Below are 57,671 nucleotides of genomic sequence, written 5' to 3'. Positions count from 1 at the left end.
CAGTGGTGATACTTGGTAGCCCTGTATTGAAAATAACCTATCTACTCGACTCACGAACGCCATCGTTATCAAGCAGTCCAAAAGCGCTGCCGATAAAATAATCGCCCCATTCTTCTCTTAACCCCAAATGACAAAGTACAGATTCAAGCACAGGATATCTAGCCACGGTCCCTGCTTTCAACCTGAAGCGGCATGATCAACGCGACTTTAGCAGAGTTCAATCAAAGCACATCAGTAAAATTATGCTTCTGGGCAATACCTTGATAAACGATGTTGGATACGTCCCGTATCACTTCGGCTCGATCGCGTATCCAGGTGGTATAGTTACGTGCTTTTTCTTGCTTTTCGATAATGCCAATAAGGATATAGGGGTAGCGTTTCCCATCAGGTCCCTTCACGTTCAAGATTCCCATGTCGGCGCATAATCGAGCAGTACTTCCGGTCTTGTTGAATACCTGCGTACCTACCGGTACTGATTCGGCACCGGTGTAGATTCGGTCAGTACCAGGTAAAGACATAAGACGCTTTATCTCTCGGGCACCAGCGATATTATCGTTCCATAGAGCATACAGAAAGCGACTATAGTCATGAACTGAGGCCTTGTTGCGGTAGGTCTTTCCGCCTGCAGGAATGTATTCGACGATACTGGTGGCGCGGAATATACCGGGATAATTTTGTTTGAGTATTCGTTGTACCGCCTTCAGACCACCCACTTGCTTAATAACCCAGTTGGTGGAAGCGTTGTTGGAACGGTGGATCATCCGCTCCATATGGCGTCGACTTTTTGGCCCGTAGATTAGATCTTTTTGTTTAACTTGATGAAAGAAAGCTGCAGCAATAAAGGGTTTGATCAGGCTAGCGGATTGAAATTGAAGCTCCTCGTTGATGGTGACCAGTTTTTCTCCGTTAGTGAAGTCGTATACTGACCAGCCTGTGCGTTCGTCCTTGCTTATTCGCCCTCTTTGCCGAAGGTCTTTGATATAGGTTTCCACAGCAACCTCTAGGTCGTGGATTGCTTGGGACTTTTTAGTCGAAGAACTGGTTGGTTTGGCAACGGTGTTTGATCGTTCAGAGTTTTTTGCGAATACAGTTTGTTTTTTGGTTTTCGTTAAGTTGCGATCGGTAGCTGCTAAGACCCAATCCTTCGACAGTACCGGAGCGGCTGCCTCTAATCCTTTTCTGTTGAGTAATTGACTATGCACACGGGCTACCCGTACCGCACCTGCACTGTTTCCATGACGTAGATAAATGACCCCATGCAAACCATTATCGACTACAACGCGCAAGTGTCTAGCTACCGCAGGTCCGAGAATTCGCGCTACATTGTCATGATACTTCTGCACAGCGGCAGAATCTTTGCTCCAAACGTAAGAGACATCATAAAACGCACCAGTAGTCGAACTTGGCTCGGCAAGTACAGGGGTACTCAGAACAACAAACAGGGCAATAAATAGTCTGGCGAGTCGACAAAGCATTGGTAAATCCTTATTGGGCAAAACTCTTGAACCTTTACCCGTTTTCGGAGCTCTAACAATAGTATCTTGAGTCCAATAAATATTATGAATAACCGTTACTAATGTGGCCTGATAAGTTACATCGCTTTTGGTTTTGGTTTTCTTAAATTCCACTAAGCCTATTATTGCAGAATCTAATCTCGGTAAACACGTTCCTTTAATTCCCTATCGGCTTTGATGTCTGCGCAGTATTCAGCAGTCGGTCTTGCTAAAAGGCGTGGAATGCCTATAGGTTCATCCGACTCCAGACAGTAGCCATAGGTACCTAGGCGTATGCGCTCCAATGATTGGATGATTTTAGGCAGCAGCTTTTGTTCTCGATCCAAAATCCGCAATGAAGTACTACACTCTTCCTCCCAAGATGCCCGATCACTATCATCGTTAAGTTCAGGGGGACTAGCCATTTTGTTCTTAGCCTATTGGATTCTTCCACTGATAGATTCATGAAGCTGCATTAACCGACTTCTAAAATATTCGAGTTGTTCTGTGTTCATATAGTCGGATTCCGGGGCCTTTAAGATCTGTTCTTCCGTTAAGGCGCATTGATCTTTCTGCGAAGTGTTCATGAATGTTCCATCCAATGAGGTAAGGGCGTGCTTAATGTTGGCCAAGAATCGTTACCTTTGAGAGCCGCGTCGTCCGTCAAAAGATCGTTGTCGAGGGCGCAGATAGCTCGATCTAAATCCTGTCCAAGGAAAACAAACGCTTGGCGCATCATAGGTACTCGACTCATTACAGTAAAAACTCTGGCCAATAGAATTAAAAGAAAGGGCTAATTTGTTTTGAAAACAAGTAACGCCAATTCTGGTCATACCGCTTAGGATGCAAGAGAACGGATCTTTGACGGCCCAAGTGAGCGCAGCGAATAATACCCTCCAAGCGCGTCATTCCTCCCCTATCCTTCTGGTCATTACCAGCATCTATTGGCGAACGACCGAAAATCCTCGGTCGTTGCTGTTTCGTCCAATTCCCCTGAGTCAAACACGTTTTTAACCTGATAGCTGTTGTTATCTGCACTGGTGCCATTTGCGACTGAGATAACCACTAGTTTTCATGTTGGAAGTAATCGTTTTGATAAACGGAAAGACCTTCTCTTTGACTAAATTGGACATCACTTCTGGATCTAAGTTCTTAAACTTGCTCCAGCGATAGCTGTCTTGTTCGGTGGAAAAAATAGGGTTCTTGAAAGAGGCGTCTAATAGCCGCGCTTGCTTCTCACGCTAGATAGAAAAATAGATCATCTAATAGGCGATTTTTTTACTGGGTCGCTTGCCGCTGCGAGCAGAGAGTATCTTTTCGCGGGTATAAAGTAAGCCATCGTTGTTATTTTTGTGACCGTCACTAAATATTTGCGATAATACACACTTTCTCGTTTTAACATTGACCTTGCAACTCCGTCAGTTGCGACATTACAAGGTCTATTACGTTGGCTTACTTTCAATACCTAACCTAACAAGCATTGATTTGACGACTTTTCCACGGGCGTTCGTTGACGGGTAAGTGAATAAGAGCAGAGAACGCACCTACTCCAATACCAACCCACCATACAAGCGTATAACTTCCGTATAGGTCATACATTGAGCCGCCCAACCACACACCTAAGAAACCGCCTAGTTGATGTGAGAAAAAAACTAAACCATATAAAGTGCCCATATAACGCAGGCCATAAATCTGCCCTATTAACCCAGAGGTTAAGGGAACGGTAGCTAACCACAATGCCCCCATAAGAATAGAGAAAATGACTACGGACTCTGGCGTAATCGGGTTAATAATAAAGGCTCCGGCAACAAGGGTTCGCATTAAATAGATACCCGCAAGGAGATACTTTCGGGAATACCTATTACCTAACCACCCCGCTAGGATAGTGCCCCCAATATTGGAAATGCCGATAAGAGCAATAGCTGCTGCACCCAGTGTTGATGTTGACGATATACCTAAAGATTGAATGATACTGCCCGGTGCTACAGCGCTGCACATTTCGGTAATGAAGGCTGGGAAGTGTGCAGTAATAAATGCCAACTGATAACCACAGGAGAAAAAGCCAACAAAAATAAACGTAAAAGTTGGGTCTTTTATTGCCTTATAAATAACCTGGCCTAGGCCTTCTTCTATTTTTTCTACTTTTTCTGGGGGCGGTACTCGCATAAAAAAGAGTGCGACGAGTGATAATAAAACAAGCACAGCAAAGATTATAAAAACTGATTGCCATTGAAAATCGCGTAGTAGGAACTGTGCCAAAGGTGGCCCGACGATTTGGCCGGCAGAACCTGCAGCAGTAGCAATACCTAAGGCTAGAGATCGATACTTATCCGATGCTGCACGACCAACCACTGCAAGTATTACCCCAAATCCGGTACCTGCAATACCAAACCCAACCAGCATTTCAAGAAGCTGATGTTGGCCTGGGGTAATGGCATATGAAGACAGGACTAATCCTGTCGCATAGGTTATTGCCCCCACAATAATTGCTTTTCTATCACCATATTTTTCAGCCAACGCTCCAAATAAGGGCTGTCCAATTCCCCAGAAAAGGTTCTGGATAGCGATAGCAAACGAAAAGTCAGCTCTGAGCCAGTTAAACTCCTCAGCAATAGGAATTTGAAATATGCCGAAGGATGACCTAACCGCAAAACTGATTAATATAATAAGGCACCCTGCGATTAGAACGGGCGTGAACAAGCGATCTGTTTTATTCATAATACAAACACTTTAAAAACTTAAATTTTTATTCCCATTTTAAGAAGCGCCCTAAAGCTAACGACCCCGCGCTGAATCCCCACGCAAGGTCATTACGGTACCCGACGCAAGCGCAACCATGTCACCGTTCTCACGGGCAATCTCACACTGATAATGGCTTATCATTTGCCCTCGCTGAACAGGACTGGCTGTAGCGGTAAGGGTCGATTGCCACACAGGGCGAAAAAACTTGATTTGGAGATCGAGACTGGTAAATGATTCACCCTTTTGTATGGCGGTTGAATGAGCGGTTCCAATAGCAGCATCAGCCAACTCGCTCAGTAAACCGCCATGCACGGTCCCCTGTTGATTGCCATGAACACTTGGGTCTGTACATATACTCAATGTCGCCTGGCCTTTAGCAATAGCGATGATACGAAAATCAAGCAGTTTTGATATGGCTGTCGGGTAGCGCATTTCAGTTGTGGCATTCATAGGCAGATTGTTTTCTATATGCCTTTGTAGAAATTCTAAAGTAGAAAGCGTCGTCATTATAAGTACTCCTAGAATTGCTAGATAGCCACAAATTAACAATATTTGTATTATAATTATATTCGATTGTTTTTATTTTATGTTATTGGATATTTCTATGATAAAAATTCAGCACCTACGCTTTCTTGTTGCTGTTGTTGATTATGGTAGTGCGATTAATGCGGCTGAACGTTTGCATATTTCCCAGCCGTCAATCTCCGCAGGTCTTAAGGCCTTAGAAGACGAATTGGGAGGAGCTTTATTTGACCGAAGCGGGCCAGCTAACCGGCCATTACGCTTAACCCCTAAGGGACAGGGCTTCTATCGTCGAGCGATTGATATCCTTGGTCAATGCGAATTAGCTCAAGCTGAGTTTTTAGGTGATTCTAGTCACGAAAAAAAATTGGTTTTGGGGGTACTCGATACATTACCACAAGACTTTATTATTAACCTGTTAGAGGCATTCCAGCTTAATGACTCCAACACTCGGTTAGATTTATGGGAAGGTTCAAATGACAGGATAGAAAGCTGGTTCAGCCAGAAACGACTAAATATTGTTCTGAGTAATGTGGGTAGCTTAACCCCTAATACTCAATTGCTCTGGCGAGAGCCATTGGTTGCGGTAGTCGCGCCTGATCACCCTTATGCTGGAACAACTAACTTCATGTCTATTCGGGATTTATCCAAATACCCTTTCATACACCGCTCAAGTTGTGAGCTAGATTCGCTGGGTAGAGCTAGGCTTAAAGCAGAGGGCGTAAAACTTAATTTGCAAATGAGAACTGAAAGTGAAAGCTTAGCTTTTGAATTAGTAAGAAGAAGTCACAACATCACTTTAGCGCCGAAAAGCCTTGTCCCCTCTGATCTGAGCATTATTAATGTTTCGGGCCTAGAAATTGAGCGAAGTATCGGCTTGAAATGGCAAGAAAATACACCTTTACAAGTCATTTCGGCCTTATCGGCAGCAATTAAACAGAATAATAGCATTTGCCAAACTGGTTAAGAGGTATCAATAAGGTCTATTAAAATCCCTTCCATCCAGTTCGGCCGTGGATCTTTTTGGAGAGTAACGCCTTTGGAGCGAACCGTTGCAACCGGCTGGAATGGTTCGGTGTAACTGGAATTATCCGGTAAACGAACCTGATCACATAAAGGTATAGCGTTGCGAATATTGTTAAGGGTTTGCGGAATACGGGATTCTACTTTTTCATCGGGGATGCTGTGCCCTCACTATTCTACCCATTGTGATCTACGTGTTTTATTAAGGTCGGTGTTTTGCAAATGAAAAACAACCATCACCACCTGATAAGCAAACGCTTTCGCTTTACCGATAATGTCTATTTTTGAAGGGCGAGAAAATATACCTTAAAAACAGAAGGTTAGAAAATGAAGCTCTTTCTTGTTATTAACATTCATTGCAAAATCATAGTATTAAGCTAAGCTTCGAAGCAGTTGACTAGAACAAAGGATTATTCATGTCAGAGTTAGAATTATTCCATTTTTCTGAAAATTCTACTGTTAAAAAAACCACTGTAACGCCATGGAAAGTGCTAAGTGTTGAGGATGACCTGACTTATCAGGCATCACTGATTTATAGCCTACAAGATTTAGTTGTTTATGAACGTCCCGTCGAAATATTAACTGCAAATTCAGTGAGTGAAGCGGCTGATATTATCTCCCGCAATAGTGACATCAGTGTTATTTTACTGGATGTCGTTATGGAAGAAGATGATGCCGGTTTGAGGCTTGCGAGCACGATTCGCGAGGTTTTAGGTAATTCAGCGGTGCGTATTATCTTGGTCACGGGCCAACCAGGCATGGCTCCCCGCCATGAAGTAATGGCTAAGTATGATATAGATGAATATTGGAATAAATCAGACTTAGCTCGGGATACCCTGCATACGGTTGTGAGTAGCCATATTCGCACTTGGCGCTATCTCTCCGAGCTTATTCAAGCTAAGCAAGGACTACAGATGGTTGTTGATGCCGCACGAAGCATCAGCAGCAAGCAAAACCTAGTAAGCTTTACCGAAACTGTGCTCAATGAGATTGAGCGTATTATTGGTATCAAACAAGGTGGTATTGTTTGCTTTGCTTACCAAGGTAAACAGTTTTCCTCTAATGCTCGAGTGCTAGCCGCGAGCGGCGCTTATAGCGGCTCCACCCATAAAGCATTATCCGAGCTTAATTTAGATGAGTATTACCCTGGCTTTGTTTGCGCAGCAGAAAAGCGTGGTCACCTATTTGGCACGGATTCCTCTATTCTCTATTTCGATACGCCTAATATTGATCAAAAACACTATATTGTCTTGGTTCACTCCAGAGAGCGGTTAACCGATGGCCATATCAATCTACTGCAAGTATTTAGCGAGAATATTAGCAGTGGTTTTACCGCCGTTGCGCTGGTTAGCCGACTAACCAACCTTGCTTATAAAGATCAAGTACTTAAATCTTATAACCGAAATTGGCTGTTACGTGAGCTATCAGCAATGACTAAGGAGGAGAAACTTGAAAGTCGGTTGATGATTGTTGTCGTCAATGACTTTACCGGCATGATGGTCACTTTTGGTGAGCATTATTGCGAAGACCTATTGACCGCCTTGTTGCTTAATATCCATGGGGTTTACCCTAAAGACTTAATCGCCCGTACTGGCGACTGCACTTTCGCTATCTTATTCAATAAAAAAAGCATACTAACAGAAGAAAAGCTGTCACATATGATTGATCAGCGGCTCACACTCAACAACACTATTCACAGACTCCGGCTTACGGTAGCAAGGATCGATTTAAGTTTACTGACTGAGGTTAAAGCCGAACAGATATTGCAGTTATCAGAATCAACCGCAAATATGGCACATATTAAAGGTCAGCGGATTATCGATTATGAACCCGAAATCATGAGGTCGATCACCGCCAGCCATCATCTACTGATGGACCTTCATGCTGCGATTGATAATCATGAGTTTTTTATCGTTTTACAGCCGAAAGTTAATATGAGAAGTGGTAAAGCCACAGGTTTTGAAGCACTCTTACGTTGGCAAAAACCGGATGGTCAAGTTATTCCACCGGACCGTTTTATTCCTTTAGCCGAAACCGCAGGCTTAATTAGCCATTTAGATATAGAAGCCGCAAAGCAAACGATTGAAGCGGCAATCTTACTTCAGAAAGCTGGCTTTGATCTCCCTATTTCATTTAACGCCAGCTGCTCAAATCTGCATCATAAAGATTATGTTAGAACTGTATTAGATATGATTGGGCGCAGTGGTCTTGATGGCCACCTGTTAGATATTGAGGTCACTGAATCCCAAGCCATGTTGAGTTACGAGCAGATAAACCCAACCTTAAAACAGTTTTCTGATCTGGGGCTCGGGGTGAGTATTGACGATTTTGGCACAGGTTACTCTTCCCTTGCTCATGTGGCTTATCTAGAAGCGACGACATTAAAGATCGATAAAAGCTTTATCGACCATCTGGGTGAAAATGACGCTGGAAACCATGTGGTTGAAATGATACTTCATCTTGGTGAACAGTTTGGTTTTGCTGTTGTAGCCGAAGGTGTAGAAACTGAACTTCAACGCCAGTATTTATTGAACCGAGGGTGCTACGTAGCACAGGGCTATTTATTCGCACGTCCTATGTCGGTAAGTAAAGTTATTGACTGGCTAAACACGCAGCAAACGACATGAACTCGTCTAAACCTCTCAGGGGGAGCACACATTTAGATGAGGTTCATATATGGTTTAATAAATTTAACCACAAACGCCTTCTTTTTGTTTCGGCGCTAACGGTCTTTGCCCTACTCAGTAGTGTGATGCTCTACACTAAGATCAAAGATGAGCAAATTGACCAACTAAGGGCGTTGCATGAGGAGCAGATTACACTCGCAGTGATCGATATAAATAGAGAACTGGGTGATATTCGTAACACCTTACGATTACTATCAACCGATAGCGATCTTTTAAGTAGCTTGTCTCTGTTTAATACGCTGAATCAGCGAAGATTAAAAAACGTTTTTAATCAGTTTGGTAATGCCGTTGATCACCTTTTACAGGTACGCTGGCTGGATGCTAAGGGACATGAAAAAGTTCGAATTAACATTAATAATGGCGCTACCCAAATAGTACCCGATAATGCTTTACAAGATAAAAGTCACCGTTACTATTTTAAAAATGCAATGGAGGTTTTTCCACCAGAAATCTATATATCACCTATAGATTTAAATATTGAAAATGGCCAGATTATTAAACCTTTCCAGCCGGTATTTCGCATTGGTTTTCAAACCACAGAACGATATGGGATGCGACACGGCTTATTGATGATCAACTACGATCTCACAACCCTTATTGAGAAGATCCGAGCACTGAGCACTCCTGAATCTGAGGTCATGCTAGTTGATGCCTGGGGAAACTGGTTGTTACATCCCAATCAAGAAAAAGAGTGGGGCTCTGCCTTACAGCAGCCAGATAATAATCTAAAACATAAAGCCCCCCTGCTTTGGGAATATATTAACAAGGAAAAAAACAGCATTCTTGAGCCTTATGACGGCGAGCTAATCAGCGCGCGTCTAATCAGTCTCTCCAGCGAGAGCTCCCCAGCGGTTGCGGAAAGTATTTATATGATTATCCGTACACCAACCGATAAAGTGACTCAAATTGAATGGTGTGCGGCTAAGCCGGCTTTAGTGGTTATGATATGCATCATGCTGATTGGTGGGAAAATATTGTTCCGCGATTTCGCTATGCAAAAAAACCTAAAAACATTAACCAAAACACTGGCACGAGAAAAACATGAATTGAAACAGCTTAACCATGAGCTCGATAGTGCCTTATCCCAACAGCAGTTATTACAAAATGAATTAGTTGAAACTCGGAAGCTATCCTCTTTAGGAATGATGGTGGCTGGGGTTGCCCATGAACTTAATACCCCCGTTGGCGGTGCCTTAATTTCCACATCAAGTCTACAAAGTTTCCAACGTTCGCTTAAGCAATCTATAGATGATGGCTTAACGAGGCAGGCACTTGATGACTATGTTGAACACACAGAAGAGGGCTTGGCTCTCGTTGAAAACAATCTTAAAAGAGCCGCGGCTTTAATTAAGAGCTTTTAAGCGGTTGGCGTTAGATCGTGCGAATGAGGAAGTTATTCAGTTCAACCTTGATCAAGTGGTTAGTGATTTGCTCTGCACCCTAACGCCTAAGTTAAGAAATTCGGGTACCCATGTTGTTAATAAAGCGAATAGAGACTTAGTACTCACAGGCTATCCAGGTGTCGTATCACAGATATTACAAAACTTAATTATCAATGCGATCACTTACGGAACCGAAGGAATGCAGCAAGGAGAAATAACGTTACAGACAGAACTTAGTGAAGAATGGGTTGTGTTATCGGTAAGCGATAATGGTAAGGGAGTTTCCCCTGAGCTAAGAGAGTGTTTGTTTGATCCTTTTGTGACAAGTGGTCGAGGTATAGGTCATACAGGATTAGGCTTGCATCTTGTTCATCAGTGGGTGACTCAACTAATGCATGGTCAGATTAAAATGGAGTCTCCGCCTGAAGGAGGTACTCGTTTTGTGATTCATCTTCCAATAAAAATTGCGGCGTCGAAGGGTTTAAACACAGGAAACAATGGCTGAAAATTATGTTTCCATATGATTTTATATCTTATTAGTTTTCTGCAACCTTATGAAAAACAAGTGTTTTTATATTTAGTTATGATGTTCTACTTATTGACTGGAAATTTTCATAAAATCCAAATAATGACAGAGTAATATGATCTTTTGAGTGCGGTAGGTTTTGAGCTATTTAGGTGCGATATTTTTTATCCGCTGCACTATCAAAAAGCATGTAGACTGCCTAAGTAACCTAAACTGGAAGTTAAACCACTATAAGCGCGTTTTTTTGCTTGGCCTAATGATTGCTAATATTTACTCTAAATAATGACGTTAAAGTCCCTTTTAAGGAATAGCTAGAATGAGCATGATTCATTTTGTAGGTGGTGAAAAAGGCGGCGTAGGTAAATCCGTTCTTTCCCGTACCTTATCGCAATATTTTCTTGATAATGATATTGCTTATGTAGGTTTAGATGCAGATCAATCCCATCCCACGTTAACCCGTTATTACGACGGTTACACACGCCCTATCAATCTTGACCTATTTGAAAGTATCGACACGATCATGGAGATCGCTATGGAGCAGGATGTCCATCTGTTGATCGATCTACCTGCTCAAAGTCAGCGTTTTCTAGAAAGCTGGATAGAAGAGAATGATGTATTATCACTGTGTTCTGAAATGGGCATTGAGTTAGTTTACTGGTACACCGTAGATGGTGGACCGGACTCTATTAATTTATTAGATCGGTTCCTTGCTAAATACAACGCATTAATGAACTGTATCGTCGTTAAGAATTATGGCTGCGGTAATGATTTTAGCGGTATTGAAGCATTACCTCATTTTAATAGCGATCCTCTTAAAGCTCCTGTTCTACGTCAAATGTCCCTACCCGCGCTCCATGAATCAACGATCAATAAAATTGATATGTTAGGCTTAAGCTTCTGGGGTGCTATTAACGTTAAAGACAGTGAGTCTAAGCACCTTAGCCTAATGGAGCGACAGCGCAGTAAGGTTTGGCTTAAAAAGAGCTATGCTGCGATTACGGCTGCTTTAAAAGGCATTACGAGCTAAGGGTTTACCAAACCGGTAGTGATGTCACTTTGAATCGGACAATGAGAAGTCTAAAGCACATAGCCTTTGATTTGCCCGATTCTTCTCCAAGCCAATTCATGGAATGGTTGAAAACGTTTAGTGGTCAGTACTCGTAGGCAGTCTGATTCAGACCATTCTGATGCGGATATATCCATAATCCGTGCGTCCTGTTCCCTCCTCTGCTTTGCCTTGCGTTCTGATGCGGACATTGATTCAGAGAATAGCGGTTTACGTCCTCGTCTTGCTTGGCCTGTTATCGCTGAGGAGGATTGATGCGATTTGGGGTTGCTCATGTAAATCATCTACTCCATTGCTTATATTTGTGACTGTCACGAATATAGAGATAGTAGCATGATCTAGTATCAAGTATAGGCAAGGCTGAGCCTCAATAAGGCTCGTAAGGTTACAGATAGATCTGACTTATAGAGAATTTAGCGGGTAAAAGCGCTTAGCGACTAAAATATTGATCAATAATTATGGGGAGTTGTTCGAAGACGGCAGCTTCAAAATCCTCAATATGTTGATCGAATATCGTAAAGTATCGGGCCGCTTGTGCACGACTAAGCATTTTTCCATTGATAGCATAGTCAATTTCAGGAAGTGTCTTATCGCTTCGTGGGGTCAAGTTCCAATCAATAAAATCTGAATGCAGGGCTTTTAACCTTTTATGGGCCAACAGACAGAACTGATCTATATGGGAAACACCCTCTGGACCTAAGCAGCCAGCTTCTATACGAAAGTTAACCGTGAGCTGTGTCTGGGTTATTGTCATTTATTTACTCTTATTATCTAAAAAATATCCCACAACCGTCATTACTATAGATTATTAAACGGTCATTTACCTATTGTGACTTTAGCTATAGTTGATCTGGTTAAGTTAGCTATAACTTAATCGATTAAATTACTTTATAATTCCCGCTTTTAGCGACTCGCGCCTAATGCGCATATTGAGAGAGATATATGAAGTTTACCGCCTTAGATCTTGCACCTGCTATCCAGCAAGCATTGGATGATTGTGGTTATGAAGAGATGACCCCTATTCAGCAGCAAGCCATTATCCCTGCGCGTCGCGGAAAGGATCTCTTAGCTAATGCTCAAACAGGTACAGGTAAAACTGCTGCATTTGCACTCCCTATTTTACAAAAACTGCATGATCAGCCTAAAGAGCTTAATGCTACGCAAGCCCGGACTGTAATCTTAACCCCAACACGCGAACTTGCCCAGCAACTTTTTGAAACAATCTCTCGTTATAATAAGTATTTAGATTTACGTATCATCTCGGTTTACGGCGGCACAACCCTTGATACCCAGAAAAAGAAATTGCGTAACGGCACAGATATCCTAATCGCCACACCCGGGCGTTTGTTAGAACATATCACCGCCTGTAATGTTTCTCTGGCTCAAACAGAGTTTGTCGTCTTAGATGAGGCTGACCGCATGCTGGATATGGGCTTTGTCAGTGATGTGTTGACCATTTTGGAAAAAAGCGCCAAGAAACGTCAGACCATGCTTTTCTCGGCAACCTTATCTAGTGCAGTGCATACTCTATCCCGTAAAATTCTGACCAGTCATGAGACCATTAGCGCAGCCAAAGCCAATATTACTGCCGATACCGTGGATCATGTTGTCTATCCGGTAGAAGAGAAACGTAAAGCGGATCTATTTGCTAAATTAATTAAAAAGCATAGCTGGTTTCAAGTATTGGTTTTTACCAGTACTAAAGGTCAGGCCGATGAGCTAATGAAAGACCTGAAGTTTGACGGTATTGATGCGGTCATTTGCCATGGAGATAAAAGCCAAGGGGCTCGCCGCCGTGCGGTTGCTGATTTTAAGGCCGGTAAAGTACAAGTGCTTGTAGCAACTGAAGTAGCCGCCAGAGGACTTGATATTAAAGGCTTAGAGCATGTGGTCAACTACAACCTTCCCTACTTAGCGGAAGATTATGTTCACCGTATTGGCCGTACAGGTCGTGCAGGCGCTAAAGGCCAAGCGATCTCTTTTGTCAGCCGTGAAGAAGAAAGCGCTTTAGATAATATTGAGCGCTTTATTGGTGCGAGCATCCGTCGCGTCTACGTGCCGGGCTTTGAAGTAGGTAGCCGTGAGGGGTTGCGTAAACGAATCAGTAAAAAAGGCCCTAAGAAACGTGTTAACAAAGCATCACGAACAAAAATTATCGGTCAAAAATCAGCGAAGAAAAACAATGCGATAGGGAGTGCTAAAAAGAAACGTTGATTTAGAGTGCTCAGCTGACTCTCTGGCCTTGCTGTAACTGAATCAGAATACTGGAATTGGAAAAGAGCGATACGATATGAGCCGATCGCTCTTTTTTATAAACAGGTTTTTGCGTACAGGGTATCTTGTTTAATGAAGTTCTGAATTATCCATTGTCCCACGCTTCATACTGCGTTCGACAAAATAGTTATCCGAATCCTGTTTTTTGCGTTTGCTCTTTCCTGCCCTCTTCCTTGAATTCAATCCAGTGTTTGGCTTTTTAAAACCATGATCAAAATCATCATCGTCAAACGCTATCTCGCCTAATCTTAATTTGCTGCTCATTACCTTATCCTGATTTTTTTGTTTTCCAATGCTTGCTGTTGTTTACAGACAACCCTATGGAAACGTTTTTTTATGAACAAATTATTAAAAAAGATTAAAAAATAAGTTTAATCATTTGCCAGTATAGAGTATCTCTACGATTAGACGAATATCTTTCATCAAAAGATTTTAATAAAAATAGGGGCTAAATTAAGATCTAGACAAGGCCTTACCTGTCGATGTTTTATTTATGTAAAGCCGAGCCCTGAGGCTAGTATTTATAGGGCCTCAGGACTATTTTTTCTACATTACAGGTCAGCCATAATCGAGCGTACTTTTTCAAGGTAGACGGTCTCAGGTAGTGCGCCTGTATCATATAGAGCTTGAAGCTTACGTAAGCGCCCTTCAATGACACTCTCGCCAGCAATCGGCGCATTCGTCTTACCAACCCTTTCCTGCTCCAGCTTGATAATACGTGCTTCGAGTGCATCACTTGATTGAGCCTGCTGAGCTTCTGTTAGGTACTTTTCATCCGCTCGCTCTTTGTTTTGCTTAATAACCGCATAGGGGTACTCTCGTTGCATATCGACCGATAACCAGTCTGTCCGGTTATTGACTAGCTCTGCGCCACTAAAGCTTACCAGCTGCCACTCGTGGGCAGTTTCGCCTTGAATCTCGCCATTACTTAAATCATTTTTAAGACGACCATAAGTGCCGGTGATACCTGTACGTAGTTTTTCTGCTAATAAGTCTGCATGCATCGCTCCGATAAGCAGGTTCAAGTGGTTATCTTTGATAAAGACTGTGCCGCTAATAGATAATCTTTTCCGGCCTATGTAGGCGGAGCGAAAGTCTGAGACTGAAAAGGTAATAACTTCATTCGATTTTACCTGCTTAAAAGCCTGATTGAGCTTATGACCTAATAAATCTATTTCACGGTCAGTAAAAACTCGGACGAGTACCTCATCGCTATCATCCCATATAGAATCACTCGGATTATAAGTGCTATTTTTGACTTGAACATGGCTCAGTAGTCTTGCGATAGTCTCAACCGAAATATCCTTTGGGTGGTTATTATTATTTGCTCCACTTAGTGTGCTAATGGCAATATAGTCGGCCTGTTTTTTCCAGACAATCTCTGGTGTCGCTTGAGCAGGAATTGCAATTAGTAGCAGTAAAGACAATAAAATGAATGGTTGGTATGTTTTATTAATCACGGCGTCTCCCCTTTATTTTTGTCGTTGTAGGGGAATAAAAAAGCAAAAATCATGCCTCTACCTACTCGCGATTTTTCGGCCTTTTTGGTGACTTAATTGGCCAGACTCTCATAAGTGCAACACTCTGTATCATTAAAAATGACCCATAACGTGCCAATACTAATTAAACTGTGCCCCCGTAACAGCTTATGCACTTTAAGCGTAGTAACCACATAGAATTTATCGTTACATGCCAGAGCTGTTCCACTGACTATCTTTTAGGAATACATACTTGATGGACATACAGTCTAGATCTGAACAACTTCAAGGGATTTATTTTGCCAGTGCAGCCTTCGTTATGTGGGGGTTTGTTCCTGTTTATTTTAAATTGGTAAGCCAAATTTCACCGCTTGAGGTGTTAGCACACAGGGTACTTTGGTCTGTCGTTTTTTTGATACTGTTTATTATTGTTACTCAGCGTACGCGTGAGATTTTTCAGTTATTTAAACGGCCACGAATCATATCCGGTTTGGCGCTATCTGCAGTGGTCATTGCCATTAATTGGTTAATCTTTATTTGGGCCGTAGGTCAAGGAAAGATCGTAGAGACTACATTGGGTTATTTTATTAACCCTTTGATAAATATACTGTTTGGAATGATATTTTTTAACGAGAGACTTAGAGCGGTTCAATGGATCTCTATTGGTTTAGCAACTTGCGCTGTTGCTTATCAAGTGTTTCTACTTGGCGAATTACCTTGGATCGCATTAACTTTAGCCTGCTGCTTTTCTGCTTATAGCGTGCTTCGTAAGCAGATTCCGGTCGACTCGGTAAGCGGTTTGTTAATTGAAACATTGTGGTTGCTACCTATCTCATTAGTGTACATGGGATGGCTTTTTAGTCAGGATCAATTCCAGATTCTGAGTGCTGATACTCATATGGTGTGGTTACTACTGTTCGCGGGCCTCGTAACAAGCTTACCTTTGCTCGCTTTTGCATCAGGAGCGCGCCGCCTTAGCCTGACACTGATTGGTTTATTACAGTACATAGGTCCTAGTATTGCATTCCTGATTGCGGTTTTTTATTACCATGAGCCTATGAATGGACAACGCTTAGTGCCTTTTGTACTTATTTGGATCGGTTTGGCTATTTTTAGTGCTGAAGGAATCCTTTTTCAGCACCGTAAGCATAAACAGGTAGTTTTGTAGCGAATAGTTCTTAAAAGCTGTTTAAAATAGAGCAGTTTTACGACTACCTTTTGTTTCAAATTCACAGTACAGTGCTGCAAAATTTATCAGTTATGTGAAATTATGATGAATATTGAAACTCTACAATCCCGTTTTTTTGAAATTAGAAGCAACAAGGCCTTTGAGCTTTTCGTTGTCGCCGTCATACTTTTTTCCGCCTTAGTTATTGGCGCAAAAACCTATGATATACCTACACATATACTTTCAATCATTGTCTGGTTAGATCGTGCAATTACAGCTTTCTTTTTTATTGAGCTGACAATACGGTTTATAGGTGAACCTCATAAGAAAACTTTCTTCAAAAATCCATGGAATGTTTTTGACACCCTGATTGTTGTGGTCAGTATTATTCCTATTCAAGACAGTGAAATGGCATTGATTGGGCGCTTAATTCGTATTTTCCGAGTTTTACGTATGGTGTCGATTGTCCCTGAATTACGCTTGCTACTTAATTCTTTAATTAAAGCACTGCCACAATTGGGCTACGTCATCTTATTGATGTTTATTATTTTTTACATCTACGCTGCGATTGGCTCATCATTCTTTGTCGATATAAATCCGGTTTTATGGGGCGATATATCTATTTCAATGCTGACGCTCTTTAGAGTGATGACCTTCGAAGATTGGACCGACGTTATGTATGAAACGATGGAGGTCTATCCTTTTAGTTGGTTCTTTTACCTAACCTTTATCTTCTTAACCACCTTTGCTTTTTTGAATATGGTGATCGGTATTGTGGTCAACGTAATGGAGAATGAGCACGCTGAAGAAGCTAAAGAAAAAGCCATCGCCGATGGGGATCTTACAATAGAGGATCTGTCTCGCCAGATAGCCGAGCTTAAACAGCTGATAGAACAGCGTAAATAAGCGACCCTATCACCAGCCTATAGCGAATAAACAAGCCCGCTAGAGATAACTCTAGCGGGCTTTTTTGTTTTATCTATCACGGGGACCCCTTATGGAAATAAGGTGACGGGATCACCTAACGCCCAAAGGGGGTATTTGCGCATAATATCGACAAATAGCTCAGAGGCTTTGAAGTCCGTTAACCAGCGTTGCAAATGGGGATATGGGGTGGATTCAAACCAGGTTAGATCCACATGGGCACATTGTCTTATAAATGGCACTAATGCCATATCAGCTAAAGTGATCTGATCTGTTACTAAGTATCCCTTGTTGGCTTCCAATAGGGACTCTAATGTTTTGAACCAAGCTTCACATTGGTTCCGATAGAAGGTTTCCGGTTGTTCTGGGTATCGATCTGCATACTTGTAACGATCAAGCCAAGGCTTAAACGATTCATCATTTTGTGTAATCAATGACTCAATCGCTGGGATATAAGGCTCAGAGTACCAGTCATTAGGATCATGTTGAGCTAATGCCCAGCGCATAATATCAATACTTTCATCAATCACTTCGCCACTCGGTAGCTGTAAAACGGGGACCGTGCCTTTAGGAGAGATCGCTAGCATCTCTTCTGGCTTCTCACGGAGTACAATTTCACGTAGCTCTAGCTTCGCACCACTGTAGGCTATAGCGAGCCGAGCTCGCATTGCATAAGGGCAGCGACGAAATGAGTATAAAATAGGCAGCTTAGTCTCTGTCATTATCTTTGCTTAGTCTATTTAGGCTGGTATGCGCAATAGTTTGGTTTAGGGCCAACCATTGGGTGTTTACGACAGGTATCCGGTCTATTTTCGTAGATGATACACAGACGTGTTTTTTGTTCTAAATAGATGCAATCATCATTGGCATAACGTGATAGCGTATACACTTCGGTCTTGTTATTAAAATGACCAACGATCCCCTCTTTCATCAACCGCTTGGCTAAACGTTTAGGTTGTTCATGGGCGTCAAACTCATCAAGTACCCCCATTCGAACAAGATCAGCAAAGCGAACTTCTACCGGCAGGCTACAGCATGTTCCGCGGCAGGATTGACACATTTTGCTTTTGTACTTTACCCATGTCTGTAAATCATCGACATTAGCGGCTGGAATTGGTCTTGTCATCTTGATTACTTAATCGTTCTACTGGAGTTTAAGGCGCGATCATAGCATTATCTAATCACTGAACAAGTCTTATAGCACCGCTATTCTATATATCACTTTGTAAGGAGATTAGATCACCTATGGGTTTAGATAAGGATTTTCTCGATATTTATCGCAAACAGTCCCGTTGGCGTCTTATTGATGAACCTATTGCTGATAGTCCTCAGGCGGCCTTAAAAAGAGATAGCGAACTGCTTAAAGAGGTGGCTTGTGGTAAGCGAGGGGCAACAGCTCGTCTCTGGGAGGTTCCTCAGTGTTTAGTTGTAACAAGGAAGGAAACACGCTTTCCTACGTTTAATCAGGCTTGTGAGGCACTACAGAAGCAAGGATGGCCTGTGATTGTCCGTGATAGTGGTGGTACGTCGGTACCTTTGCACCCAGGTATTATTAATTTCTCAATTATCTTTCCTAAAACAGGCGATGATGATTTTGATCTTGATGATATATATATGGCCTTGTGTGAGCCGATTAAAAGAGCCTTGCTGCAGTTAGGCCTTTCTGCAGACTATGGAGAGACTCCAGGCTCTTATTGCGATGGACGCTATAACCTGAATGTAAATGGATTAAAAATCACAGGGACCGCACAAAGGATCATGGTTTCCCCTGCTAATACAAAAGCGATTAAACAAGCAGTTTTAGCGCAAGCGATGCTGATGGTTGAGGCGGATGCTATTGCGGGCACCCACCAAGTGAATAAATTTTATACTTTGGCGGGGAATGCGCGTCAGTTTGATCCTTTAGTTGCCACCAGCATCCAGGATCTATTAGCTAAAGCGCAAACAACCAGATCTTTAGTCTCACTGACCACCACAATGCGAGCATTGATCTCGGAAGAGTTTAATTTACTTCTCTGCAATTAAATCATCATATTTTTGTCATATAGAGCCCATATAATTTACCCATGTTCAAGGATAAGTAACGACGGACGGGCAACGGACTGCCATCCCACTTAACGTCACTCTTCTAAGTGTTTTTCCTCCCCTACTTTAATCATTTTAAGCTTCCTGATTTAATAGCAGAACATTAACTTAGATATAGAAGCGACACCTATGCGTGCAATCAAGCCTTATTCTCAAGCTGACCTTAAAAAAGTTATTAATGAGCTGGCGACTACTTTCGGTGATCGTATTCACTTATCACAGATCGTACGAGAGCAGCATGGAGGTGGTGATGACAGCTATGGCAATCTTCCCCCTGATGCGGTGATTTACCCCTTTAGCACAGAAGAGGTCGCTCAGATTGTTACACTTTGCAATAGATATAAGATTCCGGTTATCCCTTTTGGCGCAGGCTCTTCCGTTGAAGGACATTTACTTGCGGTCAAAGGCGGAATATCGATCGATCTATCTGAGATGAATCAGGTTATAGAAATTAATGCGGCCGATATGGATTGTCGTGTTCAAGCAGGTGTAACCCGAGAGCAACTAAATACAGCGCTGCGTTATGATGGGTTGTTTTTCCCCATAGATCCCGGTGCTAATGCATCCATTGGGGGAATGGCATCCACTCAAGCCTCAGGCACTAATGCGGTTAAGTATGGAACAATGAAAGATGCGGTTATTGGCTTAACCGCCGTTGTAGCTTCCGGTGAGATTATTAAAACCGGTTCGCGAGCAAGGAAGAGTTCTGCCGGCTATGATCTTACACAGCTACTGGTAGGCTCTGAAGGCACCTTAGCGGTAATTACGGAGGTACAGTTACGTTTACATCCCGTTCCCGAAATAATAAAGGCTGCAGTTTGTAGTTTTGATACTGTGGCAGCGGCAGTCGATACTGTGATTAACGCTAGGCAGACGGCTATCCCTATGGCCAGAATTGAATTACTTAATAGTCTGCAAATGCAGGCCTGTATCCAATATTCAAAATTAGAAGGGTTTGAAGCAAAACCGACTCTTTTTATCGAATTTAATGGCACAGAAAAGAGTGTGGCTGAGCAAATTAATTTATTTAAAGATATAAGCGGTGAATTTGGAGGCAGTAAGTTTAAATGGGCAGAAACAACAGAGCAGCGCAATCTACTTTGGAGCGCCCGTCATCACGCTTATCATGCGACTCAGCAGTTACAAGCCAAGAGTAAAGTACTTACAACCGATGTTTGTGTGCCTATATCTAAATTGGCAAAAAGCATATTGCAGGCAGAGCAAGATGCTGAGGCAAGCGGACTGCAGTGTACTATTGTTGGCCATGTTGGGGATGGTAACTACCATCTATTGATAGTGATGGACCCAACTAGCCGTGATCAAGTTGAGCAGGCTAAACAGTTATCATCTCAGGTAGTTAATACCGCACTTAACTTAGGTGGAACTTGTACAGGTGAGCATGGTATTGGCTTAGGTAAAAAGGAGTTTCTAAAGTTGGAACATGCAAGATCAATAGAGATTATGAAAACGATAAAAATGGCCTTAGATCCCAAAAATATTATGAACCCAGGTAAAATATTCGACCTATAGGCTTATTCATACACTCTTATCATCGTTATCTAGGCTGGTGGGGGCTCTAACCACACTCGCCATGTTGTTGAACCGTTAACCTGTAAATAATAGCGTCCGGGCTGCTCTAAAATATAACTATCCTCTCCGCCTCCGCCGATATGAAGGTTTTCAACAACATCGCCCTCTTCGTTATAAATAGCCATAACAAAGATAGAACCATCGCTTTGAAAGCGAATTTGAGTGGGTTCAGTGAGAGTAAATAGCTCAGTTTTGAGTGTATGCTTACCTGAGAACTGGGGCTCATTGTTACCCATTAAATCCTCAATAACTAAACTGTCATAGCAATTAAGCCGCTGATACTGATCCTCGATAATTTTACATTTATTAAAGGCTTTAGTAATAGGGTCTGCATAGAGGTGCGCACTTAAAGAGCTCGTTAAAACGAATCCTATTATTGGCGTTTGCCACTTGCTTTTCACAGTCAATCTCCTCACTCAGCGCTTTGTAATAATTTAAGGCTGTTAAACTGTTTAGCTTCTGTTTTGATCTTACAGCTTCGCTCATCTTCGGCGTTACTACAGGTAACTTGTAGACCATCGGGGTAATGGCTTAGGTTTTTACAGGAGATAAAAAACTCAATACTTCCATCAGACCGTTCAGTGCGAAGAAGGTCGTTTTTTATACAATCAGATTTCATCGCGACAAGGCGAATTACTTGATAATCCTGTACCGCAGCATGCCCCTCAATAACATAAAACGCAATCAGGATAGATAATAATTTACGCACGATTATTGGCTCCCTCAAATAATATGAAAAGAGCTTAACATTAAAGGTCTATTTTCTTGATTTTCGGGAAAAGAAAAGCACCAAAGTAGGAGTCGTTTGAACAAAACGTCAGGCATAAAAAAAGCGGCCCTTATAGGGCCGCAATAATGCAAGAAGCTAAATGAATAGCAATGGACGATAGATAACCTATCGTCCGAAAGCTTCCTATTTAGAAGAAGCCTAGAGGATTAGCGCTGTAGCTTACCAACATGTTTTTAGTCTGCTGATAATGCTCAAGCATCATCTTATGGTTTTCACGGCCTACACCTGACTTCTTGTAACCACCGAACGCAGCATGTGCTGGGTACAAGTGGTAGCAGTTCATCCAAACACGACCAGCCTGAATGCCGCGACCCATGCGGTATGCAAGATTAGTATCACGTGTCCATACACCAGCACCTAAACCAAATTCAGTATCGTTAGCAATTTCTAACGCTTCTGCTTCATCTTTAAAGGTAGTGATGGCAACAACAGGACCAAAGATCTCTTCCTGGAAGACGCGCATTTCGTTTGTGCCTTTGATTAGTGTTGGCTGGATGTAATAACCAGAACCAAATTCACCTTCCAGCTTCTCAATACCGCCACCCATAAGGATTTCAGCACCTTCTTCACGACCGATATCCATATAACCTAGGATCTTGTCGAACTGTTCTTGAGAGGCTTGTGCACCAACCATTGTTTCAGTATCAAGTGGGTTACCACGTTTAATCTGACCAGCACGTTCAATAACTTTAGCGATGAACTCATCAGCGATGTCTTCTTGTACAAGAATACGTGATGGGCAAGTACATACTTCACCTTGGTTAAAGTAAGCAAGTACCGCACCTTCGATTGCTTTGCTAACGAACTCATCTTCTTGAGCTAGCACGTCTTTGAAGAATACGTTTGGTGATTTACCACCCAACTCAGTCGTAGAAGGAATAATGTTTTCAGCTGCACACTTCATGATGTGTGAACCTACTGGCGTAGAACCAGTGAAGGCAATTTTAGCAATACGCGTACTTGTTGCTAGCGCTTGGCCTGCTTCAGCACCAAAACCGTTAACAATGTTTAGCGTACCAGCAGGAAGAAGATCACCAATGCACTCCATCAAAATAAGGATAGAAACAGGCGTTTGCTCAGCAGGCTTAAGAACAATCGTGTTACCTGCAGCTAGCGCTGGAGCGATTTTCCAAGCAGCCATTAGCAATGGGAAGTTCCAAGGAATAATCTGACCAACAACACCTAGTGGCTCATGGAAGTGGTATGCAACGGTTGTTTCATCAATTTCACCAATTGAACCTTCTTGAGCACGGATGCAACCTGCAAAATAACGGAAATGATCAGCCATTAGAGGCACGTCAGCTGCCAAGGTTTCACGTACGGCTTTACCGTTATCCCATGTTTCAGCAACAGCAAGGCGTTCTAGATTTTCTTCAATACGGTCAGCAATTTTAAGTAGAACATTTGAACGATCAGTTGTAGATGCTTTACCCCAAGCATCTTTCGCTGCTTCTGCAGAGTCAATAGCAGCATTGATATCTTCTTCAGTTGAGCGTGGAATTTCGCATATAGCTTCGCCCGTTACTGGTGAGTGGTTTGTAAAATATTGTCCATTAATGGGCGCAACCCACTGACCATTAATAAAGTTTCCATAACGTTCTTTGAAAGAAACTACAGCGCCGTCTGTACCTGGCTTTGCGTAAATCATCTTCGAAATGCCTCTTGTTTTTATCTACTGTCAGGAGTGTTGGACAGTATGGTTATTTTTACATACCCATATTAACGACCCACCAAGAAGCACAGGTATCATTCCTTGGCATCAAAAAAATACTTATTTGGTACTACTTATCGAGGCCCCTGCTTAACATATATTGACATTTAAAATAGAAATCCCATACAAAACAAAACTATAACATATTGATAAACATGAAGTTTATTTTTTAAAACTCCATCTATATTGTACTGCAAATAATAATATCCTAATTTATGCTTTTTAGTGCTGACTTGCCGAATGTGTGTACATTAATCGTACTCAGGGCTATAAACGCTAAATTAATCCTCTTTTTTACGGCCGGAGCCAATACAGTGACGAAGGTATATACAGTAAAAAGCTGGCAAGAATTTTTGACGCTAGTCGAATCGGAAGAGCTTCGAGGCTGGGCCTTTCGTGGTCAATGCGATGCAACTTGGGATTTAGAAAGTTCACTTACTCGACGCCTAAAACAATTCGTACCTCAAGCCCGCTGGGCTGAACAAGAGGGCCGTGCTATTCGTGTCTTTAAACGTAAAGCCCATTACTTTTTACATGATACCTCTGCACTTAATGATGACTTTCGCTGTTTAGCACTTATGCAGCATCACGGCGCCCCTACACGATTACTAGATTTTACCAAATCTCCTTATGTTGCTAGTTACTTCGCTCTCCACTCCAGCACAACGACGGCTGCAGTCTATGCAGTAAACACGCCCGCACTTTGGCATGAAGCGACCCCACCAGGCTTCCCTGAGCAAACAAGGGATGCCATAGACCCTCGCAAGCATGACCTGCTGCACAAGTATTACCTGTCTAACCAATACCCCGTGGTGTGGCCTGGAGAGCCCTGGTCTATGGATCGTCGCATTGTTGCTCAAGCAGGGACTTTTATGATCCCTGGAAAGATCGATGTATCGGTTGCTGAGTTATTAACTAATTACGATTATAACGATATTATTCTTGCCAAAATCATCATACCTAATGAGATAAGGTCAGAAGCGATGGAAGCGCTCTATCGAATGAATATTAGCCATGCAACACTCTTCCCTGATTTGGATGGTTTAGCACGCTCTATATCCTATGAACTGGAAGCCAGCTGGGTTGGTTCATCAGCCAACACTCATTCAAATTAAGCACGCAATAAACGATTAAATAAGTGAACTCAAAAAGGCTTATCGTAAAGTGTTCTTCAATTTTTTACCCCGCAGACCTATCGCAATAGATAAATGAGACGACTCTCATTACAATGCGATTACTTATATGTATTAGGTCATCACAATGTATACTCAAACGCCAGAGATAGAATCTATTAACGCATGGTCATCCCCTCTGTTCGTAACTACAAATCCGGACCACGAATTTATTAAAGAGGATTTGCTTGCGTATATCTATGAGTATCAACAGCATCAATCCCATGCAATTGATAGCCAGGTAGCAGTAACCGCTAAACATCAATTGTTTGAAAGTAAGTTAAATTTTCTTGAGACTGAGTTGCCAGCTATCATTGAAGCCCGCCGGATGCTCGAAGAGCTGCTGTCTGCCGTAGTTGCCGAAGTAAATAGTGGTTGCTGGCCAGAAGGCGTTGAAGGTGAAGCAACAATAATAGAGTCATGGTTTCATGTTACAAAAGATGGTGGATATCACGATATCCACTCCCACCCAAACTGTTCATGGTGTGGCATTTATTATCTAGAATCTGGTGAGTGCGCGTTGGACGCTCGCAATGGTGTTAATCGCTTTTATGACCCAAGAATTAATGCGGATCATTATGCCGATGCTGGTACTGCTTATTTAGGCGAACAAGGCTTTTGGGACTTTGAACCCGTTGAGGGACAAATTGTTATCTTCCCCTCTTATCTTAAACACTCAGCACTGCCCTACTTTGGAAAAAAAGACAGGGTCGTTATTGCCTTTAACAGCATTATCGATTTAGTTTAACCAGAAAATAGATCTTAAGTTACCTAAACACCGGCAGGCATACCTAGTCGGTTTTTGTATCTTGATTAAGCTTTCCTCTCTAAGCATGTAACAGCAATCGCTTGTATCCACAGGAAAGAATATTAGTGTTATTTATTTTCTAGTTTAGAAGCTATCCTCTGTCTTTGCTAAACTATATTCCTAATTAATATCTGTCACTTAGAGCCCAAACTTAATAAGCCTTATAAGTAAAGCTGACGACCTCATAGATTAAACAATACTTTAAAACCAAAAAAGCCAACTATATCAGTTGGCTTTTTATGCTGGGACAGGCTAAGCGCTGAAATCAACGCTTAGTCGTAATTCCGAAGAATTACTAAGGTAGTTTGAATGTCCAAACTGTGCCACCTTGGTTAAGGTGTTTAACACGTTTAGCCACTTCACCACCCCATAGAGGTACTGCACCACCCCAACCAGAAACGACAGATAGGTACTGTGAACCATCCTGTTCCCAAGTTATTGGAGAGCCTACGATGCCTGAACCCGTGTTAAATTTGTATTTAACTTCACCGTTCTTAGCGTCTAGACCAAGCAAGTAGCCTTCTGGCGTACCGAAGAATACTAAGTTACCTTTAGTCGATAGCACACCACCCCATAGAGGAGAGTAGTTTTTGTAGCGCCATACTTCTTTACCCGTTTTTGGATCCATCGCACGCATAACACCAATGTAATCATCGTTCATTGGTTTAATCGTGAACCCTGCACCTAGGTAAGCAGCGCCTTTCTTATAGGCTGTTGGCTCATTCCAGATATCCATCGCCCATTCGTTTGATGGTACATAGAACAGACCTGTATCTTGGCTGTAAGAGATAGGCATCCAGTTTTTACCACCCAAGAAACCTGGGACAGCGTGTACAGAACTACCTTTCTTACCATCTTTAGAGTCAGCAGGGTTACCTGGACGGAACGCTTCATCATAAATTGGACGGCCAGTCTTAGGATCTAGACCTTTAGCCCAAGTAATTTCGTCTATAAATGGGAAGCCTCGGATGAAATCACCGTTTTCACGATTCAAGACATACATGAAACCGTTACGGTCAGCTGTTGCAGCCGCTTTAACCGTTTTACCACCTTCTTTATAGTCAAAAGAAACCAGCTCGTTTACACCATCGTAATCCCAGCCATCATGTGGAGTAGTCTGGAAATGCCATACGATTTTACCTGTATCAGGGTCAATTGCTAGACGAGAAGATGAGAACAAGTTATCACCTGGACGTAGGTGAGAGTTCCATGGTGCAGGGTTACCTGTACCGAAGAACAGTAGATCAACGTCAGCGTCGTATGTGCCGCCTAACCATGTAGCAGCACCACCGCTTTTCCATAGATCACCAGGCCATGTTTTACCTGCTTGGCCACCGGAAATGCCGTTCTCAACTTTCTTACCATCTTTCCAGATGTAGCCCATGTGGCCTTCAACGGTAGGACGAGTCCAAGCAAGTTTGCCTGTTTTAGCATCGTAAGCTTCAACTTTACCAACGATACCAAACTCACCACCAGATACACCAGTGATTACCTTGCCTTTTACAATGATTGGTGCAGCGGTAATAGAGTAACCCGCTTTGTAATCTTCAACAGTTTTCTTCCAAACAACCTTACCCGTCTTGTTGTTTAGGGCAACAAGCTTAGCGTCAAGCGTACCGAAGATAACTAGGTCATCATAAAGTGCAACACCACGGTTGATAACGTCACAGCAAGGCATGATGCCGTCAGGTAGACGTGCATTGTATTCCCATAGCTCTTCACCTGTTTTAGTGTCAACAGCGAATACACGAGAGTAAGAAGCAGTAACGTACATTACGCCATCTTTAACCATCGGCTGTGATTCTTGACCGCGCTGTTTTTCACCACCAAAAGAAAACGCCCAAACCGGACGCATATCTTTAACTGTTTCTGTATTGATTTTGTCCATTGGACTATAGCGCTGACCACGAAGGCCCATGCCGTAAGTCAACACATCACCTGTTGTCATCTGGTCGTTAAGGATATCTTTATCAGTAACACCAGCTTGAGCCGTGCCTGCAATAGCCATTGCTGCAACTAAGGCTGACAGAGTGAATTTCTTCATTGTACGCTCCTCTACGGATATTTATTATTAGCGTTCAGAGAGAGTCGGGAAAAATTCCCAATCCATGCGCTCATTGTTTTTCTTTACCGCTTTTTCAACAATTAAACAGCGGAAGTAGTTTCTTCATCCCTTAGTAGTAATACCAGAAAGACATAAAATACGAGACAATACCTAACGAAACGCTTATTCCTTTTAATTCAATAAGTTAGCAGCCTTTTATGGCTGCTATATAAAGAGAACATCTTACAGAATAAATTCTAGTCGAATTTTAGGAAAGGAACAGGAGAAAGGGAAAATATCAAAAATACAGCTCTTCATACTTGGGATAAAGATGGGCAACAGTCTTAACAAACTCTGTTCGAGTCAGTTGAATCGAATCAAACTCAGCACTAATCGGCAGCCTAATTACTTCCGTCATGCTCAGCCCAGCTTTTGCTGCATCTGTTAATGTTTTATCCAACCACTGCAAATAAGACTTCATCTGCGCTAAAGGACGATGATCCATCGTAACAGGACCATGACCCGGTACAATATGCGTATATTTAAAGCTTTCAAGTCGGTCGATGTCATCCATCCAAGTCGCTAACCCTGGTGTATGCGGCGTTGTGAGTGCACGCTGATAAAATACGATATCCGACGCAAATAATACGCCTGTTTTTTCATCATAGATGACAAGATCAGCACCACTATGCCCTGAAAAAGCACTCAATTGAAAACGGTGACTGCCTAAGGTTAAATGATCAGATTCAATTACCGTGGTCGGCAGCTGAACTTCAGTGGAGCGCATCCAGTCGCCGACTAAGCGGTACATATTTTCAGCAAAGCTATCACCATCCTGTTTTATCTGCTGCTTAGTTTTAGGCAGGGACAATATTTCAATATCCTTAAAGGCCTGATTACCTAAAAAGTGATCCGGATGTTGGTGGGTATTAAAAACATATTTGATCGGTTTGTCCGTTACAGAGGCGATAACCGCCCGCATCTCTTTACCGTATTTTAATGAAGGGCCGGTATCAATAACGACAACACCATCCTCAGTAACCACGAAGCTGGTATTAACAATATTTCCTCCATTTCTATTGGAAAAATCTTCAAGCTTACCCTGCAAAACCCATGTATTGTCAGCAATTTTTTGTGGTTTCAAATCATAACTGAGAGGAGCTGCCATAAGCGGCCCTGCGACAACGAGTAAACTAGCTATAACAATCTTTTTGCTAATCATTGCGATCCCCAAAGTTTAAAGCTCTTGCTCAAATTCGTTACCACCATTATCCCTTAGCCAGATTCTGTGTTTTTTAGACGCATCTCGAACATCAAAGGTAATAACAGGATTCTCGCTCACAGGTGGTGAGAGCTCCATACGTGCTAACGGCTCACCACCCTCAGAACGAACAGAAATGGTCTCGATATAAAATTCAGGGATTGCGTCAACAAGTCCTGTATCCATCGGATGGATAACTTTGAATTTATAGCGCCCACCCTCCTCTCTTGGGAATAAGCGGCTCTTCATCTCACCTAAATGGCTTTCCCAGTATGGATCAGCGTTTGCCATGCTCGGTGTTGAGCACCCTCCGCCTGCAGCCTCCAAGTAACGCCCACCTATATGCCAAACACCATCTTTCGTCAGAACTGCCGCTCTAACTGCAGTGCTTTGCTGAACTTTTATTCTTAACGACATGCGAGGAATGATGTCGGGATGGGGGTGGTAGGTAAAGATGTGTTGAATTGGATTGAGATCTGCCCAAGAGATAATACGCTGGATATCTCCACTCAATGCGCTTGCATCAACCGTGATGGGTACTTGCGTTGGGTCTTCAGCAAACTCGGGGAGTTCGACCTTAACCTGATCATCAAACACATAAGGCTCATTACCTATGAATGTTTTACGCATGTAATCCCAAAGCGGTGACTCTAAAGGATCCGTAACCGCATAAGCAGGAAGCGATATTACAGCACTCAAAGCGAGTGCTGATATTTTCTGTTTCATCGTTTAACCTCTTAATTATTTTTATAGATGTTAAACCGCTATAAAAAAGACACTACATCATGATTAGTTAACGTCCAAATACAGCGATGGCTTTTCATAGGTTAAACCATAAGATTGGTAGATTTTAGCCATATCACCGTTGCGGACCATTTTATCAACAACCTCTTCGATAGCATAACCTAATTGGCGATAGCTAGTTTTAACCGCCATACCAATATCCCATTTCTGTTTACCCATAGAAGGATAACTGTTTGTGGCAAATTTAAAGTTAGGATCGCCAGCTTTATTAACTAACCAGTCGATCTCTGCCCGCATTGCCATAACCGCATGCACTTCACCGTTCTGCATACCCTTAAAGGCTTCTCGTGCATTTGTATAGTGGTGAGTTTTTTCGCGCATACGTCCGCCAAAAGCAGACGTTAAGTAAAAATCGGGCAGACTATCGATCTCAACACCAATCGGATGGTATTGAAAAACAGCAACCGTAGAGACGTTATCAATCTTACGACTATCGTACGTAACCTTCCAACTTTCTCGTTGGTATGGACCAAACATGACCACCATGTCGTTAATAACGGCACCGGTAGAATCTTGCATATAGGCAAATTCACGGTCATAGGGAACGCGCATCATCACATCCGCAACTTTTTTAAGCGCGAGAGCTCCTTGTTCCTCGTCCTTATCTAAATAATGTCCTTTCCAAACATTATTTCGCAAATCATCTTCGAGGTTTTCATCCGGAGTAATCCAATGGGTCTTAAAGTTAACGCCCAAGCCTTTAGCTATACGCTTACCCACTTCAACATCAACGCCCACCGCCTTTCCATCTTCAATATAAGAGTAAGGCGGAAAATCTCGATAAAAACCAACGGTCAAATAGCCACTATCTATTACGTCGTCGTAATAACGAGCTTGCGCCAGGCTGCTGAGCAGGCTGGCGCAAGTGAAAACAGTAGCATAAAATAGGCTATGTTTATTCATCAGTAGTACGAGTCTCTAAGTATGCGCGGATTGCCCATAAGGCTTCTTGACTAAGAGTATCAGCCATTTTAGGCATATAAACACGGCCGTCACGTACGGCACCGTTAATTACACGGTATTTAAACCACTCATCACCTTCGATACCTGACTCAAGGTAACGCAGATCCGGTGCAATACCGCCAGAAATAGCATCAAGGCCGTGACAACGAGCGCAATTTTGAGTGTAAGCAGATGCACCTATCTCTACTGCAAGCTTATGGTTTTCATAGTCTGGTGTATATGGGTTGGTCTCCAACCACTCATCCCCAAGCATTTTAAGACCTGTTACATCAACGCTTTGAGGTACTACATCCCCATGCGCCATTGCTTGGCCAGACAAAACAGCCGCTAACATTCCAGCTGTAGTTAATCCCAGTATCTTTTTATTTATTGACATCTCTATTCACCACTTAGTTTTTATACGGTCCGCCTTGCCTGGTATTACACTGTGTCAAAAAAGACCAGGCTCTACTCTTTGCAATCATCCTAATCGCAGCTGGCGAGAATACTTATTATTAGCCAGAGTCACCCACTCCAGCCGTTATCCCTATATGATATTGCTTGTGCAAAATCAGCAAGAATTGTACTTTGGGTTTCAAAAACTAGTCCCTTGGTACCAGATCATCACACAGTAGTACTTAAGTACTATTATTATGCCTAAGCAAATAGAACCAAAGTTCTAAGACCTTAAGTCTAAATGAGAATGATTCTTCTTTGCATGAGTTGTCCTTTATACCTCCTATTCAAACTAAAAATATTGAAGCTCTATTATAGGAAAAGCTCTTTTCTACAAAGCTGGCAAATCTATATTTACAGCCTCTATAACCTTTTTAACTGTAATCATCCAGCTCAGCCTTATATTTTACGCTCTTTCAGCCTACCACCCAGTAACTGAATACAAGATAAATAAAACATATAAATTTACGAGGGTGTTTCTTTATCAATAACTTATACCTTTTCGCGAAGTATTAGTTTTTCGTTTTTTATCGCGAAAATATCCCAGCATCGAAAGGCATATTTCCCTTAAGGAAGGGCTACTATCCCATATTACTTGGGCTTGATTCCGTAGCCGCGTGTCTGTCGGCAAAACTAGAATCTCAATGCTCGATTTACAAAAAAATAAAACGCTATTCGTTTACAGGGTTTATGAAAATGACAAAAATAATAGGAACGGGAATCAAGCCTCTATGTGTTGCGATCACTTTGTCGCTCGCAGCTACTACAGCAATTGCTAAACCTGTCACTTGGAATGACATTAAGAATGATGCCAACACTCCAGAAGATGTTCTTGGCTATGGTATAGGACCAAAAGCTCAGCGCTGGAGTGATTTAACTAAAATCAACGATAAAAATATAGATGCCCTTGTTCCTGCATGGTCATTCTCTTTTGGCGATGAGAAACAGCGCGGTCAAGAATCACAAGCACTTGTGCATGATGGCATTATCTATATTACAGGTTCTTATTCACGTATATTTGCCGTAGATGCTAAAACAGGTAAAAAAATCTGGTCTTACTCTTACCGCCTACCGGATGACATTCGTCCTTGTTGTGACGTAGTTAACCGTGGTGCTGCAATTTTTGGTGATCTTGTATACTTCGGTACGCTAGACGCTGCTATCGTAGCGCTTGATAAGAAAACCGGTAAAGTGAAGTGGAAGAAAAAATTCGGTGACCATACCGCAGGTTACACAATGACCGGTGCTCCTACGATCATTAAAGATCAAAAGACAGGCAAAGTTCTTTTGATTCATGGATCTTCTGGTGATGAGTTTGGTGTTGTAGGTAAATTGTTTGCACGCGACCCAATGACAGGTGAAGAGATCTGGATGCGTCCTTTCGTAGAGGGTCACTACGGCCGTCTAAATGGCAAGAAAGGCACACCTACCGGCGATCCCAAAGCACCATCTTGGCCTGATGATCCAAATTCACCAACGGGTAAAGTTGAAGCATGGAGCCATGGTGGTGGTGCCCCTTGGCAGTCAGCTAGTTTCGATATAGAAACCAATACAATTATCATTGGTGCGGGCAACCCTGCTCCTTGGAATGGTTGGGCGAGAACATCACCAGGTGGAAACCCAGCTGATTACGATAGCTTATACACATCTGGCCAGGTTGCTGTTGATCCATCTACAGGCGAAGTTAAGTGGTTCTATCAACATACACCTAACGATGCTTGGGATTTCTCCGGTAATAACGAATTAGTACTTTTTGAGTACAAAGACAACGGTAAAACAATTAAAGCAACAGGTCATGCTGACCGTAACGGTTTCTTCTATGTAGTTAACCGTGAGAATGGCGACTTCATCCGAGGTTTCCCATTTGTTGACAATATCACTTGGGCAACACATATCGATCCTAAAACGGGTCGTCCAGTAGAAGTTGAAGGTCAACGCCCTGCTCTTCCTGAAAAAGGCAAGAAAAAAGGTAAGTCTATAGAAGTATCACCTCCATTCTTGGGCGGTAAAAACTGGAACCCTATGGCTTATAGCCAAGATACTGGCCTTTTCTATCTAGGTGCTAACCACTGGAAAGAAGATTACTGGACTGAAGAAGTTCACTATAAAAAAGGTGCAGCATACTTAGGGCAAGGTTTCCGTATCCGTAAGATGTATGACGACCATGTTGGTGTGCTTCGTGCAGTTGATCCTAAAACAGGCAAAATTGCATGGACTCACAAAGAAAAATTACCATTATGGTCAGGGGTTCTTGCCACTAAGGGTAACCTTATCTTTACAGGTACAGGCGAAGGCTTCCTAAAAGCATTTGATGCTAAAACAGGTAAAGAGCTATGGAAATTCCAGACAGGTTCTGGGATTGTATCCTCGCCTGTAACTTGGACTCAGGATGGTGAGCAGTATATCGGTATCGCAAGTGGTTACGGCGGTGCTGTACCTCTATGGGGTGGCGATATGGCTGACTTAACTAAGCCTGTTTCTCAAGGTGGTTCATTCTGGGCGTTTAAACTAAAGACTAAATAAAAATTAGTTTTACGCTTTATTTAAATAGATTCTAATCTATCTATGTAGCCCTCTTTCATCACTATGATAAGAGGGCTTTTTTTTGGAGCACACATGAAATTTATTATCCCTATTGGGCTCTTATTTTGCGCATCGAATCTTTTTGCAGATGAGATGATTATCAATGGTTGTAAAATAGAACCTAAAGCACAATGTGCAAACATGGATCTATCTGGTGCTAATTTAAGGCTTGTCGACCTTCGCAACGCAGATCTAAGTGGTGCGAACCTATCGGGAGCCGACTTACGTCATGCGATCTTAAAAAATGCAAATCTAAGCAAAGCAAACTTATCAAAGGCAAATCTAGCCCGCGCAGACATGAGACATACTTCAGTTAAAGGAGCTAATCTGTCATCTGCCAACCTTGAAGCAATTAATGGTTGGACGCTTTTTGGCCAAGGTGCAAACTTTAACGACGCCAATTTATATGGCGCAAACCTAGAATTTTCTAGATTAAGTAATGCTAAATTTGAGAGAGCAGTATTACGGGCGGCTAACTTAGAAATGGCATGGATGACCAAAACTATTCTAACAGGCGCTACGTTAGAAAATGCCAACCTACAAGAAGCCAAACTGAATGGCGCATCACTAGAGAATGCAATATTCACAGGCGTACAGAAACGCTATGCGTCATTCCAAGCAACATATATGGAAGGATGTGTAGATTGCCCATTTGATTGGGCAAGGGATTAAACAATTATGGACAATGCACCGGTGCATAGAACCGGTGCACTCTGCCTTAACTGTAGTCGCTCAGACTTTAACTGACGTCTACACCAACTTTAACTACACCGGTTTCTATCGCCAAATGAACTAATTCAGCAGTAGAGCTGATCTGTAATTTACTTTTCAATATAGAGGTGTAGTTGGATACTGTTTTATTGCTGATAAATAGTTGTTCAGATATCTGCTGAACGCTACAGCCTTGAGCCAACATAACAAAAATTTCGAACTCCCTTTGTGTCATATCTTTAAGGCGCTGATCTTTCTGTTCTGGGCGAGTAACCGCTAAGCGCATAGCTAATTCATGTTCAACATATAACTGGCCTGCAGCCACTTTTTTAACCGCATCAATTAATATTTCAGGGGTGCAGCTTTTTGTAATATAGCCTTTTGCCCCAGCCTCCATTGCTTGCGCCACCACTGGTGATTCATCGTACATACTAAAAAACAAAACATTGATATTTGAATCACGTTGTAAAATACGTCGCGTAGCTTCAACTCCACTAATTCCCTGCATATTAACATCCATAATTACAATATCAGGCTTATCTGTTTGGCAAAGGTTAAATGCTTGATCACCATTACTGGCTTCTAATACATCACAAGGCGCAAGCATCGTTGATAACAAGCTTGAGTAGCCCTGACGAACTACAGCATGGTCGTCCGCGATAATTATTTTCATACTTCCTCCACCTCAATAACAGGGATCTCCATAGAAACCATACTGCCACCTTCGGCTAACTGTTTGAAATTTAAAGTACCTTGCATACAGCGCGCTCGTTCCTGCATGGATCTTAACCCTAATCCTGAACCTTTAGAGCAGTCTGCCCCGATACCATTATCACTCACGATTAACTTAAGCGAATCACTCTCCTCTTTAAGAGTTAGATCGACCAAGCTTGCTTGGGCGTGTCGCGCGATATTATTAAGCGCTTCTTGAATGATTCTATATATATGCGTGTTGTTTTCATCTGATAATGAAATAAGCGATTCTGGAAAGTGGAGGTCAACCTTTATATGGTGAGATTGGCTCCAGGTTTCAACCAGCGTCCGTATTGCATCAAGCAACCCTAATTGCTCTAAAATGACGGGATGTAGTTTACGAATTAATTGCCTAAAGCTTACATGCATCGCATCGCAATTAACCGTTATCTGTTCGCCTACAGCTGAAACCATGTCTGGATTATTTGCTGATGCTTTTATTAAATAGGCTTGAGCCCTGATACCTGTTAAATACTGCCCTAGGTCATCATGTAGCTCCCGTGCTAAGTGAGCCCGTTCCTTTTCCTGTAAACGCATCAGCTCATGAGTTAAGCGTGCATTATCTTGTTCCGCGTTCTCAAGAGCGAGAGCCATTGCGTTAAAGTGTTCAGATAAATCATTGATTTCTCTGATTGAATAGTGATCAAGCCGAGCCGTAAATCGACCCTTTTCTATATCTTTTAGCGCATTCAAAAAATCGGTTACCGGTTTAACGCCGTGCCTGACTCCAATATAGATTGCAAGATTTGATAATAGCGCACTTAATGTAAATAACACTAAAACACTTTGGACGGATTCCCACACCTCTTCAACTTCATCAGAGGTATCCGCTTGCAAACGTAACGCTCTACCATCAGATAGATACCTGAAGTATTGCTTTTCCTCTATGTGATCAAGCCCTGGTATCATGTTAAAAAACCATTCGGGCACTTCATCAGAATGATGGGGAGGCTGGTCGTTACTTGAAAGCTGTGTATTATCAACAATAGATAGATGGACATGGCGCGTTTCGCCATCAAGTAGATTTTTTAATAACTCTTCGTCTGTAACAGCGGCACTTAAAAGTTGATGGGTAAAGCTTACGCCCGCGGAAACTTCTCGAGTGATATCTTTAGTTGCTTGCTGAAGCATGCCATATACCGTCACCAAAAGGGCAAACAAAAATACGAGTGCAACAACCAAATTTAAACGCAAAACAGCTTTCATCTACATACCTAATCTAGAATATGACGAAGTTAAAGTTCCGCCAACAGCTAGTATGCAAACGTCAGTGGGTCGGGCAGTATTCCTCTATAGCAGTATTCAAACTAGCACTTAGGTACTGAATTGCACCCGCCTTTTCAGTTTAGTGGGCTATTTTGATAACACCAGCCTCGATTGCCAAGTGAACTAATTCCGCAGTGGAGCTGATTTTCAATTTACTTTTTATGGTGGTTACATAGTTTGAAATAGTCTTAATATTTAGCGATAGAGTGTCAGAAATAACTTGATTACTTTGACCTCGCGCTAACATAACAAAGACTTCAAATTCGCGCTGCGTCAACTCTCGCAAACGTTCATCGGAAATATTTTGTGAATTTAGCGCTAATTTCATAATTAACTCATATTCAATGAATATTTCACCTTTAGATATTTTTGTTACTGCTTCAACGAGGGTTTTAGGGGAGCCTGATTTAGTGATATATCCCATAGCACCAGTATCTAACGCTTGCTTAACGATAGGTGCTTCATCATACATACTAAAGAATAGCACTTTTGCATCATTATCTACTTGCAGAATACGGGTGGCCGCTTCAATGCCACTAATACCTGGCAAGTTAATATCCATAATTACAATGTCTGGCAGCTCCTTCTGATAGAGTTCGCAGGCCTCTTCTCCACACGCCGCTTCAACGATTTCGCAATCCTTAATAACCGTCGGAAGAACACTTGCGTATCCTTGTCGCACAACCGAGTGGTCATCAGTAATTAGGATTTTCATGAAGTCTCCAGATAGGAAAAATAATATCCCCCATCCTACCATGAAAAACAGGCTATTTTACCTATCTGTGAAGGGTAAACTAAGATAAAAATACTCGCCTGAATCTTTAGGCGAGTATTTTGCTATAAACAACAACTAAGGCGTTATTATTTAACGTTAAATACGCCTTCCATTCCTTTCTCTTCTAGGCCTTCAGCGTAAAATTCGAAGCTGCCTGGTTTTACAGGAACGAAGTAAATTTCCGCCTCTGCTTCCTGTTCAAATTCAAGCTCAGTAACACTCATAGTTTTTATTTCCATATCTCCAGCTTCAAGTTTACGCAGGAAAATAGAAGCAAAAAAATCTGGCGCCTGCAGGGCGTATTCTGTTTGGCCACTAGAAACTATTTTTAGTTTGTAAGCTTTGCCCGTTTCAAGCTGATACTCTTTTTGTGATAGCTCATAACGGTTGTCTTCAGTTCCTAAAACAAGATCTGGCAGTTTCGTTGGCCTAGTTGTTAAATCACCTTTTGCCATTGCAGACATACTTGAAAGAGTTAAAGCCGCAGCCAACGTTCCCATAGTAAATGTTTTTATAAAATTCATTTTGTACCTCAAGCATTAAGAGTGTTTAATTATTATGTTTTACTATGCTAAAGATCACTCTGGGCAAAAGAATGCTACTTCGGTACTAATTGTTTTCTACTTTATTCATATTCCGAGTTCACAGATTCCCGCCTATGCTGGGATAAATACACTAACGGTAAGCTTGTATAACTATTATGTTTTCTAATTATATAAAAAGAAAAAACGCATTAGCGATAACAATGGCAGCTCTATTAGGTAGCAGCAATGCTTATTCTGAGATAGAGGTTAATATTAGTTATTTACAACAGGAGATTGATCAAGGCCCCGTTTTATCTAATATCCTGCCCGAACCTGAAGATGCGGGCTTACAAGGTGCAAAACTGGCAATTCAGGATAGCAATACAACAGGCCGCTTCCTAAAACATAAATACCAGTTACAAGATGCTATCAGTGATGACCCTCAAGTCTTGCTTGATAAGGCAAAGGCACAATATGAAGAAGGAATTAGATATTTTGTTATCAATGCCGATGAGCAAACCGTTAGGAAATTCACAGACTCACTCGGGAAAGATGCACTTATTTTTAATGCGGGATCAAGTTCAAATACCCTAAGGCGACAGGTTTGCCAGCCGAATCTTTTTCATACGATGCCTAGTAGAGCAATGCTAACTGACGCCTTAGCGCAGTGGCTTAAAGCAAAACGATTACAAAAAATCTTTATGATTACCGGTTCAACTACCGATGATAAAGCCTATAGCAACTCATTTAAACGCTCAGCAAAACGTTTTGGCTTATCAATTGTAGAAGAGAAAAATTGGAGTTTTGATACAGATTTGCGCCGAACAGCGCAATCGGAGATGCCTTTATTTACTCAGCATCGTGATTATGATGTTGTTTTTGTAGCTGATGAGCGTGGTGATTTTGGGGAGTATGTACTTTACAACACATGGCTACCTAGACCCGTAGTGGGCACTCAGGGGCTGACCCCTGTCGCTTGGCACCGAGTAGTAGAGCAATATGGCGCCGCACAATTACAAAGCCGCTTTCAAAAAAGCGCCAATCGCTGGATGAATAGCAAAGATTATTCCGCATGGGCGGCGGTCCGTACAGTGGCCGAGGCGGTAACACGGACGCAAACAAATGATGCAACTACGAATCACGGATATATCACTTCTGATAATTTCCAGTTAGCTGGATTTAAAGGCCGTAAGCTTGACTTTCGCAGCTGGAATGGACAACTTAGACAGACTATTCCATTAGTTCACCCTCGTTCGCTGGTATCTTCCTCGCCTCAAGAAGGCTTTTTACACCCCACGAATGAGCTCGATACATTAGGGTTTGATCAAAAAGAAACTGACTGCACTGAAACACGCAAATAAAAAAATTGGAATAATTATGAATTTTAAAAGAACACTTACTGCATTAGCTGTTGGTAGCTTGCTAGCCTCTTCCGCACTTTATGCAGAAACGGCTTATGTCTCCAATGAGAAAGATGACACTATCTCAATCATTGATTTAGATACGATGACTGTCACTGACACAATCGATGTTGGTGAGCGCCCTCGCGGAATAATACTTTCTAAAGATAATTCTAAACTTTATATCTGTGCATCTGATTCAGACACTGTGCAAGTGATGGACCTTGCCACCAATCAGATTATAAAAGAGTTACCTTCAGGTGAAGATCCTGAACAGTTTGCTCTTCACCCAAACAATCGTCATCTATATATTTCAAACGAAGATGACGCCCTAGTTACTATAGTTGACACTGAAACAAGTGAAGTGCTTGCACAGATTGATGTAGGTGTTGAACCTGAAGGTATGGCTGTCAGCCCTGATGGAACAATGGCGGTTAACACAAGTGAAACCACTAATATGGTTCACTGGATTGATACAGTAAAACACGAATTAATAGACAATACTTTGGTTGATCAACGCCCACGTCATGTTGAATTCAGTAAAGACAGCAAAGTCTTATGGGCAAGTGCCGAAATAGGTGCCACAGTTTCCGTTATTGATACCACTTCGCGTAAAATAATTAAAAAAATCACTTTTGAGATTAAAGGTGTTCATAGAGACAAAGTGCAGCCCGTTGGTGTTAAGCTTTCAGACGATGGACGTTATGCTTTCGTTGCTTTAGGACCTGCCAACCATGTGGCCGTTGTTAACGCTAAAACCTATGAGGTTGAGGACTATATCTTAGTTGGCCGTCGAGTATGGCATATGGAGTTTAACCAAGATCAAAGCCTTCTGCTTGCGACAAACGGTATCAGCGGTGACGTATCAGTCATTGATGTTAGTAAAATGAAAGCGATTAAGAGCATTAAGGTGGGACGGTACCCCTGGGGTGTTGCAATTAAACCATAATTTTTAAATGAGGCCTCCAATTGGAGGCCTCAACTTATTTAGGAATAGTATGACAATTTCAGTCGAGTCGCTTAGCTTCAGTTATGGCCCAAAACAAGCACTACAAGATGTTGACTTCCTGCTTGATAAGGGTGTATTTCATGCTCTAATTGGGCCTAACGGGGCCGGAAAATCCACTTTATTCGCCCTATTGACTCGTCTCTACGAGTTACAAGGAGGTAATATTTATATCGATGGGCAAAGTATCAAAGAGCAGCCTGCTAGTGCTATGAAACGGATTGGCGTCGTCTTTCAGCAAAGCACCCTCGATTTAGACCTCACTGTAACTCAAAACCTGCTGTACCATGCATCACTACACGGGATTCCTTCCAAAGAAGCACAAAAACAGATTGATAATGAGCTTGATCGCATGGAAATGAAAACACGGGCTAACGAAAAAGTTAGAGGGCTTAACGGAGGGCACCGTAGACGTGTTGAGATTGCAAGAGCTTTACTTCATAAACCCGACATTTTGCTATTAGACGAACCAACCGTTGGTTTAGATCCTCAAACACGAAGAGGACTTAATCGACATGTTCGTAAACTATGTGATGATGAAAATATTACAGTTTTATGGGCCACACATCTAATGGAGGAGATAGACCTTAATGATCCTATCATTCTCTTGCATAAAGGCAGTATCTTGTTAGATTCAGTCGCGAGTACAATGATTGAAAAATCGGGCGAGCAAAACCTAACCGATGCCTTCCATAAATTAACAGACAGTGAGTCCTTTGGAGGTACCCAATGAACATTTCTGCATCCTGGTACTGCTTCAAAGGAATATTAATACGTGAATTTTTGCGTTTTGTGCAACAACGCTCCCGCTTTTTAAGCGCATTAATTAGACCTCTGCTTTGGCTTATCGTATTTGCGGCAGGCTTTAGAGCGGCATTAGGTATCGCTATTATCGATCCTTATGAGACCTACATCACCTATGAAACCTACATAGCACCAGGCTTATGTTGCATGATCTTACTGTTTAACGGCATGCAAAGCAGTCTGTCGATGGTGTATGACAGAGAGATGGGGAGTATGCGAGTGCTACTGATGAGCCCTCTTCCTAGACCTTACTTATTGCTATGTAAAATGGTTTCAACAGCCCTTATATCTCTAACACAGGTTTATGCTTTTCTCTTGATCGCATTGCTTGTTGATGTAGAGCCCCCATTGCTAGGTTACTTAACAGTATTGCCAGCCCTTTTACTGGTCGCCCTTTTACTAAGTTCATTAGGTCTATTTCTTTCGACTAGAATTAGACAACTTGAAAACTTTGCTGGCGTGATGAATTTTGTAATCTTTCCAATGTTTTTCCTATCCTCAGCACTTTATCCCTTATGGAAAATGCAGGAAGCGAGCGAATGGTTATATTGGATCTGTGCGGTTAACCCCTTTTCTCATGCAGTAGAACTAGTTAGATACGCGTTATATCTAAAACTGAATACTGATGCGATGTTTATTACTGCAGGATGTACTTTGTTTTTTGCAGTACTGGCGGTAACTGGATTTAACCCTCAGAAATCTGGTAAGTAAGCGTTAAATAAAGCCTGATTAAATATCAGGCTTTATTTTTTTAAGTCGTCTTAAACTGAGCAGCCCCAATAAAGGACCCGGTGCAAGTAACAACATAACCCACTCAATAGGAAAACTATCCAATAACATGGCTGTTATTTGTGTCGCTATAATCGTGATGGTAAAGCCTATTGCGTTAATCATAGTTAACGCACTACCAACAACCGCATTAGGTGCTGTTCGAGCGGATAAAGCGGAAAATTGAGGCGAATCAGCCACAACGGTCACCCCCCAGATAGTCCAAAATATGACCACCGCAACAAATGGAAGCTCAAAAATAAATGGCGAAAGCAAACAGCAAACGCCTGAACAAAACAGCATAAACCTAGCAACATGCCAGCTTCCTAGTTTTAGCGAAATATGCCCGCCTAACATGCATCCTAAACCACCGACACCAATCACATAGAAAGACCAAAATGGGATATTAAGATCAACCTCGTTCTGTCCTGCCCAAGCAATAAACCAATACGGAGCCAAAGCTAACACCGCATAAAGCTCCCACATATGGCCAAAGTAGCCCCCGGCTGCCGCTTGCAAAGGTTTATCTTTCATAGCGACCCACAGATGTCTAAACCTTAGAGCACCGCCTTTATGTAAAGCTGGGCCGTCAGGAACAAACAACAATACCAATAAACCGCCAATAACAGAGCAAGCACTGGTCAAGTAGATAACCGACTGCCAGTCATTAAACTCAAAAGAGGCAAAGAGGTGACCCGAGGATGTACCTAACGCTAAAGCACCAACGAGGTAGCCCAATGCTAAGCCTAAACCTTCAGGGTACCAACCTGTAGCGATCTTCATACCAACAGGATAGACCCCTGCTAACATCATCCCGCCAAAAAAACGCAATAACAAAACCTGATTAAGGCTATCAGCCCAAAAAGCTATTTGAAGGTTAAAGAAAGCCGTGCCTACAGCACAGATAAAAAACAGAACGCGAGGCGATATACGATCAGCCAATGCGAGGAAAGCAAAAAGGAGTGCCCCGACAATAAAGCCAAGCTGAACGGAGTTTGTTAGCTCAGCCACCGCACTATTGGGAAGTGACCATTCAGCTTGTAATACAGGTAAAATTGCATTGCCCGCAAACCATGTTGATGTCCCCAAAAGCTGGGCAATAACAATGGCGAGAAGTATATGACGAGGTCTATCATTCATTATGTTTTTATTCTTATATATCATCAAGTTGCCCGCACAACTTAATGTTTCAATAACATCTCAAGTTCTTGACGGGATACTGCATCAATCCTACTGTTATAAATCACTTGAGCCGGCGAATTACCTAAGACAGAAACACTATCACTAAGTTCAAGCGCTTCCTCTAAATCATGCGTAACATAAAGCATACTACGAGTTGGATGATCACAAACCAAGCGTTTTATCAGGACACGCATTTCACGTGCGGTAGGAAGGTCAAGTGAGGTCAGAGGTTCATCCATCAACACCAACTCAGGCTCGAGTAATAAGCACCTAACCAGAGCGACCCTACGCGCCATACCTAAAGAAATTTTAGACGGATAATAATCCACATAGTCTTGAAGTTTGACCTCCTCTAATAGCTTGAGAACGATCTCTTCGTTGGGCTCAACCAACAGTAAGTTCTGCATAATCGTTCGCCAAGGCAAAAGGCGGGGTTGCTGAAATAGATAGCCTATTTCAGGTTTATGAGGCAACCAGTAATTAGCCCGCCGCGTTTCACCACCTATGGCTTCAACATTCTCTTGCTCTAAACCTGCCATTAAATTAAGTAAGGTCGTTTTACCACTACCTGATGGCCCTAAAAGGCAATGCGTTTCCCCTGAATTTACCTTGATATTTAAAGCAGACAAGATCTGCCTTTGGGACAAGGTTAGCCCCTCTACATGAAACTCAAACATGGCTACTACCCTTCTGCCAACGGGACGCCTTTCTATCTAAAGGCTGTAAAATAAACCATTCAATTAACTGAACAACAGAGATAAAAGCTAAGCTATAAGCCAATATAGTAGCAACATCAAATGACTGAAAAGCTAAATGTAATTGAAAGCCTACTCCATTAGAACGCCCTAGCAGCTCGACTACCAAGACAATCTTCCAGATAAGGGCAAGACCGCTTCGTGTTGCTATCATGATGTATGGGAACAGCTGAGGCCACCAGATATGGACTAGCTTTTGCTGGACGCTAAATTTATACATAACTGACATCTCTTCCAACTCGTGGTCAAACATGCGCCCTCCTTCTCGGAGAGTAACTGCAACATTAGGTAACTTGTTAATAATCACGGCTGCAACTGCGGCAACCTCAACAAGACCAAACCAGATATAAAGCAAAATAATGACAACAAGTGCTGGAATGTTTAACAGAATAATTAAAATAGGATCGAGAATACGGTTAACAAAACGAAAGCGGCCCATTAAAACACCAACAATGCCACCCAGTAGCATCGCGAAGACAAAGCTAATTACGACGCGTTGCAAAGTCACTAATAAGCTTTCAACTAAACGCTGCTCTCTAAACTCTTTACTTAATGCTTCAAATACCTCTAAAGGTGCAGGTAAAAGAGGGCTAGATACAAATGAGGCGACTAGCCACCACCCCGCCAACAAACAAGTAAGGGCAATGACCTGGTCGCTTAATCGACTGCTTTTCATTACAACCCCTTATAAAAAAGTTCAGGATTGAGCTGGGTGCCTGAGGGATATGGTTTAAGCTCATCAATCATCTGATAAAAGTTCACAGCATCCTCAATCTGTTCTTGCGTAATATCGCTAGGGATACCGGCTCGATAACCTGCAACAAGTCCCTGATAGATAGCATCATTCTCTACTTTCATTAAAGGTCGAAGCGCTGTCCATGCTTCATCATCTATAGCCAGTTGCGCTTTTGCCTGCTTAACTGCCCGATAAAAACCCGCAACCAATGTCGGGTGCTGATCTTCAAAAGATTGATTAAAGAGGTAACCCAGCATAGGAATATCACTGGTTAATCCTAACCCTTTCATAACGTCCTTAAGGCTATATAACTTACTATACCCCTCCGCTTCCAATCGAGCGCCATAATGCCAAAATGTTGCAAGCATATCTAACTGACCACTTCTCAGTGCCTGATTTAGCAGTGGGGGCGCTCCGAACTGTATTTTTACATCATTCTGAAGGTCGATCCCCTCTTTCTTTGCCGCCGCACGTAGTAGTACCCAGCCTTTATTCAATGGCCCTCCTGCAATGCCAACCCGCTTACCTTTTAAATCTGAAAAATTGAGCATTTTGCTGTCTTTTGCAGCGATAATGCTACCTATTTGTTGAGAAAATGGGATAAACCTCAGATTAGCTCCTTTCATATTTCGCTCAGTAACCCACAACCAATCAGAAACGATAAAGTCTGCATTACCTGAAGTGATTGCGATTCTCGCAGCTGATAAGCTGGCAACAGGATCAATAACGAGATTGAAGCCATTGCTATGATCAAGTTGCATATTTTTGAGATGTTGTAATTCCCAATTAACAGTACCGGAAGAGATGACAGTGACGTGAACCGTCGGTAACGGCTCCTTTGCTGCTAGATGTGTTGTAAAAATAATTAAAATACTAGAGAGGATTAGCTGGAAAGAAATTCGCATGAAATGCCTGTGATTCTGAATAAAGTAGATGCTAAAAAGCCCTTAACCAACATATGCTGCTAGGCTGTGTGTAAAAATAGTACTTTCGTACCTGTTTTTTTGCTCGATGGTAGGATTTTGACCAAGACTTTCGCAGGTTGTAATAGAGGCATAGAAAGAATGACAGGTAATTGACTATTTTATTACTCCGATTGTGCTTAGTAACTCTATTTATGTTGGGATCAACGATCGCTGTCGCTGCGACAAATTTTGATGCCTATGTGGAAGAGAGTGATGATGACTTTGGACTATTTAATGTAGATGGTTATCGGCTGTTTCGATATCGAAGCCCAACTCCCAAAAGCAGTGAACATGCAGAGACCTTAACGCTATCAACATTATTAGCCTTACTTGAGAAAGACAAAAATGTTGTTTTATTGGATGTTCAACCTCTCTTATGGAACCGCGTCTTTATCCAAAAAGAGCCTAGACTACATATTCCCGGTAGCCTCTGGCTGCCAAACGTAGGACGTGGTGAGTTAGAACCTGAGTGGGAAGAATATTTCCGCTCGAACCTAACGAAAATTACAGCAGGAAACAAGCAGCGCCCTATCGTCATATACTGCAGAGCTGATTGTTGGATGTCATGGAATGCCCTAAAACGCGCATCCTCATGGGGTTATAGCAGGTTATATTGGTATAGAAACGGATCTGATGGTTGGATTGAAAATAATATGGAAACCGCAGTTGCTCAACCGATTCCGCTACAAGATGACCATTAACACCAGTTATTGAATAATAAATTGAAACTATACAACAAAGTTGTAACATAACTTGAAAATTACCCTTACAGTGTTGGCATGCAAGAACAGAAAGCCCAAGATGACCTATAACACTGATTTCGGTGTGTATAATAAATATAATGAGATTGGAGAAGCATTGTGTACAAGATCCTAATCGCAGACGACCACCCGCTATTTCGTGAAGCTATCATTAATGTAATAGCAAATAGCTTTGACGACTGCAAAACACTCGAAACAGAAGATCTTGAGAGCGCGTTGGAGATTGCACAAGGAGAAGAAGATCTCGACTTAATTTTACTAGACCTCAATATGCCGGGCATGAATGGCTTGAATGGTTTAATAACATTAAGAAATGATCTGCCTACTGTTCCAGTCGTTATTGTTTCGGCAGAAGAAGATAAGCAGATCGTACTTCAAGCGATTACTTATGGTGCAGTTGGATTTATCACTAAATCATCGCCTCGTGAGCAGATGACAGATGCTTTACGACAGATTCTTGCCGGCAATGTATACCTCCCATCTGATATTATTCGAGCAAGTCAGCCTGATAATAAAAGGATGCACCGCAAAGATGACAACCAGATCCCTCCAGAACTGCTCTCATCTTTAACCCGTCGTCAGCTTTTAGTTCTTGAACGCATGTCAAAAGGCGAATCAAATAAACAGATTGCTTACAATTTGAATATTGCTGAAACAACCGTAAAAGCACATGTCTCCGCTATTTTGCGTAAACTCGGTGTTCATAACCGCATCCAAGCAGTGCTATCTGCTGGTAATATTGATTTTAACGAGTATTTAAAACGTTAATCCTAAACAAATTTTCCTGTTGATATAAAAAAAACCGCAAATGCGGTTTTTTTTGTTTTATAGGACAACGTTTTAAAACTATGAACCAAGCATATGAATCAGCGTTGTTTTTAGTTTAAGTGGTTTAACCGGCTTGTTGACCAACATATAGTCAAGATCGCGTATCTCCTGATTTAACTCTTTACTGTAATTGGCGGTTATCATCAAAACGGGAAGGTTATGCGGTACTTCACTCGTGACTATTTTTGCCGCATTAAGTCCATTTTCGCCATTGTCTAAATGGTAGTCGGCAATCAAAATATCAACTGAATCATTATGGAAATTTACTTGCGACCTTAAATCATCTAAAGATAGCGCTGTGACAATATTACACCCCCAACCTGTTAGCAGGGTCTCCATTGCCTCACAAATAGCCGCATCATTATCTATAAGCCATACATCAGCATCCACTAAACGTTCAGTAATCATTGGTATTTGTGGGCCGGTCGCCACATTAGGAAGTATCTGTTTCGCTTTAGGTACCTCCACCGCAAATACAGAACCTTTTCCTTCAATTGAGGACACTCTAATTTTATGGCCTAGCACCCTCGATATTTTATCAACTATAGCAAGCCCTAAACCTAAGCCTTTCTCTTGCCCAGGTTGATCCTCCTGTAGTCGTTTAAACTCTTGGAAGATCTCAACCAGCTTTTCTTTCGGGATACCAGAGCCTGTGTCCCATACCTCTATCCATAACGTCTCAGCCGTATGTCGGCACCCTAATAATAAGCGCCCTTGTTTAGTGTAACGAATAGCATTAGTCAGGAAATTACGCAGTATACGTGCCAGCAATTGAGAATCTGAACGAATAACCGCATCACTATGAACACATTTAAAACCTAAGCCTTCAGCCCCTGCTAACTGTGAAAACTCCGCGGCTAAAGTATCAAAAAGCCCTTGTATACTAAAATTAACAACATCAGCTTTAACTACACCCGCATCGAGCTTAGATATATCAACTAATGTCCGTAATAAGGATTCCACATCATCTAATGAATTGGATACCGATTGGACGAGATTATAGTTTCTTGGATCTTTAATCTGCTCCGATAATGCACCAGAAAATAAACGGGCGGCATTTAACGGTTGTAAAAGGTCATGACTAACAGCAGCAAGGAACTTTGTTTTAGATAGATTCGCTTGGTCAGCTTCTTTTTTAGCTTCTCTGAGCCGTGCTTCGACCCCAGCTCTTTCTGTAATCTCGGAACGCAGCTGATTGTTAAGCGCTGTAAGCGCCGAGGTTCTCTCTTCAACGCGCTGCTCTAGCAGCTGATGGGACAGTTCTAAAGCTTCAGCTGAGCGCCTACGTTCGGTGATATCGCGAATCATAACAAAGAAGCCATCCGGCTGACCGTCCTTATCAATATTCGCCACATAAGATTTGAGCATATAGCGTTGCTCGCCCCTAGCGTTTGTCTGCCAAACCTCGAAAGTTACACTTTCACCTGATAAAGCCCTCTCAACATAAGGCTCTACCTCTGCATACTGATCATCAGTATAAACCTCATGAATGCTTTCTCCATTGAGCATACCGTGAGGTTTACCAAACCATTCGTTATAAACTTTGTTGGTAAATAGATAATGTAAATTCTTATCTAGGTAAGCGATCAAGGCTGGAACGTTATCTGTAATTAGGCGTATCCATTGCTCACTTTGTCGCAAAGATTCTGCATAACGATGGCGCTCGGTAATATCTGTGTAGGTATTAACAAATCCTCCCTGAGGCATAGGGTGGGTTCGCACTTCAATAACTTGACCTAACCGCCCCGTTTGTTCAGAGGCTAAAACTTCACCCTGCTGTGCAGCCGTGAGTGCATGTTGAAGGATGGCATGATTATCCAACATAAGTGCAGCAAATGGAGGATATGACTCAACCTGCTCGGCATCTACACCCATTAGATCAAGAAAGCGATCATTCCATAGCTCAACCCTTCCCTCAGGCGTTACTAATACAACCCCTTGAGAAAGGTTATCAACTGTACGCTGCAGTAGTTTAGTTTTTTGAGCTAGCGCTTGTTCTCTATCAGCGGTTTCTCGTTCTTTTATCGCTGTAATATCAGTATAGAGAATAACTAAACCACCATCTTGGGTTGGCCGTTCTGACATCTGCACCCAACGACCATCACTCAAACGATAAACTTTGCTGCCACTATTGGTTGCAGGGTACTCTTCATCAATTAAACCGCTCATTCTTGCGAGACGAGTAATATCTTGAATAGTCGTACCTGTTTTTACATCAAGGCCTGTTGATTCCCAAACATTGCTAAACTTGCTATTAAAGAGAACAATTTTCCTCTCTTGATCAAATAAAACAAAGGCATCAGAAATACTTTCGATTGCATCAACCACACGTTGGTTAGCTAAAGCGGCTTGATCGTTAGCTTCTTTTAGATCTCGATGGCTTGCCTTTAATTCAGATAAAACACTGTGTAGCGCATCGGTCCGTTCCCTAACTTGCTCAGCCAGTACAACGGAATGCTCAAATGCTGAGTAGGGATTCGCCCCTTGGCTACCACCAGCCTCTACTCGCTCAATAAGCACATTGTTGATTTTACGAAGCTTGCGATTCTCTTCTTCTAAACGCTGAATTTGAGATTCAAGGCTTTCATCACTCATTGCGATTTCTCCCTATCGCTACGGCAGTGAAAGTCTGATTTATGTGTAGCCCTTCCATCTGCTCTCCGTAGGTGTTGAAGCCAATAACATTGTGCTTTTTTAACAGTTCTGAAACTTCATCAGAATAACCCTTAATTTCACATTCCATACGCCTTAGAAAGCAATCACAACCAATAATCAATTGCGGCTTACCTATTTTTTCTTCAATGGAGTCCAGTGTTTGAATAAGATCTACAACAAGATCTTTGGCATCCATAATTGTTAGCACTATGCCGTTTTCTACTGCACAGTAAAATTTCAGGCTTAAATCATCATTAACTTGCTGTATAGAACGAACATAGTATTCATCACCCAACTTTACAGCGATTGGGTTTAATGCGAATACTTGATGATTTAACTCCTCAACGGATAAGCCTATAGCGTCTGCGTATACGGAGGCTGCAGGTTCCGCATTTAACTCATATACACACCGGGCATCTACATCAGCGGCGGTAACAACTAATTTAATATCTTTATGTTGCATATGGTGAGTACTAAACACTTCAAACTCATAAGCCGTGTTCACCATCATGATCACTGCTGCATCGGTGTGGAATTCACCATTGTAAAAAACATGGGTTTTATAGTGATGAATATCATCAGCAGCTGAACCACCAAAATTTGGGATACTACCTAAGGCTGAATTTAACGTAACAAGAACATTTTCTTCTTGAATGGATAGCCCATCTAAGAGCGTGAGTGCGAAGGTATTTCCTTTGATAGGTGCTACATCTGATTGCCTGCAACCTGCTATTAATTGGTCAACCAATGTTTGAGCATCGGTAAGGCTAAAATTATCTAAGCATTCTATCGATTGTGCATGAATAGAGAAATCAGTCGAACTAAAACCTATAGCGGTTATACACCCTTGGCCGTAACCTAAAGGTGTGATCTCCCCTGCTGTAGTGCACCCAGAGACATCAACACCGTGAAACACCTGATTAATAGATTGAGCTAACAAAGGAAGGTCATACTCAGCGGAGCAAAAAAATATAACCGTTTTCAGATCTATTCCTGAAAGCTGTTGCCCCAGATCTTCAGCTGCCTCTTTGGGGTCTGCACTAAATGATGCAGCAGTTATAAAAGCAGATCTGTTAGTCACAATGCTAATCCTCAGGAAGTAGTTTTTCTTTCCATTCTAGGACCTGCGACTCAATACCAATATACTACTTGAGTCCCCTTTTAATTAAATTTAAAAAAGAGCTAAGCATTTGATAATAGCGTCAAATGTTGTTGGTAATTAACATTATCAGGACAGGCCTTACCTACTGACATAAATGTGTCAAAAGCGCACGAAGTTTACTTGGTTTTACCGGCTTATTAATAACAGGCAATCCCATCTCCTTAAACATCTGACCCGATTCACTGCTTCTATCAGCAGTCAAAATAAGGGCCGGAATTAATGAAGAGTAGTTGTCCCTAATTAATGCTATTCCATCAGTACCCAGTAAACCATTATCTAGATGGTAGTCCGCAAGAATTACATCAGGCGTAAACTCTTCATCTTGACAAAGTATGAGGGCTTCTTCTGCGCTAGATGCTGTAACAATACTGCACCCCCATTGACTGAGTAACGCATCCATACTAACAAGAATATTCTCTTCGTTATCAATGACCAGAATAGATAGATCATTGAGCATATTGATTTGTGGGGAATGGAATGGCGTGAGCTCAGGACTATCCGGAAAGTACTCGACAAAAGGCACATCCACAGAAAAAATCGAACCTTTTCCTTCTATAGATCTAACAGATAAGTCATGTCCCAATATAGTGGCGATACGTTCCACAATAGCTAAACCAAGCCCAACCCCTTGCCTATCTTTAGCATTAGGTCTATCGAGTTGATTAAATTCTTTGAAAATAGCGCCTAGTTTGTTGTCAGGAATACCTATACCTGTATCGAGTACCTGAATGCGGATAACACCTTTCTTTCGCCGACAGCCGACAAGAACCTTGCCTGCCGACGTATAGCGGATCGCATTACTAATCAGGTTGCGAATAATACGAAGCAGTAATCTTGAGTCTGATTTCACAACAACACTGCTTGGCTGTAATTTCAACTCTATCCCTTTATCTTCTGCTACCGGCTGAAATTCACTAACCATGGAATTAAGCAGATGATCTAATCTAAAGCAGCTAACATCCAATGTGACCGCATTTTGATCTAGCTTCGAAATATCGAGGAGATCTGTTAAAAGATCTTCGGCATTTTCTAATGCCATATGTACGCGCTCAACTAAATGAGCATCCTGTTGAGGCAAACTACGCTCACGTAATGCTGATATAAGTAACCTTGCGGCGTTCATTGGTTGAAGCAGGTCATGACTGGCTGCTGCTAAATATTTATCTTTACCTCGATTCGTCTCTTCTGCAGCCTCTTTAGCAATTTGAAGTTCTTTCTGTGCGCTCTCTCTATCACTAATCTCCTGCCAAAGCTTATTGTTCAGGGAAACAAGCTCTTGTGTTCGACTTGTAACGCGTAGCTCCAACTCTTCATTCAATTGCTTTAGCTGCTCCTCTGCCTTCTTTCTTTCCGTTATATCTTTAATAAAAGCTTCAATAGTGGGATGCTCACCTTGATTGTCTTTCAATAAAGCATTAATCGAAACGTGGATGCACTGACCATCCGCACGTAGAAAGATAGTCTCAAACCCAGAAACTTTACCAGACTGTACGAGGTTGTATCTGAAATCTTCATATGCATCTACGCAACAAAACAATAAGGATTCAAGATCAGTAACGGTATCACAGAATTCTTTAGATGATGTATAGCCACAAATATGGACTATAGCCGGATTGGCATTGAGTATTCCACCATCCAGCTGTGCTTGGAATATCCCATGCTGGGCATTCTCGAATAGCCATTTGTAACGGTTTTTCTCTTGTTCTAATTCATCAAGCTTATTAACGAGTTCAGAATAATAGTTTTTCCGGACGGAATGATTACCCAAACCCATCAAGTTAATTAGGGTGTCATTAGCGGTGTTAGAGTGCTTCTTCATATACTGCAGCTACATCTCGCTTGTTAGACTTTCTAGGGTTGGTAAGTATACAAGGGTCAAGCAAGGCATGATCAGAAAGCATGGGGATATCGCTAATATGCACTCCAGTTTCTGCCATCTTTTGTGTGAGACCAACATTTTTTTTCAACGTAATAACAGTATTCATCAGACGAGCCTGAACCTGTTGTGTATTCAATCCTCGGGTATCAATTCCCAATGTTTCAGCGACGACCTTAAAGCGCTCATGTGCTTCTTTATAATTAAAGTCAATAACATGTTCTAACAGCATGGCATTACATAAACCGTGCGGAAGATCCAGATACCCACCCAAGCTATGGGACATAGCATGTACAGCACCCAAAATAGCGTTAGAAAATGCCAACCCGGCTTTCATCGACCCAAGCATAATTTGCTCTCGGGTTTTAATGTCAAAAGGATTGGCAACTAGGGTTACAATATTTTCATTAATAAGCCGCATGGCATCAAGTGCATGCATATCCGTTAGCGGCCCTGATCCTGTAGAAACAAACGCTTCAATTGCGTGCACAAGCGCATCAATACCGGTGCAAGCACTTAAGAATGGATCCATTGTTATGGTTGTTTCAGGATCAATAAGTGACACATCAGGCACAACCGCTTTACTGACAATGGATATTTTAATCTTTTCAATAGGATCTGAAATAATAGCGAATTGGGATACGTCTGCGGATGTGCCCGCCGTCGTAGGAATAAAGATCAAGGGAGGTATCGGCAAGTGAATTGTATCGATCCCTTCGTAATCTAGGATATGCTTACCGTTAGCACTTACAATGCCAATCCCTTTTGCACAATCCATAGGGCTTCCGCCACCAATAGCCACAATGACATTGCATTGAGCTTCTTGATACACCTGCGCTCCACTCATCACTTCATTGACACGAGGATTAGGCGATACATCCGTAAAGGTTGCATATTCGATATCTGCTTCAGATAAGAGATTACAGATCTCATCTAACCACCCAGCGGCAACAACGCCTGGGTCAGACACCACTAATACTTTTCGCGCCCCGAATGTTCGCGCATAATTTGCAACAGATTTACGCGCACCCACGCCAAAAATAATTTCAGGGGAAATGAACTTTCTAAGATTAGAGATATCACTACTCATCATGACTACCATACCCTAGCCGTCAAAAACGGCTAGGTCTGCATTATTGTTATGACCGCATTTAAAGCTATGTTAGATTACAACAAAAAAATTTTAGAAGAATAAGCACTTAATTTTATTATTAGTTTTTGGGTGCGCTTTAACCTTTTACTCATACTGATCAATAGTCATTATTAAGTCATATTTTGACGTTACTATAAGCCTGCACCCAAATGATGCAGGCGCACAATAAATACAACCTTTAGTACTAATCAGGTCTATAACCCCTTCGCCCCAATACTGCACATCTTCAGAATCATACCCGAAATCACTAAAGGTACAAGCACACTAAGGTTTACCTATACCTGTGCTTCTGTCCGATACAAGTTAAACATCAAGTTCATGATAATCGCTGCAACGTTTAACAAAAAATAAATCCGTATTTTCGGGGGCGACATGAAAAATAATAAAGCTAAACTGTTAGCAGTAGCAGTAGCAATGGGAATTAGCACTCAGGCCAGTGCTGCAATTGAACTGTATAACCAAGATGGCACGATTTTCTCTGCTGATGGTCATTTTAACGCGTTTTACGTTCAAACTGATGATGATGCCACTGGTGATCAGTCTCGTGTACGCATGGGCTTCCTACCAAACTGGATCGGTTTTAATGTAAGCAAACAGATTGATGACCTTAAAGTGGGCGGTCGCTCATCTTTCTGGGTAACAATTAACGATGGCACTAGCAATGTAACTGATACAGCTATCGATGTTCGTCAATTTTACGGTACTGTAGATGGCGATTTCGGTCAGGTTCTTTTCGGTAAAGATTTCGGCCTTTACGGACGCTCAAACATATTCTCCGATGAGCTTCTACTCGGTACAGGTCTTCCACAGATTAATTCTGGCGGCGTAACATTTGGTAATATCTCTGTAGGCTACCCATACACTACTCCAAACGCTCAGATTACATACCGCTCCCCCGTAAATAATGGTTTCCAAATTGCTGTAGGTGTTCTTGATCCGGATGGTGGTGAAGGTGGTGTATGGGTTGATGCAAACTCAGACGGCTTACGTCAAGCATCGGAAGTTACAGCTGGTCAAGGTGATGATGCTCGCTTTGAGGGTGAAATAACTTACGCTACAGATTTTGATGGTGGTAAATTTAATGCTTGGATTGGCGGTGCAGCAGGCGAATCTAATACTGATGGCGGAAGCGTAGAAGGTATTGCATACGGTGCTCGTATTGCCATGTCAGGGTTCCAATTTACAGTTTCTGGTTTTGATCAGGAAGGTATTAGCTCTGTCTTAGCTGACCGCACAGTTGCAAGTAACGTTGAATCTGATGGCTACCTTGTGCAAGCATCTTATGGTGCTAACGGTCATCGCATTGTTCTGTCTCACGGTGAAACTGACACTGGCGCAACTAGCGATAATGAAATGGATTCTATTGCATACTTCTACGATGTTAACAGCAGCCTAAAACTGATTGCTGAATACGATATCGCAGACAGCTCTACCGGCAACGAAACTAAGCAGTTCGCAATTGGTGCTGCTCTAAGCTGGTAAGCCCTACTTAAAAGTTAGAACCATTGGCCGCCGCTCTGTCCCCCCTTCTCCAGAGCCGCGGCCTTCTTTGTTTTTAATACCAGCAAATCTTCGCCGACAAGCCGAACCAATCCTCCCGCTTATTACACAGACACCTACACGAAACCCTTCGCATTAACCCCGCCAACCATTAACGCTTAAGGTCATGTGCTGCAAAGCCTCGACATACTCAACGCAGCCGTATCAGCTCAGATTACAGATATATACTATAAAAACACTTCGCTAGATAAATCGAACCCGCAAAAGATAAACCATCTAAGGCAAAGTAAAATTAGGCGGGGTGATCTCAGGCAAAAAAAAGCCTGCTAAAAAGCAGGCGAAGTACGACGGTTAGAGCTTTAGATAGAAAACTCAGAAACCAGAGAGTGGATGCAAAGAGCTAGGTAAGCTCTTTAGTGGGTCTATTATCAGGCTTAATGGCAATAATTTATGCTCTGCAACAGAACGATTTTATCTAATACTTTAGTTTCCATCCGTAAGATACGACTTGTTGTTCTATACAACGACATAGACAAAATCAGGGGAAGCGAAAACAAAAAACGGATGTTTGAGACTAATAATAGAGAGAAGTGTTACTGAGTTTAGGGCAGGTACTTTCTATAAAAACGAAGCTCCTCCGCCAGCACATGCACTACATTCTCTTTCTGACGAAAGCCATGCCCTTCATCACTAAAGTAATGAGCTTCAACATCAACGCCTTTACCCTTCAGCTCAGCGACCATAGCGCGAGTCTGCTCAGGGAGTACAACTTTATCTTTTTCGCCCTGAAAAAAGATAACAGGGGATTCGATATCGGCAGCATGATAAATAGGCGATAAAGATCTGTATCGCTCAGCATCAACTATAGGATCGCCAATCAACCAGCCAAGGTAATGAGACTCAAATTTATGGGTGCAATCATTCAGCACCGCCGGATCAGTAACACCATAGAGGCTTGCTCCAGCAGTGAACAGGTCAAGCTGACATAAGGCATTGAGCGCACTATATCCTCCCGAGCTATTCCCTCGAATAAACACAGCACTAGGATCTGCAACACCTTCATTAACTAAAGAGGTAACCGCTAAGCTAATATCATTAACTTCAATGTCACCCCAAGCATGCTCAAGCGCTAATCTATAGCTTCGGCCATAATTACTACTACCTCTATAATTGAGGTCAAGCACCGAGAACCCTCGTTGCGTCCAATACTGAATTTTTAAATTCAATACTGGATAGCTAGCCGCTGTAGGCCCTCCATGCAGAAAAACAACAAGCGGCGCACTCTCTTCACTTTCAGTATAACGGTGGTTTTTTGCTGAGTATAAATACCCATAGCAACGATCCTTTCCTGAACCAAACACACGTGCTTTTGGCTCAGAACAGTCCGTTTTATCTAAAGGAGCGCCTCCTCCAGTTAAACGCCTAAATTGAAGTGACTCATTGACCTCAATGACTGCATCTAAACGATCTAGAGAGCTAGCTATTGCATATAATTTCCCATTTGAGACCTGCAATGAGTGAAAATAACTCATTGTGTCTTTCTTAACACGACAACCCTGATGGTAAAGCTCACTTCCTTCATGTGCGATTAATAGGTGCGATATGCCGGAATCTGTACAGGCATAATGTCTTAAACCAGACTGCCATGGTGCAGAGATCATATCCTGAGGAGAGGACAAATGCGGCTCTAAAGCGCCATTAAGAGCATCATAACGATAGATATTCCACCACCCATCACGATCACTAACCACATATAACTGCCCATCAGGACAGTAAAGCGGCTGCGATAGAGCTTCCTCGCGCACCTGCCCTGCCATTACGCTGACAGCAAGGTCTTTAAGTTGAAGAGAAACCAGCTCCGTGGATATCCAAGGTTGAAATGGATGATTCCATGCAATAAATGCTAACTCGTTTTTCTGTGGATTAAGTGCAGGGTAGCTATAAAAACTATAGCCTTCATGAAGCAACCTTACTTTGCCTGTAGTCAAAGAGATCGCAACTAAGCGATTGATAACATTGTCAGAGTTATGCTGCTCTTCTACCGCTATAACTTGACGATTATGCTGGTCCCACACAGGCTCTATAAAGCGAGAATTAATTTCTGCTGTGATCTGCTGGCAAGAAGACAATGAATCCGATAAGTTTTTTTGCAGGTAAAGTTGCTGATCATGCTCATTGGTGAAAATAATCCCGTCATCAACAAAGCACCAGCTTTGCCCACCATACTCATGTACTTTGCTACGAACACTATATTGTGTAGGCGTAATATCAACGATCACCCCCTCTTTTTCATAACATAAAACACAGCGAGAGCGATCGTCAGGCCTAAGCTCTACCCAATAAGGCACTCCCTCAAATGAACATCGCAGCTGGCTATATTCAACATTAGCACTAACAACTCGTTGCTCATTTAGCTCTGTAGACCAGAAACCCGAGCGTGTTTTTGCATTTAACTTAGGAACCGAACCTACTTTCAACATTAACCCTTAGCAAATACTTTAGAGTTACGCTCATTTCGGAAGGTAAACTCATCTGGATTATTAACCACCGCTTCCGCACG

General features: G+C 42.1%; 55 protein-coding genes. 21 read left to right on the top strand and 34 right to left on the bottom strand.

Annotated features, from left to right (window positions below; translation table 11 throughout):
- Positions 1 to 37: 37 nt before the first annotated feature.
- The 7 genes from A3774_RS17150 to A3774_RS06020 form a co-directional block, all read right to left on the bottom strand.
- Entirely contained in the window at positions 38 to 166 is a 129-nt protein-coding gene (locus A3774_RS17150) for a hypothetical protein (protein WP_269454612.1), read from the bottom strand.
- A gap of 55 nt (positions 167 to 221) precedes the next feature.
- A complete protein-coding gene (locus A3774_RS06035) occupies positions 222 to 1,628 on the bottom strand; it encodes a serine hydrolase (RefSeq protein ID WP_067864712.1) in 1,407 nt (468 codons plus the stop codon).
- A gap of 20 nt (positions 1,629 to 1,648) precedes the next feature.
- Positions 1,649 to 1,918 carry a TraR/DksA C4-type zinc finger protein gene (locus tag A3774_RS17000; protein ID WP_231867953.1) on the bottom strand — a complete coding sequence of 90 codons (270 nt, stop codon included), beginning with the start codon at positions 1,916 to 1,918 and terminating at the stop codon, positions 1,649 to 1,651.
- A 12-nt stretch (positions 1,919 to 1,930) separates the two neighbouring features.
- Positions 1,931 to 2,080, bottom strand: a complete 150-nt coding sequence (locus tag A3774_RS16995; protein WP_231867952.1) for a hypothetical protein — start codon at positions 2,078 to 2,080, stop codon at positions 1,931 to 1,933.
- Positions 2,077 to 2,247: a hypothetical protein gene (locus tag A3774_RS16590; protein WP_156473666.1), complete on the bottom strand. Its 171-nt coding sequence runs from the start codon at positions 2,245 to 2,247 to the stop codon at positions 2,077 to 2,079. The genes A3774_RS16995 and A3774_RS16590 overlap by 4 nt, the downstream gene beginning before the upstream one ends.
- A 716-nt stretch (positions 2,248 to 2,963) precedes the next feature.
- On the bottom strand, positions 2,964 to 4,211 hold the full coding sequence (locus A3774_RS06025; protein ID WP_067864709.1) for an MFS transporter: 1,248 nt from the start codon (positions 4,209 to 4,211) through the stop codon (positions 2,964 to 2,966).
- Positions 4,212 to 4,268: 57 nt separating this feature from the next.
- Entirely contained in the window at positions 4,269 to 4,742 is a 474-nt protein-coding gene (locus A3774_RS06020; RefSeq protein ID WP_156473665.1) for a PaaI family thioesterase, read from the bottom strand.
- A gap of 97 nt (positions 4,743 to 4,839) precedes the next feature.
- On the opposite strand from A3774_RS06020, the gene A3774_RS06015 reads away from it, so the two are divergent.
- The 5 genes from A3774_RS06015 (at position 4,840) to A3774_RS05995 (ending at position 11,402) form a co-directional block, all read left to right on the top strand.
- A complete protein-coding gene (locus A3774_RS06015; protein ID WP_067864706.1) occupies positions 4,840 to 5,724 on the top strand; it encodes a LysR family transcriptional regulator in 885 nt (294 codons plus the stop codon).
- A 472-nt stretch (positions 5,725 to 6,196) separates the two neighbouring features.
- Positions 6,197 to 8,407 (top strand): GGDEF/EAL domain-containing response regulator, encoded by a 2,211-nt coding sequence (locus A3774_RS06010; RefSeq protein WP_067864703.1) that lies wholly within the window; start codon positions 6,197 to 6,199, stop codon positions 8,405 to 8,407.
- Positions 8,404 to 9,828, top strand: coding sequence for a sensor histidine kinase (locus A3774_RS06005; RefSeq protein ID WP_067864700.1), 1,425 nt, complete (start codon positions 8,404 to 8,406; stop codon positions 9,826 to 9,828). The genes A3774_RS06010 and A3774_RS06005 overlap by 4 nt, the downstream gene beginning before the upstream one ends.
- Before the next feature lie 4 nt (positions 9,829 to 9,832).
- Positions 9,833 to 10,354, top strand: a complete 522-nt coding sequence (locus tag A3774_RS06000; protein WP_067864697.1) for a sensor histidine kinase — start codon at positions 9,833 to 9,835, stop codon at positions 10,352 to 10,354.
- 337 nt (positions 10,355 to 10,691) lie between these two features.
- Positions 10,692 to 11,402, top strand: a complete 711-nt coding sequence (locus tag A3774_RS05995; RefSeq protein WP_067864694.1) for a P-loop NTPase family protein — start codon at positions 10,692 to 10,694, stop codon at positions 11,400 to 11,402.
- Positions 11,403 to 11,452: 50 nt separating this feature from the next.
- Here A3774_RS05995 and A3774_RS05990 read toward each other — a convergent pair whose 3' ends face one another.
- Both A3774_RS05990 and A3774_RS05985 read right to left on the bottom strand, forming a co-directional pair.
- Positions 11,453 to 11,716 carry a hypothetical protein gene (locus tag A3774_RS05990; protein ID WP_231867951.1) on the bottom strand — a complete coding sequence of 88 codons (264 nt, stop codon included), beginning with the start codon at positions 11,714 to 11,716 and terminating at the stop codon, positions 11,453 to 11,455.
- A gap of 155 nt (positions 11,717 to 11,871) precedes the next feature.
- Positions 11,872 to 12,195 (bottom strand): hypothetical protein, encoded by a 324-nt coding sequence (locus A3774_RS05985; protein WP_067864688.1) that lies wholly within the window; start codon positions 12,193 to 12,195, stop codon positions 11,872 to 11,874.
- A gap of 188 nt (positions 12,196 to 12,383) precedes the next feature.
- Here A3774_RS05985 and A3774_RS05980 point away from each other — a divergent pair, with 188 nt between their 5' ends.
- The gene (locus A3774_RS05980) at positions 12,384 to 13,655 is read left to right on the top strand and encodes a DEAD/DEAH box helicase (RefSeq protein WP_067864685.1); all 1,272 of its coding nucleotides are present in this window, start codon (positions 12,384 to 12,386) and stop codon (positions 13,653 to 13,655) included.
- 129 nt (positions 13,656 to 13,784) lie between these two features.
- Here the strand turns inward: A3774_RS05980 and A3774_RS05975 are convergent, their stop codons facing one another.
- On the bottom strand, positions 13,785 to 13,979 hold the full coding sequence (locus tag A3774_RS05975; RefSeq protein ID WP_067864682.1) for a hypothetical protein: 195 nt from the start codon (positions 13,977 to 13,979) through the stop codon (positions 13,785 to 13,787).
- A 287-nt stretch (positions 13,980 to 14,266) separates the two neighbouring features.
- A complete protein-coding gene (locus A3774_RS05970) occupies positions 14,267 to 15,175 on the bottom strand; it encodes a hypothetical protein (RefSeq protein ID WP_067864679.1) in 909 nt (302 codons plus the stop codon).
- Positions 15,176 to 15,449: 274 nt separating this feature from the next.
- Here A3774_RS05970 and rarD point away from each other — a divergent pair, with 274 nt between their 5' ends.
- The gene (gene rarD, locus A3774_RS05965; protein ID WP_067864676.1) at positions 15,450 to 16,361 is read left to right on the top strand and encodes an EamA family transporter RarD; all 912 of its coding nucleotides are present in this window, start codon (positions 15,450 to 15,452) and stop codon (positions 16,359 to 16,361) included.
- 102 nt (positions 16,362 to 16,463) lie between these two features.
- The gene (locus tag A3774_RS05960; RefSeq protein WP_067864673.1) at positions 16,464 to 17,267 is read left to right on the top strand and encodes an ion transporter; all 804 of its coding nucleotides are present in this window, start codon (positions 16,464 to 16,466) and stop codon (positions 17,265 to 17,267) included.
- An 89-nt stretch (positions 17,268 to 17,356) separates the two neighbouring features.
- On the opposite strand, the gene A3774_RS05955 is transcribed toward A3774_RS05960, so the two are convergent.
- Positions 17,357 to 18,007, bottom strand: coding sequence for a glutathione S-transferase (locus tag A3774_RS05955; RefSeq protein WP_067864670.1), 651 nt, complete (start codon positions 18,005 to 18,007; stop codon positions 17,357 to 17,359).
- 14 nt (positions 18,008 to 18,021) lie between these two features.
- Positions 18,022 to 18,411 (bottom strand): YkgJ family cysteine cluster protein, encoded by a 390-nt coding sequence (locus A3774_RS05950; RefSeq protein ID WP_067864667.1) that lies wholly within the window; start codon positions 18,409 to 18,411, stop codon positions 18,022 to 18,024.
- Positions 18,412 to 18,530: 119 nt separating this feature from the next.
- On the opposite strand from A3774_RS05950, the gene A3774_RS05945 reads away from it, so the two are divergent.
- The gene (locus A3774_RS05945) at positions 18,531 to 19,310 is read left to right on the top strand and encodes a lipoate--protein ligase family protein (protein WP_067864664.1); all 780 of its coding nucleotides are present in this window, start codon (positions 18,531 to 18,533) and stop codon (positions 19,308 to 19,310) included.
- A 189-nt stretch (positions 19,311 to 19,499) separates the two neighbouring features.
- Positions 19,500 to 20,900, top strand: a complete 1,401-nt coding sequence (locus A3774_RS05940) for an FAD-binding oxidoreductase (RefSeq protein WP_067864660.1) — start codon at positions 19,500 to 19,502, stop codon at positions 20,898 to 20,900.
- Between the two features lie 29 nt (positions 20,901 to 20,929).
- Here A3774_RS05940 and A3774_RS05935 read toward each other — a convergent pair whose 3' ends face one another.
- The 3 genes from A3774_RS05935 to exaC all read right to left on the bottom strand — a co-directional run bounded on the left by A3774_RS05935 (position 20,930) and on the right by exaC (position 23,398).
- Positions 20,930 to 21,361, bottom strand: coding sequence for a hypothetical protein (locus A3774_RS05935; RefSeq protein ID WP_067864657.1), 432 nt, complete (start codon positions 21,359 to 21,361; stop codon positions 20,930 to 20,932).
- Positions 21,362 to 21,372: 11 nt separating this feature from the next.
- Positions 21,373 to 21,669 (bottom strand): hypothetical protein, encoded by a 297-nt coding sequence (locus A3774_RS05930; RefSeq protein WP_067864655.1) that lies wholly within the window; start codon positions 21,667 to 21,669, stop codon positions 21,373 to 21,375.
- A 208-nt stretch (positions 21,670 to 21,877) separates the two neighbouring features.
- Complete coding sequence (gene exaC / locus A3774_RS05925) at positions 21,878 to 23,398, bottom strand: acetaldehyde dehydrogenase ExaC (protein ID WP_067864652.1); 1,521 nt, start codon at positions 23,396 to 23,398, stop codon at positions 21,878 to 21,880.
- 377 nt (positions 23,399 to 23,775) lie between these two features.
- Here exaC and A3774_RS05920 point away from each other — a divergent pair, with 377 nt between their 5' ends.
- Together A3774_RS05920 and A3774_RS05915 are read left to right on the top strand one after the other, a co-directional pair.
- Entirely contained in the window at positions 23,776 to 24,576 is an 801-nt protein-coding gene (locus A3774_RS05920) for an FRG domain-containing protein (RefSeq protein WP_067864649.1), read from the top strand.
- 145 nt (positions 24,577 to 24,721) lie between these two features.
- Positions 24,722 to 25,381, top strand: coding sequence for a putative 2OG-Fe(II) oxygenase (locus A3774_RS05915; protein ID WP_067864646.1), 660 nt, complete (start codon positions 24,722 to 24,724; stop codon positions 25,379 to 25,381).
- 355 nt (positions 25,382 to 25,736) lie between these two features.
- Here A3774_RS05915 and A3774_RS05910 read toward each other — a convergent pair whose 3' ends face one another.
- The 5 genes from A3774_RS05910 to pedF all read right to left on the bottom strand — a co-directional run bounded on the left by A3774_RS05910 (position 25,737) and on the right by pedF (position 30,889).
- The gene (locus tag A3774_RS05910) at positions 25,737 to 27,485 is read right to left on the bottom strand and encodes a PQQ-dependent methanol/ethanol family dehydrogenase (RefSeq protein WP_067864643.1); all 1,749 of its coding nucleotides are present in this window, start codon (positions 27,483 to 27,485) and stop codon (positions 25,737 to 25,739) included.
- Between the two features lie 298 nt (positions 27,486 to 27,783).
- Complete coding sequence (locus tag A3774_RS05905) at positions 27,784 to 28,707, bottom strand: quinoprotein relay system zinc metallohydrolase 1 (RefSeq protein ID WP_067864640.1); 924 nt, start codon at positions 28,705 to 28,707, stop codon at positions 27,784 to 27,786.
- A 15-nt stretch (positions 28,708 to 28,722) separates the two neighbouring features.
- Complete coding sequence (locus tag A3774_RS05900; RefSeq protein WP_067864637.1) at positions 28,723 to 29,472, bottom strand: quinoprotein dehydrogenase-associated SoxYZ-like carrier; 750 nt, start codon at positions 29,470 to 29,472, stop codon at positions 28,723 to 28,725.
- Positions 29,473 to 29,535: 63 nt separating this feature from the next.
- Positions 29,536 to 30,453: a substrate-binding periplasmic protein gene (locus tag A3774_RS05895; protein WP_067864633.1), complete on the bottom strand. Its 918-nt coding sequence runs from the start codon at positions 30,451 to 30,453 to the stop codon at positions 29,536 to 29,538.
- Positions 30,446 to 30,889: a cytochrome c-550 PedF gene (pedF, locus tag A3774_RS05890; protein ID WP_156473664.1), complete on the bottom strand. Its 444-nt coding sequence runs from the start codon at positions 30,887 to 30,889 to the stop codon at positions 30,446 to 30,448. The genes A3774_RS05895 and pedF overlap by 8 nt, the downstream gene beginning before the upstream one ends.
- 755 nt (positions 30,890 to 31,644) lie before the next feature.
- On the opposite strand from pedF, the gene A3774_RS05885 reads away from it, so the two are divergent.
- Together A3774_RS05885 and A3774_RS05880 are read left to right on the top strand one after the other, a co-directional pair.
- Positions 31,645 to 33,471 (top strand): PQQ-dependent methanol/ethanol family dehydrogenase, encoded by a 1,827-nt coding sequence (locus A3774_RS05885; protein WP_082792365.1) that lies wholly within the window; start codon positions 31,645 to 31,647, stop codon positions 33,469 to 33,471.
- Between the two features lie 93 nt (positions 33,472 to 33,564).
- Positions 33,565 to 34,203 (top strand): pentapeptide repeat-containing protein, encoded by a 639-nt coding sequence (locus tag A3774_RS05880; RefSeq protein ID WP_067864627.1) that lies wholly within the window; start codon positions 33,565 to 33,567, stop codon positions 34,201 to 34,203.
- 67 nt (positions 34,204 to 34,270) lie between these two features.
- Here A3774_RS05880 and A3774_RS05875 read toward each other — a convergent pair whose 3' ends face one another.
- The 4 genes from A3774_RS05875 to A3774_RS05860 form a co-directional block, all read right to left on the bottom strand.
- Entirely contained in the window at positions 34,271 to 34,915 is a 645-nt protein-coding gene (locus A3774_RS05875; RefSeq protein WP_067864624.1) for a response regulator, read from the bottom strand.
- Positions 34,912 to 36,201 carry a HAMP domain-containing sensor histidine kinase gene (locus A3774_RS05870; RefSeq protein ID WP_067864621.1) on the bottom strand — a complete coding sequence of 430 codons (1,290 nt, stop codon included), beginning with the start codon at positions 36,199 to 36,201 and terminating at the stop codon, positions 34,912 to 34,914. The genes A3774_RS05875 and A3774_RS05870 overlap by 4 nt, the downstream gene beginning before the upstream one ends.
- A gap of 139 nt (positions 36,202 to 36,340) precedes the next feature.
- Positions 36,341 to 36,976, bottom strand: a complete 636-nt coding sequence (locus A3774_RS05865) for a response regulator (protein WP_067864618.1) — start codon at positions 36,974 to 36,976, stop codon at positions 36,341 to 36,343.
- A 146-nt stretch (positions 36,977 to 37,122) separates the two neighbouring features.
- On the bottom strand, positions 37,123 to 37,560 hold the full coding sequence (locus tag A3774_RS05860) for a cupredoxin domain-containing protein (RefSeq protein WP_067864616.1): 438 nt from the start codon (positions 37,558 to 37,560) through the stop codon (positions 37,123 to 37,125).
- Positions 37,561 to 37,781: 221 nt separating this feature from the next.
- On the opposite strand from A3774_RS05860, the gene A3774_RS05855 reads away from it, so the two are divergent.
- The 4 genes from A3774_RS05855 to A3774_RS05840 are packed head-to-tail and all read left to right on the top strand — an operon-like array spanning position 37,782 to position 41,481.
- Complete coding sequence (locus A3774_RS05855; RefSeq protein ID WP_197468014.1) at positions 37,782 to 38,921, top strand: ABC transporter substrate-binding protein; 1,140 nt, start codon at positions 37,782 to 37,784, stop codon at positions 38,919 to 38,921.
- A gap of 16 nt (positions 38,922 to 38,937) precedes the next feature.
- Entirely contained in the window at positions 38,938 to 39,909 is a 972-nt protein-coding gene (locus A3774_RS05850) for a YVTN family beta-propeller repeat protein (RefSeq protein WP_067864610.1), read from the top strand.
- A gap of 49 nt (positions 39,910 to 39,958) precedes the next feature.
- Positions 39,959 to 40,699, top strand: coding sequence for an ABC transporter ATP-binding protein (locus A3774_RS05845; RefSeq protein ID WP_067864607.1), 741 nt, complete (start codon positions 39,959 to 39,961; stop codon positions 40,697 to 40,699).
- Positions 40,696 to 41,481, top strand: coding sequence for an ABC transporter permease (locus A3774_RS05840; protein ID WP_231867950.1), 786 nt, complete (start codon positions 40,696 to 40,698; stop codon positions 41,479 to 41,481). Before A3774_RS05845 ends, A3774_RS05840 begins: the two co-directional genes overlap by 4 nt.
- 18 nt (positions 41,482 to 41,499) lie before the next feature.
- Here A3774_RS05840 and A3774_RS05835 read toward each other — a convergent pair whose 3' ends face one another.
- Genes A3774_RS05835 through A3774_RS05820 form a run of 4 tightly spaced genes read right to left on the bottom strand, consistent with a single transcriptional unit; the run spans position 41,500 to position 45,116 of the window.
- Positions 41,500 to 42,678 (bottom strand): MFS transporter, encoded by a 1,179-nt coding sequence (locus A3774_RS05835; RefSeq protein WP_067864604.1) that lies wholly within the window; start codon positions 42,676 to 42,678, stop codon positions 41,500 to 41,502.
- Between the two features lie 41 nt (positions 42,679 to 42,719).
- Positions 42,720 to 43,397 (bottom strand): ABC transporter ATP-binding protein, encoded by a 678-nt coding sequence (locus tag A3774_RS05830; RefSeq protein ID WP_067864602.1) that lies wholly within the window; start codon positions 43,395 to 43,397, stop codon positions 42,720 to 42,722.
- Entirely contained in the window at positions 43,390 to 44,151 is a 762-nt protein-coding gene (locus A3774_RS05825; protein WP_067864599.1) for an ABC transporter permease, read from the bottom strand. Before A3774_RS05825 ends, A3774_RS05830 begins: the two co-directional genes overlap by 8 nt.
- Positions 44,151 to 45,116, bottom strand: a complete 966-nt coding sequence (locus tag A3774_RS05820) for an ABC transporter substrate-binding protein (RefSeq protein ID WP_067864596.1) — start codon at positions 45,114 to 45,116, stop codon at positions 44,151 to 44,153. The genes A3774_RS05825 and A3774_RS05820 overlap by 1 nt, the downstream gene beginning before the upstream one ends.
- A 212-nt stretch (positions 45,117 to 45,328) precedes the next feature.
- On the opposite strand from A3774_RS05820, the gene A3774_RS05815 reads away from it, so the two are divergent.
- The gene (locus A3774_RS05815) at positions 45,329 to 45,877 is read left to right on the top strand and encodes a rhodanese-like domain-containing protein (protein WP_067864590.1); all 549 of its coding nucleotides are present in this window, start codon (positions 45,329 to 45,331) and stop codon (positions 45,875 to 45,877) included.
- Between the two features lie 159 nt (positions 45,878 to 46,036).
- Positions 46,037 to 46,705 carry a response regulator gene (locus tag A3774_RS05810; RefSeq protein ID WP_067864586.1) on the top strand — a complete coding sequence of 223 codons (669 nt, stop codon included), beginning with the start codon at positions 46,037 to 46,039 and terminating at the stop codon, positions 46,703 to 46,705.
- Positions 46,706 to 46,783: 78 nt separating this feature from the next.
- On the opposite strand, the gene A3774_RS05805 is transcribed toward A3774_RS05810, so the two are convergent.
- From A3774_RS05805 to ercA, 4 genes are all read right to left on the bottom strand, one after another.
- A complete protein-coding gene (locus A3774_RS05805; protein ID WP_067864583.1) occupies positions 46,784 to 49,360 on the bottom strand; it encodes a PAS domain-containing hybrid sensor histidine kinase/response regulator in 2,577 nt (858 codons plus the stop codon).
- The gene (gene nosP, locus A3774_RS05800; RefSeq protein ID WP_067864580.1) at positions 49,353 to 50,501 is read right to left on the bottom strand and encodes a nitric oxide-sensing protein NosP; all 1,149 of its coding nucleotides are present in this window, start codon (positions 50,499 to 50,501) and stop codon (positions 49,353 to 49,355) included. The genes A3774_RS05805 and nosP overlap by 8 nt, the downstream gene beginning before the upstream one ends.
- A gap of 163 nt (positions 50,502 to 50,664) precedes the next feature.
- On the bottom strand, positions 50,665 to 52,401 hold the full coding sequence (locus A3774_RS05795; protein WP_067864577.1) for a PAS domain-containing hybrid sensor histidine kinase/response regulator: 1,737 nt from the start codon (positions 52,399 to 52,401) through the stop codon (positions 50,665 to 50,667).
- Entirely contained in the window at positions 52,385 to 53,551 is a 1,167-nt protein-coding gene (gene ercA / locus A3774_RS05790; RefSeq protein ID WP_231867949.1) for an alcohol dehydrogenase-like regulatory protein ErcA, read from the bottom strand. The genes A3774_RS05795 and ercA overlap by 17 nt, the downstream gene beginning before the upstream one ends.
- Positions 53,552 to 53,983: 432 nt before the next feature.
- Here ercA and A3774_RS05785 point away from each other — a divergent pair, with 432 nt between their 5' ends.
- Positions 53,984 to 55,093, top strand: coding sequence for a porin (locus A3774_RS05785; protein WP_067864571.1), 1,110 nt, complete (start codon positions 53,984 to 53,986; stop codon positions 55,091 to 55,093).
- A 620-nt stretch (positions 55,094 to 55,713) separates the two neighbouring features.
- Here the strand turns inward: A3774_RS05785 and A3774_RS05780 are convergent.
- Positions 55,714 to 57,591, bottom strand: coding sequence for a S9 family peptidase (locus A3774_RS05780; RefSeq protein WP_067864568.1), 1,878 nt, complete (start codon positions 57,589 to 57,591; stop codon positions 55,714 to 55,716).
- Between the last annotated feature and the right edge of the window lie 80 nt (positions 57,592 to 57,671).

Source organism: Neptuniibacter marinus, from assembly GCF_001597725.1.
Lineage (GTDB): Bacteria > Pseudomonadota > Gammaproteobacteria > Pseudomonadales > Balneatricaceae > Neptuniibacter > Neptuniibacter marinus.
The sequence above is the reverse complement of the archived record's forward strand: the minus strand, read 5'-3'. Positions and strand labels throughout refer to the sequence as shown.

Bases quoted from the DNA above. Each gene is read 5' to 3' on its own strand.
- A3774_RS05985 (WP_067864688.1), bottom strand. From the start codon at position 12,195: ATGACAATAACCCAGACACAGCTCACGGTTAACTTTCGTATAGAAGCT.
- A3774_RS05865 (WP_067864618.1), bottom strand. From the start codon at position 36,976: ATGAAAATCCTAATTACTGATGACCACTCGGTTGTGCGACAAGGATAC.
- A3774_RS05850 (WP_067864610.1), top strand. From the start codon at position 38,938: ATGAATTTTAAAAGAACACTTACTGCATTAGCTGTTGGTAGCTTGCTA.
- A3774_RS05980 (WP_067864685.1), top strand. From the start codon at position 12,384: ATGAAGTTTACCGCCTTAGATCTTGCACCTGCTATCCAGCAAGCATTG.
- pedF (WP_156473664.1), bottom strand. From the start codon at position 30,889: ATGTCAATAAATAAAAAGATACTGGGATTAACTACAGCTGGAATGTTA.
- A3774_RS05820 (WP_067864596.1), bottom strand. From the start codon at position 45,116: ATGCGAATTTCTTTCCAGCTAATCCTCTCTAGTATTTTAATTATTTTT.
- A3774_RS05945 (WP_067864664.1), top strand. From the start codon at position 18,531: ATGGGTTTAGATAAGGATTTTCTCGATATTTATCGCAAACAGTCCCGT.
- rarD (WP_067864676.1), top strand. From the start codon at position 15,450: ATGGACATACAGTCTAGATCTGAACAACTTCAAGGGATTTATTTTGCC.
- A3774_RS06025 (WP_067864709.1), bottom strand. From the start codon at position 4,211: ATGAATAAAACAGATCGCTTGTTCACGCCCGTTCTAATCGCAGGGTGC.
- A3774_RS05840 (WP_231867950.1), top strand. From the start codon at position 40,696: ATGAACATTTCTGCATCCTGGTACTGCTTCAAAGGAATATTAATACGT.
- A3774_RS05915 (WP_067864646.1), top strand. From the start codon at position 24,722: ATGTATACTCAAACGCCAGAGATAGAATCTATTAACGCATGGTCATCC.
- A3774_RS05950 (WP_067864667.1), bottom strand. From the start codon at position 18,411: ATGACAAGACCAATTCCAGCCGCTAATGTCGATGATTTACAGACATGG.
- A3774_RS05905 (WP_067864640.1), bottom strand. From the start codon at position 28,707: ATGATTAGCAAAAAGATTGTTATAGCTAGTTTACTCGTTGTCGCAGGG.
- A3774_RS05940 (WP_067864660.1), top strand. From the start codon at position 19,500: ATGCGTGCAATCAAGCCTTATTCTCAAGCTGACCTTAAAAAAGTTATT.
- A3774_RS05815 (WP_067864590.1), top strand. From the start codon at position 45,329: ATGTTGGGATCAACGATCGCTGTCGCTGCGACAAATTTTGATGCCTAT.
- A3774_RS05795 (WP_067864577.1), bottom strand. From the start codon at position 52,401: ATGAAGAAGCACTCTAACACCGCTAATGACACCCTAATTAACTTGATG.
- A3774_RS05975 (WP_067864682.1), bottom strand. From the start codon at position 13,979: ATGAGCAGCAAATTAAGATTAGGCGAGATAGCGTTTGACGATGATGAT.
- A3774_RS05855 (WP_197468014.1), top strand. From the start codon at position 37,782: ATGGCAGCTCTATTAGGTAGCAGCAATGCTTATTCTGAGATAGAGGTT.
- A3774_RS05845 (WP_067864607.1), top strand. From the start codon at position 39,959: ATGACAATTTCAGTCGAGTCGCTTAGCTTCAGTTATGGCCCAAAACAA.
- A3774_RS05900 (WP_067864637.1), bottom strand. From the start codon at position 29,472: ATGAAACAGAAAATATCAGCACTCGCTTTGAGTGCTGTAATATCGCTT.
- A3774_RS05960 (WP_067864673.1), top strand. From the start codon at position 16,464: ATGATGAATATTGAAACTCTACAATCCCGTTTTTTTGAAATTAGAAGC.
- exaC (WP_067864652.1), bottom strand. From the start codon at position 23,398: ATGATTTACGCAAAGCCAGGTACAGACGGCGCTGTAGTTTCTTTCAAA.
- A3774_RS05785 (WP_067864571.1), top strand. From the start codon at position 53,984: ATGAAAAATAATAAAGCTAAACTGTTAGCAGTAGCAGTAGCAATGGGA.
- A3774_RS05780 (WP_067864568.1), bottom strand. From the start codon at position 57,591: ATGTTGAAAGTAGGTTCGGTTCCTAAGTTAAATGCAAAAACACGCTCG.
- A3774_RS06005 (WP_067864700.1), top strand. From the start codon at position 8,404: ATGAACTCGTCTAAACCTCTCAGGGGGAGCACACATTTAGATGAGGTT.
- A3774_RS06020 (WP_156473665.1), bottom strand. From the start codon at position 4,742: ATGACGACGCTTTCTACTTTAGAATTTCTACAAAGGCATATAGAAAAC.
- A3774_RS17000 (WP_231867953.1), bottom strand. From the start codon at position 1,918: ATGGCTAGTCCCCCTGAACTTAACGATGATAGTGATCGGGCATCTTGG.
- A3774_RS05910 (WP_067864643.1), bottom strand. From the start codon at position 27,485: ATGAAGAAATTCACTCTGTCAGCCTTAGTTGCAGCAATGGCTATTGCA.
- A3774_RS05835 (WP_067864604.1), bottom strand. From the start codon at position 42,678: ATGAATGATAGACCTCGTCATATACTTCTCGCCATTGTTATTGCCCAG.
- A3774_RS05830 (WP_067864602.1), bottom strand. From the start codon at position 43,397: ATGTTTGAGTTTCATGTAGAGGGGCTAACCTTGTCCCAAAGGCAGATC.
- A3774_RS05990 (WP_231867951.1), bottom strand. From the start codon at position 11,716: ATGAGCAACCCCAAATCGCATCAATCCTCCTCAGCGATAACAGGCCAA.
- A3774_RS05860 (WP_067864616.1), bottom strand. From the start codon at position 37,560: ATGAATTTTATAAAAACATTTACTATGGGAACGTTGGCTGCGGCTTTA.
- A3774_RS06015 (WP_067864706.1), top strand. From the start codon at position 4,840: ATGATAAAAATTCAGCACCTACGCTTTCTTGTTGCTGTTGTTGATTAT.
- A3774_RS05805 (WP_067864583.1), bottom strand. From the start codon at position 49,360: ATGAGTGATGAAAGCCTTGAATCTCAAATTCAGCGTTTAGAAGAAGAG.
- A3774_RS05880 (WP_067864627.1), top strand. From the start codon at position 33,565: ATGAAATTTATTATCCCTATTGGGCTCTTATTTTGCGCATCGAATCTT.
- ercA (WP_231867949.1), bottom strand. From the start codon at position 53,551: ATGATGAGTAGTGATATCTCTAATCTTAGAAAGTTCATTTCCCCTGAA.
- A3774_RS05870 (WP_067864621.1), bottom strand. From the start codon at position 36,201: ATGAAAGCTGTTTTGCGTTTAAATTTGGTTGTTGCACTCGTATTTTTG.
- A3774_RS05885 (WP_082792365.1), top strand. From the start codon at position 31,645: ATGACAAAAATAATAGGAACGGGAATCAAGCCTCTATGTGTTGCGATC.
- A3774_RS06010 (WP_067864703.1), top strand. From the start codon at position 6,197: ATGTCAGAGTTAGAATTATTCCATTTTTCTGAAAATTCTACTGTTAAA.
- A3774_RS05825 (WP_067864599.1), bottom strand. From the start codon at position 44,151: ATGAAAAGCAGTCGATTAAGCGACCAGGTCATTGCCCTTACTTGTTTG.
- A3774_RS16590 (WP_156473666.1), bottom strand. From the start codon at position 2,247: ATGAGTCGAGTACCTATGATGCGCCAAGCGTTTGTTTTCCTTGGACAG.
- A3774_RS16995 (WP_231867952.1), bottom strand. From the start codon at position 2,080: ATGAACACTTCGCAGAAAGATCAATGCGCCTTAACGGAAGAACAGATC.
- A3774_RS05955 (WP_067864670.1), bottom strand. From the start codon at position 18,007: ATGACAGAGACTAAGCTGCCTATTTTATACTCATTTCGTCGCTGCCCT.
- A3774_RS05895 (WP_067864633.1), bottom strand. From the start codon at position 30,453: ATGAATAAACATAGCCTATTTTATGCTACTGTTTTCACTTGCGCCAGC.
- A3774_RS05875 (WP_067864624.1), bottom strand. From the start codon at position 34,915: ATGAAAATAATTATCGCGGACGACCATGCTGTAGTTCGTCAGGGCTAC.
- A3774_RS05995 (WP_067864694.1), top strand. From the start codon at position 10,692: ATGAGCATGATTCATTTTGTAGGTGGTGAAAAAGGCGGCGTAGGTAAA.